Source organism: Cohaesibacter celericrescens (genome assembly GCF_002866925.1).
GTDB lineage: Bacteria > Pseudomonadota > Alphaproteobacteria > Rhizobiales > Cohaesibacteraceae > Cohaesibacter > Cohaesibacter celericrescens.
Genome location: NZ_PKUQ01000014.1, coordinates 1 through 57671, shown reverse-complemented (window position 1 = coordinate 57671; position 57671 = coordinate 1). Strand labels below are relative to the sequence as shown.

Genomic DNA, 57671 nt, shown 5'->3' with positions numbered 1-57671 from the left:
CTACGCCCCCACACGATGGTCCTACGGACTATCGGCCATAATATTCCTTTTTGTCGTATTGATAGGCGTGACCCGCAAAAAGAACAGCTATATCAAGATTGCTGAATTGACAGCATTGGCAGCATTGGTCGAAGTGATTGGCTTCTGGCTGTATGTTGAGCAGCCCGTCATATTGCAAACCGGATTTATCCAAATACAAATCATGGCAGCAGGTGCCACTCTGATTCTATTCGAGATCCGTTTCAAAGACCTTTTGCTGACACTATCCCATAAACAAACCCGAAGCATATCAGCCTTGCTTGAGACAGTGGTCTCCGACAGTTTTTCTGGCATTCTCATTGCCACCGACGACGGGAAAATTCTGGGAATCAGCCATCAGGCGATCAATTTGCTGGGAAAACTCGGCTTCGAGACTGCCAAGGGCGGTCAAATTGGCACATCCATGCCAACAGAAATGGCGGCTCTTGTGCAATTGTGTCTGGAGAACCCTGATCAGCTTGAAAATCAGCATTCCCTGCGCACTTTAACGATAACACGGGGCGAAACCCTTCACTATTTTGAATGCTCCATCACACCGTCTCTTATCCAAACGAAAAATCATGGCGAACAAAGCGAAAGCCGGGTCGCCACATTGCTGTTCCATGATGTGACCAAGGCCAAGCAAGAACAGCTGCGGCTGGAATATCTTGCCGATCATGATCATCTGACCGATTTGCTCAATAAAGTAGGCTTCAGCGAAGCCCTGGATGAGCGCATGAACGCAGCAATGCAGACGGACGCGTTGATTTTCGCTTGTCAAGGAAACCGCGCTGACAAAATCAAACAATCCTTAGGCAGCGAATATTTTGATTTGCTCATGCGGCAAATTGGTGAACGTCTCTCACAACTGGATGAATTTGACAGTATCGGCTGTTCCGAACAAAAGGAGTTTTTACTCGGGAAGATTGGTGCGGACAAAGACGACATTGCATTTTTGGCAAAGCGTATCCAACGATGCCTTGAGACACCCTTCTCTATCCGCGGACACAACATTATTGTCGGATGTCATATTGGCGTGGCTGATTTTTGTCAGGGGGGGCTGTTGTCTGAAGAAGTGGTCAGATCAGCCTCGGTTGCCTTGCATCGATCCAAGGAAAGCGGTGAAAATTGCCTGTTCTATACATCTGATCTCGCAGCCGATGTGGTACACCGCCGTGTGCTGGAACGAGAGATCATCGATGCGATGGCACGTAAGGAATTTGAACTCCACTATCAGCCACAGGTCAATCTAAAAACCTCACAGACCATTGGATGCGAAGCGCTCATTCGCTGGCATCATCGTGATATGGGCCTCATCCGCCCCGATGTTTTCATTCCGATTGTTGAAGAGACTGGCATGATCGTGGAGTTGGGCCGCTGGATCTTGGAGACAGCTTGCAGTGATGCTATGCGATGGCCAGAGCCTGTCACCGTTGCGGTCAATGTTTCGGCAATCCAGTTTGTGCGCTCTGACATCCTTGCGGACATTCAAAACGCTTTGGCTCTGTCCGGCTTACCAAAGGAACGACTGCACATCGAGATCACAGAATCTTTGTTCATCGCAGACCCTGAAGCCATCGTCAAAACCCTCAACGCCATCCGTGCAGAGGGAATCAAGATTGCCCTGGACGATTTTGGAACCGGATATTCATCACTGAGCTATATCCACCAGTTCCCGTTGGACAAGATCAAAATTGATCGGGCCTTTGTTAAAGATTTACCACACTCAATGGATTCAATGGCTGTGATCAACGCTGTCATGGCACTGGCCCATGGTTTTGATATCGACATAGTGGCCGAAGGCATGGAGACAGCGGAACAAGCGGAAGTGTTGCGTCTCGCTGGCTGCCATATTGCCCAAGGATATCACTTCGGGCGCCCGATGCCCTTCAATGACTTCTGCGCACATTTGGAACAAAAAGAAACGGAGCAGGCCAGCAGTCTGGCTAGCTAGTGTAAGCACCATTCAAATATTCTGGTGTTTCTATCCATCAAACCACCAAAACAACACGTCCTCCTCACGCCAAAGACTAGATTGCCAATCGCCTCCCGCCTATAATACATTATCATATTGCAATATGTTTAGGTGAGTGCCATGACGACGACAAGACGCGATTTCATAAAAAAAACCGCCGCCGTAGCGGCCTCAATAATGATGTCTCCGCTACCGGTTTGGGCGCGTAATTCTTTGTCTCTGGGTGAACTTCAGATTGACACACTGCACGATGGACATTTGGTCCTTCCGGGTGATTTCATCCTTGGGCCCATGCCTCAGGAGGAGCTATTACCTATTTTGCAGCGCTATCACCTGTCCCGCAAAAGCCTGTCGCCCGAATGCAACATGACACTGATCCGCGATGGTGAGCGCACCATTTTGTTCGATGTTGGTTCAGGGTCCGGCTTCCAGCCAACAGCCGGCAAAGGGCTTGAGGCGCTAGAAGCTCTTGATCTGGAACCAGATGATGTAACCCATGTTGTATTCACCCATGCCCATCCCGATCACTTATGGGGCCTTCTTGACGATTTTGACGATCCCATGTTTCCCAATGCCACCCATATGATTGGCAAAACCGAGTGGGACTATTGGATGGACCCCAACACGGTTAATACCATTGACGCTTCACGCACCGCCTTTGCTGTGGGAGCACAAAGACGACTGGAAGTCATCGAGGACGCCATTACCTTCTTCAAAGATGACGAAGAAATCTTGCCCGGCATAGCCAGCCGCGCCACCTTTGGCCATACCCCCGGTCATATGTCCTTTGAGGTGAGATCAGGAACCGACAGTGTGATGATCGTTGGCGATGCCATCGGCAATCATCATGTTGCCTTTGAAAGACCGCAGTGGCAGTCAGGTTCAGATCAGGACATGGAAATAGCAGCCAAGGCCCGAACCATGTTGTTGGACCGAATCGCCACTGAAAAAATGCAGCTCATCGGTTTCCACTTGCCAAATGGCGGATTAGGGCGTGCAGAGAAAACATCCGATGGATACCGGTTTATAGAGGAAGATGCATCATGAAAACCGCACTGATCGCACTTACAGCCCTGATGACCGCCAGCTGCACACATGCCTTCACGGCATTCGCCAGCGAGGATATTGCCGATCAATATCCCGCCTCGCCGCTCTATTCAAAACCATATGAAGTGATTCCCGGCGTTTTTTCCGCCATCGGAGCAACGGCGCCGCCGACTTATGAAAACTCGGGCCACAACAACAATCTGTCTTTCATCATCACCGGTGAAGGCGTGGTTGTGATCAACAGCGGTGGCGCATATGTGCTGGCCAAAGCCCTACACCAAGAGATCAAGGCGCTGACAGACCAAGAAGTGAAACTGGTTTTCTGCGAAAACGGTCAAGGTCACGCCATGTTGGGCAACAGCTATTGGGCCGAACAAGGCGTTAAAATCATAGCGCACACCGACGCTGCAGAAGAATTTGCCGACCGTGGCCCACAAAGCCTGAGTAATATGCAACGACTCAATCGCGAAAAGGCAGAGGGTACAAAATTGTCGCCTCCGACAGAGACTTTTGAAGATGACTATATCGTCGAGATGGGCGACTTCCGCATAGAAGCCCGACATCTGGGGCCAGCGCACAGTGCTGGCGACATCGTCGTCTGGCTGCCTAAACAGGGTTTGGTCATCTCGGGTGACATGGCTTTTCACGAGCGCATGTTGCCGCTGTTTGAGGACAGCATGACAGCAGAGTGGCTGGAAACGTGGGACACCAAGTTTGAAGCCTTGGAAGCCACTTATGTCATCCCAGGTCATGGCCATCCCACCAACATGGATCAGGTGCGCCGTTATACAAAAGGCTATCTGGAATATTTACGCGGCAAAATCGGTGAACATCTTGAAAACGGAGGCACCTTGCAAGACGCCTATTATGTCGATCAGTCACCCTACAAACATCTGGATACATTCGAGCAATTGGCCACAAAAAACGCAGGACGCGTCTTTGAGCAAATGGAATTTGAATAATTCCGAGGAGTATAAAACACAGGGCCAAGCTCTCAAAACCAACACGCACTTGCCCCATACACCGAGAGAAAGAGCGCACCGGTGGGGATGGCTGGCCTATGAGCGCATTGATGAGAAGACTTGTTTTTGACTTACCGTTAGCTATCTGCGAATGATCTATTGAAACAGTCAAATTGATACAGGAAGACTTTCACATGCGTATATTCCTCACCGGCGGTGCTGGCATGGTCGGACGGAACTTTCTTGAAAGCCCACTCAACGAAGGACACGAAATATTTGCGCCGTCGAGTGCTGAATTGGATTTGCGCGATTATGACGCTCTCCACCAATATCTGCAAAAGACCTGTCCGGACTATGTGGTGCATTGCGCCGGAAAAGTCGGAGGCATCAATGCCAACATACGCGAACCGGTCGGATTTCTTGTCGAGAACCTGGATATTGGCCGCAATGTTATCATGGCCTCAAAGAACGCAGGGGTGAAGCGCTTGCTCAACCTTGGCAGCTCCTGCATGTACCCGCGCAATTATTCTTCTCCCTTGAGGGAGGAGATGATACTGAGCGGAGAACTTGAGCCGACAAATGAGGGCTATGCCCTTGCCAAGATTGTTGCCGCTCGATTGTGCGACTATATCAGCCGAGAGGATGAGGCATTTCAGTATAAAACGCTGGTTCCATGTAACATCTATGGACGGCATGACAAGTTTGATCCCAAGAACTCCCACATGGTACCCGCCATCATTCACAAGTTACATCTGGCCAAGCAAAACAATATATCAGAAGTAGATATATGGGGCGACGGTCATGCCCGACGCGAATTTCTGTATGCCGGAGACCTCAGCGACTGTATGTGGCGTGCACTGGTTGACTTTGAACATATGCCGCAAGTGATGAATGTTGGACTGGGCATGGATTACTCAGTGAATGAGTATTATGAAAAAGTGGCTGAGGTCATTGGATACACCGGTCACTTTACCCACGATCTAAGCAAACCCGTTGGCATGAAACAAAAATTGGTTGATGTGACAAAATCATCCACATGGGGATGGCAAGCGGCCACTTCGCTGCAGGAAGGGATCGCGCTGACCTATGACTTCTACCTTGAAAAGGAAAAGCTGTGAGCAATTTAAGATATCCGTTGGCAACGTCGACTTGGGATCAAGATGAGTATGATGCGATCCAGCGGGTTGTCAGTTCCGGCATGTTCAGCATGGGATCAGAGGTGGCAGCGTTCGAGCATGGTTTTGCGGACTATGTTGAAAGCCCCTATTGCGTCATGGTGAATTCTGGCTCTTCAGCCAATTTGCTCATGGTCGCCGCGCTGTTTTTCACAAAAGAGAACCCGCTAAAAGCCGGAGATGAAGTGATCGTGCCAGCAGTATCCTGGAGCACAACTTACTATCCGCTTCAACAATATGGCATGAAGCTTCGCTTTGTTGATATCGATCTCAACACGCTCAATTATGATCTTGAACAGCTGGAAGCGGCCATCACAGGCAAAACACGCCTCATCATGGCGGTGAATCTGCTGGGCAATCCCAACGACTTTGATGCGATCAATAAAATTGTCGGCGAACGCGACATCCGGATCATTGAAGATAATTGTGAATCGATGGGCGCTGAGCTATCTGGCCGTAAGACCGGCACCTTTGGCATCATGGGAAGTTTCAGCAGCTTTTTTTCACACCATATCTCAACAATGGAAGGCGGCCTGATCGTCACGGCAAATGAGGAGCTATACCATATTCTCCTTTCCTTGCGGGCGCATGGCTGGACCCGCAACCTACCCAAACACAATCATGTTTGTGGTGAAAAGAGCGACAATGCCTTTGAAGAATCTTTTCGGTTTGTGCTGCCCGGATACAATGTGCGACCTCTGGAAATGTCTGGCGCCATCGGCACCGAACAATTAAAAAAACTTCCTTCTCTAATCAAGGCCAGACGCGAAAATGGTATGCGTTTTCAAGAAGCTCTGGGCAACCATGCAAATCTTCTCATTCAGCAAGAGACCGGTCAAAGCAGTTGGTTTGGATTTAGTTTGGTTATTCGCCCCCAAGCAGATCTAACCCGTCAAAGGCTCATTGAAGAGCTGAATGAAGCCGGATTTGAATGTCGCCCGATCGTAGCTGGGAACTTCACTAACAATGAAGTGATGAAATATATCGACGCGGACATTTTCGGAGATCTTCCCAACGCCTCGCATATAGACTCCAATGGGCTTTTTGTTGGAAATCACCACTATGACATTTCTGAAGCTATGCAAACCTTAAGCAAAATAGCGACTTAGGCAAGCACCTCAGGCTCTTGGGAGAAGAGTGGCGCGCAGAATCTGACGCATCAAGCATCGTCCAGAGTGCTTCAGATTGCGCGCTATTCACTGGAATTTGGAGATGGAAGGCAAGTCCTTATTATCGCCTGAAGGTAATGACGAGTGGCACACACCGTTCCGACCAATAGACCATCGCCAAACCACCCATCCACATAGAAAACACCGCCACCCACGCTGTAATGGCAAAAATCGAACCTCCAGTCATACCCGCACCAACGGCACAACCACCTGCGAGCATGGCACCAAATCCCATCAGCACCGCTCCCAGCAAATAGCGCTCCATCTTCACCTCAGGACCAAAGCGCTGAATTTCAAACTCACCCGTCAATAACGCCATCATCGCAGCGCCAACAAAAACCCCGGGCACCAAACCAATGCCAAAATCATAGACAACAGCAGATTGGTTGACGAATGCCATCAATGTATCCGTGGAGGGGCCGGTAAAGGTCACGCTTTGAATGGCAATCGGCTCAAATGACACTTGTGCGATTTGGTAGGTCAATCCCCATCCAAGGGAGACAGCGAAGCCGACCAAAACGGCCCCCAGCGCATGGCTCCAACGGACCTTGCGCACCACAGCAAGCCAAAGCGCGCCCATCATGACAACCCCGGCCAAGCCCACAACAGCGATGGTATCGAGCCCCAGAACAGTCAGCAAATTCCGAGTCTCCCCCCCATCAATCAACCATAGGCCGCCGATACTTTCCCGCAACGGCGACAGAGCCCCCCGCAGCGATGCCTGAGCAACCAAAGTCAGCACTAGCCCCGTTACCAAGGCGCGCAAATTGCCGGTCGCTGACAAGATCAACAAACGACTGGCGCATCCTCGGGCCAAAATCATACCCACACCGAACATCAAGCCGCCAACGATCGCTCCAGACATGCTGCCAACAGCCGATAATTGCCGGGCGCCTGAAACATCAAGAATGTCTGCTAAAATAGCGATCTGCACAAACATCACCGCCGATGTGAAGGCCAACAACCAGATAGCAAGCTTTGCACCCAATTGCGAATGGGCGGTCTCGACAATCGAAGCCCTGAGGCAAAAGCGCGAATGCTGTGCTGCAGCGCCAAAGAGCAACCCAACCAAAAGTCCTGCGACCATCATCACACCATCATCACCAACAGCTTCGATCATAGCCTCGATCAACGAATCCATCTTGATTACCCAACATTGCCACACTTGAACCAAGCGGCCTATTAAATGGAAAAGACGTCAAAGTCCTCTATTTGGTGTCCTTCCCAATAGGACCGCTCAGTCAGTTACGAGGGCGACCAATCCTTTGATGAAAACCAATCGTCTTTACTCAATAGCAGTTTTGACAATCTCATCAAGAAGCGCCTGGACTTCCTGCATTGGTCCTTCCGGCATATTGCGATATCCGACCACAACCTTGCCGTCCTGATCCGCTACAAAAACGCCATATGGGCAATGGGCAACATTCATAGCATCCGCTTCCATGACCTTGCGGGACAACACTGCTGAGCAAAACAAAAAGACATCCGCAGCATCAAAGATCGTTTTGTTACTGCCAACGTCGGCACCAGTGCGATTGAGCATCTCACCGGTATGACTGACATAATCGATCACCAGCCCCTTATCGATAATGGCGCTTTCAACGGCAAACGTAGCGTCATCAAAAGAGCCGTCAAACGCATAAGTCGTGGCGACTTTACCACCATGATCGTCAGCCAAAACCGGAGCGGAAAATACCAACCCGAGCACCAGACCTGTGGTAAGTGCGATCAGTTTCTTTTTCATACTATGATCCTCCCGACGCATCCCCGCGTCATCTGGTAAAAAAGGGCTCGCAGGCCGCGAACCCCACCATTCAGTTTTAGCCAAACATGTCCTTTGTTATGCCCGCGTACCACCCTTCAGATTCCTTGAAGTTTTGGGCGCGTGTTGCCGAGCTCTCGCCAGTTTGTGAAATAAATCCGTCCACTTTGGCGATTTTGTCATCCGTCGCTTTATAGCTCGCGCCGACTTTCACCCCGTCGTTGGTATCAATAAGAGACCAACAGGTATTGGAGAATTTGGCAGGAAATACCTTGGACCCGAGCAACGCACCACGGATCGCCATGGCGCAGACTTTGGCTTGGCTGTTAGCAGCAAATCCCGACTTCGGCATGTCCCCTTGCGCGGCAGCATCTCCAAGCACATAAATATCACCGTCAATCTTGGAAGACATGTCCTTGGCATGAACAGGCGCCCAATTGCCTTCGGTCACGCCTGCTATTTGTGCAATGCGTCCTGCTTTCATCGCCGGTATCACGTTGCAGACATCGACTTTGTTCTCTTCACCATCGATTGTCAGCATCATAGTGTCGGGATTAACCGAGACTTTATCACCACCAAAATCGGGCCCAACCCAATCCACCATACCATCGTAATGGGTACCCCAGCCTTCTTGGAACAATGCCATCTTAGAGAATTTGGACTTTGGATCCGCTATCAGAATTTTGGCGGTAGGGTTTGTCTGCTTGAGCAAATGCGCGACCATGGAAATGCGCTCATAGGGTCCGGGAGGGCAGCGATAAGGATTGGGAGGTGCGACCATAGCAAAAACACCACCTTGTGGCATTGCCAGAATTTGTGCGCGCAGCAGTTCGGTCTGTGATCCCGCCTTATAGGCATGAGGCATCTTGTTTTGAGCCGACACGTCCCAGCCTTCCACAGCACCATCCACAAAATCAATCCCCGGTGCAATCACCAGCTTATCATAGGCCAGTTTTGCGCCACCTGCCAAACTGATCATCTTAGCGGACCGGTCCACCTCAACAGCCCAATCATGCACGACATTTACACCATACTCTGCGGCCAGCGTGCCGTAAGAATGGCGGATGGAACTGAGTTCTTTAATACCACCGATCACAAGGTTGGAGAAAAAACAGGTGTAATAATCACGCGAAGGCTCAATCAGCGTAACATCCAGCGCACCCTTGCTATCTTTGGCTAAATAACGCGCCGCAGTGGCCCCACCGGCACCACCACCGATAACCACCACACGCGGTTTTTTATGCCCATCGGCAAAAACCGCAGGCGCTGCCAGAGTGCCAGCCATGGCAGCCGCGGACCCCAAAAATATACGTCTGTTCAAAGTCATATTGTCTCCTCCCTCGTTTTTTGTGTTATTCTGGCGCCAATCCTCCGAAATAGGCAGCAAGAGCGGCAATTTCGTCATCAGACAACCGCCCCGACACCATTTGCATCACCGGATGGATGCGCAGTTTCTTTTTGTAGGCATGCATCGCGATAACAAAATCTTCGTCTGGCCAAGCGATGATGGACGGCACCCCATCATCTACACCACTGGTTTGATGGCAGGTTGCGCATTCACTGGACAAATACTCTCCATATTCCGGGTCCCCTTTGAGCGCCAAAATAGCAGGATCAATATCGTGTTCTGCGTCTGTCGCCGTCGGATCGGCCTCGGGAATATCGCTTGGATTGTCCGAGAAACGGCGCAAATAGGCCAGCAATGCAATGCGTTCTTCTGCATCTTTGATACCGGCAAAGTTCATCCTTGTGCCAGTCACCAGATTCTTAGGATTTTCAATATAGGCATCGAGCTTGTCGGCATGCCACACGAGTCCATCATCTCCCTGACGGCGAATGGCGATGGAATATTTGAACCCAACCACATCTGCAGCTTTGCGGCCAAACAGATTGTTCAATTGCGGACCAATACGGTTCTTGGCTCCCACCCCAATTTGATGGCAGGCTTTGCATTTTTTAAAAGAATTTTGGCCAGCCTTCTCTAGAGGACTCAGATCCTGCGACCATGCAGGACCTGAGACACCCAAGTGGCCCACCAAAGAACCCAATATCAACAACCAATATACTTTCAAACCGGTCCTTCCCCTCAAGCTTTAGGCCTCATTGAGAAATGGATTTGAGATATTCTATGATGGCTTTGATATCTTTTTCCTTTTTTAAGCCAACAAAAGCCATCTTGTTTTTAGGGATGAATTTTTTGGGTTTGGTCAAATATCCAGAGATATTCTCCTCATCCCAAACAAAACCACCTTCTTCTTTTTTGGCCGCAAAGGCCTTGGAATATTTAAAGCCGTCGATGGAAGCGATCTCTCGTCCAAAAATGTCATTCAAAACAGGACCTACCTTGTTCTTGGCTTTATCACCGACCTGATGACAGGCTTTACATTTCTTGAACACCTTCAGACCGGACTTGACCAAAGCTTCATCTAAAACGGCAGGGGCCGGCGCTGCTGATACAGCCTCTTCAACCGGCTTAGACTCTTCAGCGTCAGAAGCGTCAGCAGTTACAGCCTTCATTTCTTCAGCAGCCGCTTCAGCTTTTGCCTCGCTATCCGCTTCACTCGCTGCGGTTTCCTCTGGCGTCACATCAATGATGGCCGCCCGCTTGGTAATCGCAACCGAGTCTTTGCAATTTGTCATGCAAGGCTCTGTGGCAAATTCCTTCAATTCCCCATCAGCACGATCATCCATGAAGAAATTATCTTCATTCTCAAGCTTCACATCCGCAAAATTTTCGTGGCTCAGCTCAAAGTCATCATCCACCACGTCATTCATATTCAACAAATAAGCGGTGATGGCATACACCTGATCCGGCTCTAGCGTTTGGGCAGCACCAAACGGCATGGCTCGATTGATATAGTCATACACGGTCGAGACATAAGGCCAATAGGAGCCGATGGTTTTAACCGGCCGGTCATCTTCCAGAGAATCATGCCCACCAGAAAGCACAGGCCAACGATCAACGCCCTCACCAAAGTCACCATGGCAAGCCGCACAATTGTCTATAAACAGCTCTTCGCCATCCTCAACATTGCCACGGCCTTCAGGCAGCCCCAAACCGTCGGGCCGGACATCGATATCCCACGCCTTGACTTCATCCGCCGTTGCCGGACGCCCCAGACCCAGTTTTTCAGCTTGCGCCTCTGTCGCAATCCCAGACACAATCAAAGGGCTACTCAACAGGCTTACAGCAACAATCGCCTTAAGAAATTTCGACATTTTCCGCGATCCCTTCTTCATCCACGGCCCAAGTCTGAATGCCATTGTTATGATAAATAGAATTGACGCCGCGAAACTTGCGCAGCTGATCTTTGGTTGGCTGAACATAGCCCGTGCTGTCATGTGCCCGGCTCTGCAACAGCAATGGTTTGCCATCCCAATCAAACTCATAATAGAAACGATGCATCGATTTATCGAGGCTAGGCCCAGAAATCCGGGCTTTGTGCCACGTGATGCCACCATCAACAGTCACATCAACACGGGGAACGGTGCCACGTCCTGACCATGCAACCCCGGTAATAACCGTTGGTCCTTTGCCATGTTTGATCGGCGCTTGCGGGCTAGGATTGGTAATCACCGATTTGGCATCCATCTCCCACGTAAAGCGACGCGCCTTGCCATTGGCCAACAGATCGGTATATTTCGACGTTTCCTCGCGGTGATGCCAAGGTTTGTCACCCACTTCGAGGCGGCGCAACCATTTAACCCACATATTGCCTTCCCAACCGGGAACAACCAGCCGCACCGGATACCCCTGTTCAGGACGCAATGCTTCGCCATTCATCTTAAAAGCAACGATGCAATCGTCCATCGCTTTTTCCATAGGAATGGACCGGGTCATCGCCGCAGAATCGGCCCCTTCAGCAAGCAACCATTTGCCCGCGGTTTTAACACCGGCTTCTTCCAGCAACAGCCGCAGCGGCACGCCGGTATACATCACATTATGGATCATCCCATGGGTGAACTGACAGCCATTCAGCTGTGATCCGCGCCACTCCATGCCAGAGTTGGCAGCGCATTCCAGAAAATACACATGGTTTTCACGCGGAAACCGCATCAAATCATCCATCGTGAAAACAAGTTCGGTCTCCACGAGACCATTGATCATCAAACGATGTTTGCCCGGTTCAATATCGGCTGCGCCACCATGGTGGCGCTCGAACGCTAAGCCATTGGGCGTGATGATCCCGTCAAGTTCATGCAGCGGTGTGAAGTTGATCGACGAAATAGGATCCGCAGTCAACCACTCCACCGTCCGACGTTTGACATGATCTTCATAAGCCGACGGCTTGCCATAAGGCATTGCATCCACCGGCGCGCCGGATTCTGACATCCACGGCTGCAGTTCAGTGATAACTTTTTCACCCGCAGCCAATGCCGTGCCACCAGTCAGCGCGCCTGCACCACCAGCAACAGCCCCTTTTAAAAAGGCCCTGCGAGACGGTTTTTTCCCTTTGAACAACACAGGCATCAATCCTACCCCTCTCTCACATTCAAAACATCAATCAGACCTGCAAAATCAGATTCCGGTCACTTTGACGCTGTTATTCTCCGACACGCTAACAGTGCCCTTTTTGCGAATATGGCTTTCAACGACATCCCAGATCTGAGGACCTTCAGTGTCTTCATTGACGCTAGCCCAACCCGCAACCATATAGTTTTTAGCCGGATCAAGTTTTTCGCCCGTCGACAACAGGGTCAGATCGGTAATGCGTTCGCCTTGTTTTTTAGAAATATCGATGGAATATCCAAGACCACCCGTGCGCACCATGTCGCCGCCTTGTTGGTAATAGGGGTCTGGGTTGAACAGGTTATCTGCCACGTCTTCCAAAATCACATGGATAAATTCACCCGTCATTTCAGAACGATAGGCCTGACCATAGCTCATTGACGTAACATTCCAGATGTCTTCACGCGTGATGTCTTGCCCCGGCAACAAGCTAGGGCCCCAGCGCACGCCTGGTGACATCGCAATGTCTGCGTCTCGCTCTGAAATCAGGGCATCACAAATCAAATCATCCCACGAGCCGTTGAAATTTCCGCGGCGATACAAAAGACTTTCGGTCTGACCGATAACCTCTTCCATCTCGACTTTATAGGGCTCCCGGACATCCTCAATCACCTTGCTGACAACAGGATCAGGCGCGATCACATCAGAGAAGATCGGGATCAATTTGTGGCGAATGCCTTTCATCGCCCCATCGCGGATATCAAGATCAATACGAGAGACAAATTTGCCATTCGAGCCGGATGCAATAATAAAGGTTTGCTCAACCTGCACCGGTTCTGGCAATGCATCATGGGTGTGGCCGGACAGAATAACATCAATCCCCTTCACACGAGCCGCCATCTTCTTGTCGACATCAAACCCGTTATGCGCCAAACAGACAACGCACTCCGCCCCTGCGGCCCGCACTTCATCAACCATTTCCTGCATATGTTCATCCCGAATACCAAAGCTGTATTCGGGGAACATCCAACCCGGATTGGCGATCGGCATATACGGGAAAGCCTGGCCAATCACGGCAACCTTAACCCCACCCCGTTCGAAGAATTTATAGGGTTTGAATATTTCCGCGGGTTCATCCCATTCCGCGTCAAAAATATTCTGCCCTAACGCTGCAAAGGGCAGATCTTCAATGATCTCGTTGACACGATCAGAGCCAAGCGTGAACTCCCAGTGGAAGGTCATCGCATCTGGTTTCAAGGCATTCATCACGTCGACCATGTCCTGGCCTTGGCTGTGATAACAGGAATAGGAGCCGTGCCATGTATCGCCACCATCCAGCAAAAGTGCATCAGGGCGCTCGGCACGAATGGCATTGATCACGGTGGACACACGATCCAGACCGCCAACACGGCCATATGCTTTGGCAAGCGAGGAAAAATCCTCATGGGTCAGGGCATATTGCGCCGGTGTATTGTCAGCGATGCCATAGATCCTGCGGAAGTCGGCCCCCGTGACATGTGGCACCTTACCTTTGTTGTTTCCTACGCCCAGATTGATTTCGGGCTCGCGAAAATAGATCGGCTTCAGCTGCGCATGAATATCGGTAATATGAATCAGCGACAAATTGCCAAAATTGTCAAATTGCAGCAGTTGATCTTGGGTCAAAGCCTGCTGTGCGGCCACGCGGGACCAAGAACCAAAGCCTGACAAACCATAGAGCGAGGCAGCAGCCATGCTGACCTGAAGAAAATCGCGACGGGAAATCATAATCGATCATCCTATGAAATATTTTACATATTCGCATACGTGAATGTACTAACTAAGAACACTCCCGCGCCAGCAAGACGCGGGAGTGGCAGGACTTAGTTACGAACAGCAGGTGTTTCGATGGACAAACCATTTGCGCGGGAAGACACATAGAGTTCCAAGGCACGGAACGCGTCAGAACCAACTTTATAAGGCTCTGCACGCACGTCGCGAATGCAGCCCTTAAAGCGATCATGCACCGAATTAAGCTTGGCATTTTTCAAGCGATAGGTCGGGAAGCCATTAATTTGCCCCTGACTGAGATGGTCAGCGCGGATGTTGTTGTCGTAGTTGTCTTCGTGGCAATTGGAGCAAGACATATTCAATTGACCATGGCGGGTATAATAGATTTCCTTACCCTGCTCCCAAAACGGCTTGGCATCGCCATCAATTGTCACATTCATCGGCATACCACGAGACTGCAGACCCACAAGAGTCACCATGGATTGCATCTGAGTGCTGGACCATCCCCAAGCTTTGGCACCCATTTGTTCGGTGCGGCACTGGTTGATCTGGTCTTCCATGGTCTGCAGCTTACCGTCTTTGACACGCGGCATCGAAGCGCGCAGCCCCTTGAAATCCTCAACATCAGCATGGCAGTCAGAACACGCTTTTTCCGCAGTGCCTTCCGCCGTTTCAAACACATCAACGGCTTGATCAATGAAAACAAAAGCGGGGTTCTCAAAATCATCCAACTGTAGCGCCTGTGTCTCACTAGAGCGGAAAACCCAGCCTGAATAGATCTCATCCAGATTTTCTTGCAAATGTGCTGGGGCTTCGGTTTTGGTCACAAGTTCCTGGCCTTCAATAACCAGTTTGGCATCTTCGTCTGCTTGGGCTGTGTGGCTTCCCAATGCCAATACGGCACCCAGAGCCAGCGAAAGCAGAAATGGTCCTTTGCCCATCAAACGGTCCTCCCTCTATCGGTCGACAGCGATGCGGACAGGAAGCCACACCGACATCAACCTCTTTGTTTTAAAGCGCACTTGCCTGCCAAAATCCGGGTTCCTCAATCCGAAAATCGCGGCAACAACGCCCGATATATTGGTCAATATCTTGGTCAGGCGATCTTTATTTTCTTTTTGGTTTCATAGACCGACCCGTCATCGTCATACCAAGTGAAATGAAACTCACCGGCTTCCGGAACAAGCGAGTCAAACTGGATATATGGATTGGTCGAAATCGCAGGTTCCAGAGTGACGTCAATTACATTTTCACCGTTAAAATCACAGGTGAAACGATTGATGATGGAGCGCGGAATGAGGTTGCCGTCGCCATCTTTGCGTTGACCCGATTCCATTTTATGGCTGATCAGAGACTTGATCGTAATGCTGTCGCCAGCCGCCGCTTTTTTTGGAACTTTAACGCGAGGTTTTACGCCCTTAGCCATTTAAATGATCCTTCCCGAGTGCATTTTCATGCGAATGATCTGTGCTCGCCGGTTGAAAATGCAAAAACAAAGAGTTGCAATGTGATCGTCGAACCTGCGTTCGGACACAATGCTCAGTTTTTAACCACCGCAACCGCCGATGGTAACTTTGACAGTCGATTTGGCGCTGCGAAATGAACCATCCGCCATCTGCGCAATCGCAACAACATCCTGCGTGGTGGCAAGACGAATGCGGGTCGATGCAGACTGTGATGGATTGAGAGGGCCAAACTTGAAAGTTGCAACCGCGGGCGTCGGGTTACCAGCAGCCAGAAGCATAATAGAGACGGCTCCTTTAGCGCTCACCTCAACAGGCACAGTGTTGCCATTTTCCGCAATTTCTGGTGCAGACAGATCAACACCGCCCTCAGTCACCTCTTTGCCGCCAGTAAAAGCCGCTATCGCATCATCGGTCCCAGTAGCAAGAGCGGGCAAGCTTATAAAGCTCGCTGCAACCACAGCACCCGTGCCAATCGCAAGAACGTCCCTGCGTGTGTATGTCATTTCAAACCTCCATTGACGAAAAGAGCCACAAGGGCAGGCCGGTGCCTGCCAAACTCGCTCCCACTCACTGTTCTTTAAGTGTTTTCAAATAGGCGACAACATCTTCAACTTGCTGCGCCGTAAGTATGGTTTTGCCTTTAAATTGCTTGGCTGTGCGTGGAAAATCCTCTCCCACATAAAAACCCGGCATGATGGTGCCTTCGTATGTATTTTTGGAATTAATGATGATGCCGCGAAGCTCTGCCTCATTCCAGCGATCAGCAACACCATCGAGGCTTGGTCCAACCTCTCCGTGGAATTGCTCCAGTTTCATCTCGCTATTTTCGTGACAAGCAAGGCAATTGCCCAATTTGCGACTGATGAAGGTTTTGCGGCCTTCTTCGGCCACACCCGCTTGACCCGTCAAGGGCGCAGGAACCGCCCCTTCATCAAAGGTCACATCGCCGGGTTTGACCACATCGGCCATCGCAGCACTGGAACCAAGGATCAGGGCAAATGCTGCCCAAGCTATATGTTTCATTCCGGTCCTCCCCTAGATCAGACGCTCTCCCGTCACTGGTCCTGCGACTGATCGCGTCTGTTTCTTTCTTTGTTGCTCTTAGCGTTTAGCTACGTCTTTTTGCGTATTATTGAGGTATTTAGCCTCATCTTTTACGATTCCACAAGAACAAATTCAAAAAACTGAATTTCATAATGTGTCAGAGACATACATTTGGCAATCAGGCCAAAGTCTCATTAGACATCGTTATCTCACTGTTGCTGCGCAGCAAATTTACGAGCGTGATACTTTTGAAAGCTTTCTTCGCCCTCATAGCCCTTCTCCATCACCCAATTGAGAAGGTTGAGGGTCGTATGCCGGCCAAAGGCCCCCGGCATTTGCACGACTGCAGCTCGATTTGCTGGCATGTCGCCACTGACAGTTTCAGGGAAAAACATCAGAGTGGGCGTAAACAGAGCACCCCATTTTTTTACAATCTCTTTTTCCGGCAGAGCTTCGCCGTCAAAATCTGTCACTTCCACATCGCCGAACATATTGATCTGCACGACAAAGAAATTCTCTTCGATAAAGCTGGAAATTTCAGAACGAGGAAAAACCTCTTCATGCATCTTTTTACAATAGATACAGCCCCTCTGCTCGATGATAATCATCAGCCGCTTGCCCTCAGCGGTTGCTTCGGCCAAATCTTCTGAAAGATCCTTAAAGGTGTCTCGCATCCATGATGTTTTGTGCAATCCGTCATCACCCATTTCGGACCATGCCGGACCTACCGCCCCCGTCGTAATACCAACGAACAGCAGCAGTGCTGCGAAAATTCCAATCACATGTTTCATAGTCTGAGGCCTCCCCTCCTCATGTTGGTTATCTTTCCAATTTTAAAAGCTCCGGTAGAGCGCATCAGCCAATTGCACTAAAAATCGGAAATGTTTCAATCATCCATTGCGCGATATAGTTGATGCTGTTGGTGGCAATCAAAACACCAAACAATATCAGCATTCCCCCCATAATCTTCTCGATCAACCCAAGATGCTTACGGAACCCCGCCATCCAGCGCATGAAGGGTCCTATGAACATAGCAGCCAACACAAAAGGCAAGGTCATCCCCAATCCATAGGCAAACAACAGCACAGCGCCCGACTGGGCGGCATCCGCCCCTGCCGCCATAAACAGGATAGAGGCAAGCACCGGCCCGACACACGGCGTCCAACCGAAGGCAAAAGCAAGCCCAATGAGATAAGCCCCAGCATAGCCAACACTGCTTGTTGACCCCGCATCGCTACGAAACTGCCGATATAGAAAGCCGATGCGCATGATCCCGAGAAAATGCAACCCCATTACAATAATGACCGCTGCCGCAACCCAGCGCAGAATGTCGAAATACTCCCGCACAAATTGCCCGAATATCGACGCGGCCATGCCCAACATCATGAAAACGGAGATCACACCGGCTGCAAAACAAATGGCCGCCAAGATGGCCCTACGACGCACAGTCCCATCAATCTCAGCATCAGCGGAGATCTGGTTCATGCCGACACCCGCCAAATAACTCAAATAAAATGGGACGATGGGCAGAATGCATGGAGATAAAAATGACAAAAGTCCTGCCAACAAGGCTCCCCAAAGCGTTACATCTAGCAAATCAGACTCCTATCGCTTGTAAAATTCACATATTCAAATTAAATTATGTATTCCGATCTGCGTCAATATGAATATGATGATTATGATACATTCACTCCTATTTCTGATTTTTCTGGCCTGTGCGCCTGCAAGCGCAGCTCCCGTTGAACCCACGGGTGTCGGTATGGAATTACTAATGGTCGAAGCAGAAGGGTGTGTCTGGTGTGCCCGATGGAATAAGGAAATTGGACCCATCTACCCCAAGTCGAGCGAGGGGAAACGCGCCCCTTTGCGACGAATCGATAAACAAACATCGCTCCCGTCGAGCTTCAAACTGACGCGTGGTTTTTTCTATACGCCCACATTCATTTTGCTTGTGGACGGGACGGAAAAAGGACGCATTGAGGGTTATCCTGGCGAAGATTTTTTCTGGGGCCTACTTGCACAATTGCTCGCATCTGTAGATAAATCGGCATCGGTCGAATTGGAACGACAACAAGACAACAACGCTCGGTGACAAACAATGCCTCTACCCGTTTTTCGCGAGAATATGGATGAAGCTGACTTGGATAAAATGGCGCGCAATGCCAACCTTGCGTCCAACTTTCTCAAGGCCATTGGGCATGACGGCCGACTGATGATCCTGTGCCATTTGGTAACGGGCGAAAAATCTGTCACCGAATTGGAAGATTTGCTCTCCGCGCGACAAGCTGCGGTGTCCCAACAGCTCTCCCGCCTGCGCCTCGAAGGCTTGATCGAACCACGCCGCGAAGGAAAGTCCATCTATTACCGCTTGACCGATGATCGCCCAAAACAAATAATGGAAGTCGTCTACGACTTGTTTTGTCGGGATGAAGATCAGGGCGAAAAATAAAAATCACATCGCCTAGGCAAGCCGAACATACAAAAAGTGTGGCGGCTTAGGGAGGAAACCTGCGATGACTGATTTTTTCAGTGCACCTATACTTGTGACTGCAATCGGCTTGTTCGGCGGCATTTCGCTTGGCCTTGCTGCAAGGTTGGGGCAATTTTGCACCCTTGGTGCCATTGAAGACTATTTCTATTCCAGCTCGGATTTGCGCCTGCGGATGTGGGGCATTGCGATTGGCGTTGCTATCATCGGAAGCTTTGGTCTTGTCCAGTTCGGTGCTCTGAACCTTGCCAGCACACCCTATCTCAATCAGCATTGGTATCCGATGCAAAGCATCGCTGGAGGCTTACTGTTTGGCTACGGCATGGCCATCTCGGGCAATTGCGGCTTTGGTGCACTGGCCCGCTTAGGCGGCGGCGATTTACGCGCCTTTGTCATTGTGGTTGTCATGGGAATATGTGCCTATGCCACCATCTCTGGCCCCCTCGCCTATGGGCGTGTTTGGCTGTTTCCACCCCAGCAATCAAGCCCCGCACTACCCGGCATTGCAAATGACCTCTCAGCCCTCACCGGTATTTCCACCGCAGCCGTCGGCATCACAATCGGTCTGTTGCTTTTGATCATCGCCATTTATCCAAGCCATGTCAGGCAAAGCCGTAAAACGCTTATTTGGGGCGTCATCGTCGGTTTGGCCATTGTCTCGGGCTGGTGGGGTACCCAATGGGTATCAACCGACAGTTTCGACGCAGTCCCAGTGACCACCCACACCTTTTCCGGTCCCATTGGAGAGTCCATTCTCTATATCATGACGGCTTCAGGCAGCGAGCTGAGTTTTGGCATCGGTTCGGTAGCAGGCATCTGGATCGGCGCATTCATTGGCAGCTTGATCAAGGGTCACTTTCGCTGGGAAGCCTGTGAAGACCCGAGGGAATTGCGCCGGCAGATCATTGGGGCGGGCTTGATGGGCGTCGGAGCGGTAACAGCCGTTGGCTGCTCAATCGGTCAAGGCTTGTCTGCCATATCCGTCCTCTCCTACAGTGGACCAGTCACCCTGATCGCCATTATCGCAGGCGCGGCGCTGGGCTTAAGGCAGATTATGGTCGGCTTTGCCAACCCGATCTAACCCCTATCAGCCTTGACCAAACAAAAAAGGCCGCTACAAAGCGGCCTTTTCAATTCAACAGGAGGTGAAATAACCCAGATTACTTGCCGATTTTGATCGCCCGACCCTTTTTAAAGGATTCAGCGGCCGCTGTAGCAAGCTCCATGGCTTTCAGCCCGTCAATTTGATTGGGATAGGCTTCATCCTGTCCTGCCACCAAACGACAGAATGTCTGCAACTCGGCTTTATAGGCCAGAGCGTACCGCTCCATAAAGAAGTCGAGCAGTGGATCACTGCGATACCCTTGTTTGTTAGCGAGCGTAACGGCTGTACCGCGCAGGTTGTTTGCCCGAACCATACCCTTGGAGCCATGCACTTCAACGCGTTGATCATAGCCATAGCTTGCACGACGGCTATTCGTGATCGTGACGATTTTGCCTGAAGCTGATCGTAGGGTTGCGGTTGCTGTGTCCAGATCACCAATTTTGCTAATCTCAGGATCAGTCAACACGGAACCCGTGGCAAAGACTTCAACAATCTCGTCGTCCAGCACATAACGAGCCATGTCGAAATCATGGATCATCATATCAATAAAAATACCGCCCGAAGATTTCAAATAGTCTAGCGGAGGAGCAGAGGGGTCACGCGAGGTGATTTGCACCAGCTCGACTTCCCCCACTTCACCATTTTTAATGTTACGCTTGACAGCATCAAAATTGGTATCGAAACGACGGTTAAACCCGATCATCATTTTGACACCCGCTTTTTCAACGGCGGCAACGCATTCTCGTACTTTGGCTAAATTTAGATCGATTGGTTTTTCGCAAAAGATATGCTTGCCACCTTGAGCTGCTTCAAGGATTTGCTCGGCATGCTGATCGGTCGGAGAAGCAATAATGACAGCATCGATCTGGGGGTCGTCTACAATTTCCAACAAGGTCGCGCGCCGGGCACCGGTCAGCGCCTGAATATAGGCGGCGGCTTCGTCGCGAGGATCATGAATTGCAACGATCTCCACCTTATCCATAGCACTTACAGCTCTGGCATGAATTTGTCCAATGCGGCCAGCACCAAAAAGACCGATACGAATCATATTTTTCTCTCCAATAACCATACATACAAACAGGCACGTCGTTGAAACGGTTCTATGTGACAGGATGATTGCATCCCTGGCCCGTTCAACACTATTCACCAATATTCGGGAATGACTGCCCCCGAATAGGCAAATTAGCCTTTAGTTTCACTTCATTTGCACCAAACGACGCTCACAGTCAAATTCATGTATTGCATAGCTCCTGCGCGACGCCTGAGATGAATGCATATGAAGCCTATAATAAGGACTTAGATTATGGGTAGAATGCCGGCGGCCACAGCATAGTCCTGCCCAAACATCAAAAAACAATTTCTCTTAAAGGTTGATTTATCAGCATTTTTCCTTATCGCACAACACCTGACCAAAGAGTTCAGACAGAAAATCGCATCGACAACGAGATCGAAAGCTTTAAAACGCGTCGAGGCGCGTAGCGACAAAAAATCAACAGGCAAGCCTGCGTCAACAGAACAAATCAACCAATACCCCGTCAATCCAACTATTCAGGTGATAGCCCGACAGGAACCCGCAATGCCCGCCATAGGGCACAATTTGCAAAGTCATACCGTCCAGCTTTGGTAATAAAGCGCTGCTCTCGACGGGAATAATCGGATCATCCTCAACCATAACAATGTGGCAAGGCGCATCCATTCGTTTGAGATTGTGCTCATTGAGCGCATAAGCACGAAAGTAACTTGAAGCGGTTGCATGATTTGAAAAGCGCGGCACAAAATCCTCATGCATAGCTATAATGTCAGTGTGGCCAAGCAAATCTGTATGGGCCTGATAGTCCTCAAACAAGGCGATCTTCTTTTCAAACGACCTTTGCCATTTGGCGCAGAAATAGCGATTATAGATAAAGAATTTCTGGATCGAAAAAGCCGCCTGCTCTGGATCAATCGGCGGCGACACAGCAACGACCTGATCCACGTGCATCCCGCGATCCGCCAGATTGGCCGCCACCCGCACCACCAGATTTGCCCCTAGAGAAAATCCGGTCAACCCGACATAGCGATGCGGATAGATCATGCAGATTTGCTCCATCGCGTCCAGTATTTCGGTTAAGCGAACGGCCAAAAACGGATCATGATTGAGATGATGACTAGGGCCATGATCCCGCATATGCAGCCGAAAAATTGAAAAGCCCTGTTCATACAAAGCTGCTGAGACAGATTGCAAATAAGTGGAGTTGGCATTGCCCTCCCACCCGTGCAGCAGCACGATCATGCCGCGCGATGGGTCCCGCCCTGGAGTGTGTAATCCATGCAATCTCACGCCATCACTACAGTTCAAAACTACCTCTGTACTGGCCGCGTTCATTTGTTTGGCCCGCTTGGCCACCAACCACTTGCGCGGTCCATTGTTACCAAAAATCGTATTGATATGGCGATTGCGTAAGCCAAACGGCGGTCTGCTATCCATCACAGTCTCATCAGTCAATTTGCAAGGGGATCAGCATTGGCCTGATAACATCAGAAATCAAGTCATAGCCTCCTCTTCATCCCGCGACAAAAAAAGCGCCCGGCAGAACCGGGCGCTTTCTAAACGACATAAACGAGCTTACAGATCAGCCAATAATCGCATTAAACGTCGCGCTTGGGCGCATAACCGAGGCTTTTTTCTCAGCGGCGGGGTGGTAATAACCACCAATGTCAGCAGCTGGGCCCTGCGCCGCGGCCAACTCAGCCAAGATTGCAGTCTCACCTTCAGCCAGCGCTTTTGCAATGGGCGCAAAATGGGCTGCCAATGCGGCATCGTCTGTCTGGGCAGTCAGAGCCTCAGCCCAATATCGCGCAAACCAGTAATGGCTATCACGATTGTCTGGCTCACCCACTTTACGGGACGGTGATCTGTTGTTGTCCAGAATGCCCTGTGTTGCAGCTTCCGCTGCCACGCCAAGCACGCCAGCCTTACTGTTACCTTTGCTGTCAGCCAAGAAATTCAGGCTTTCACCCAAGGCACAGAATTCACCCATTGAATCCCAGCGCAAATGGTTTTGAGAAACCAACTGCTGAACATGCTTTGGTGCAGACCCGCCTGCGCCCGTCTCGAACAAGCCACCACCATTCATCAATTTAACAATCGACAGCATTTTGGCCGAAGTACCCAGTTCAAGGATCGGGAACAGATCGGTCAGATAATCACGCAACACATTGCCGGTGATGGCAATGGAATCTTTGCCTGCAGTGATAGTGTTCAACGAAGCACGGGTCGCTTCACGCGGCGCCATAATAGAAAACTTGTCAGCAACGCCAGCCGCTTCCAATGCAGGCGTCACATATTTGATCAACTCTGCATCATGGGCACGGTTGGCATCGAGCCAGAAGATTGCCTCAGATCCTGTAAGACGCTGACGATCCAAAGCCAGTTGGATCCAGTTTTCAATAGGCGCTTTGTTCACAGTGCAAGCGCGCCAGATATCGCCTTTTTCAACATCATGGCTCAGCAATGCTTCTCCGTTGGCAAGAACGATACGAATGCTACCCTCTGCAGGGGCCTCGAAAGTGGTTGGATGAGAACCATATTCTTCGGCTTTCTGGGCCATCAGACCAACGTTAGCAACTGAACCAGCGGTAGCAACATCCAATGCACCATTTTCTTTGAAGAATTTGATGCTTTCATCATAGATGGTTGCGTAACAATTATCCGGAATGACGCAATTCAAATCGCCCTTGGATCCGGTCTCGTCCCAGCCTTTACCGCCAGCACGGATAACAGCAGGCATGGACGCATCGATAATAACATCAGAAGGCACATGCAGGTTGGTGATACCTTTGTCGCTGTCTACCATATAAATGGACGGACGCTCTGCATTCAGCGCATCAATGTCTGCCTGTATTTCAGCCGCATTCGGCATTTCGGCAATCCGAGCCAAAACGTCGCCCATACCAGAGTTGGGATTCACACCGGCGGCCGCCAGAGCGTCGCCATATTTGTCAAAAACAGGGGCCAACCAAGCTTTCACTGCGTGCCCAAAAATGATGGGGTCTGAAACCTTCATCATCGTGGCCTTCATGTGCAACGAGAACATGATGCCGTCTTTTTTGGTATTTTCAATTTCTTCAGCAAGGAAAGCAGACAAAGCCTTTGCGGACATAAAAGTCCCATCAACCACGGTGCCATCACCCAACACCCAACCATCTTTCAAAACGGTCACAGCGCCATCTTTAGCGACAAATTCAATTTTCGCGGCACCAGCCTGATCGGCAGTCAAGGTCGCGGCTTTCTCATTGGCATAAAAGTCGTTGCCTGACATAGACGCAACATGCGTTTTACTGTCAGATGCCCACTTGCCCATCGAATGCGGGTTCTTTTGAGCATAATTTTTCACGGCTTTTGCAGCACGGCGATCAGAGTTGCCTTCACGCAAAACCGGGTTTACGGCAGAGCCCTTTATTGCATCATAACGAGCCTTGATTGCTTCTTCATCTGCATTTGATGGCTCTTCTGGATAGCTCGGCAGATTATAGCCCTGCGCTTGAAGCTCTTGGATAGCGGCAACCAACTGGGGCACAGAAGCAGATACGTTTGGCAACTTGATCACGTTGGCGCCTGGAGTTTTTACCAACTCACCCAATTCAGCCAGATCGTCGCTTTGACGCTGGGCATCAGTCAGATTTTCCGGGAAGGTGGAAATAATTCGACCAGCAAGGGAAATATCCTTGGTGCCAACCTTAATGCCTGCAGCATCTGCAAAGGCGCGAATAATTGGCAAGAACGATGCGCTCGCCAGTTCTGGCGCTTCGTCTACAGTCGTATAAATGATATCAGGGGTGGTTTGATCTGCCATATTAATTACCTTTCCGGTTCTCGAATTCCTTAGCGCACACCCAATTAAAAGCTGCCTAACTTGAAAAGTGCCTGACTTGGCAGGATCATTTCTCAATGGGATATACGTAAAACTTGAAGCAGCCGGGCTGCCAGCCCTTTCGTTGAAGATCGCCCAACGGGGCAGATCTCATCAAAGAAAAGGCCAAGTGGTTCAAAATCTCAATCATTCAGTACCAACCGAACAATTGCCAAAATACTAAATCGCGTAACGAGGCTTATCGGGAGTAAGAAACCTGCTCCACGCGAGCGCACTATGCGCCAACCCGCGTTCGACATTCAAGCATGGAGTGCTCTATATATCTGGGCTTGCCACAAATTTGTCCCGCAAAACCAAAGTGCTGACCAAGTCTTTAGTCCCAAGAACAAGGCATTGATATTCAACATCTGTCGCATTCACCAAATACAGCCAAATCAAGCCAACGCAGATCAATGGCCCCCGTTTTGTTACAATTAGGCACCATTTGAAGGACCTCTCTACTGGTTTCCCCCAACAACAAAATTACGCATATTCGTTACGGCATCACAAATTTAAAGTATACTTTAATGTATTCAAAGCATCTCTAAATCTGCAGCATTATTATTCCTCGCTAGAAAAGCCGAAATTACGGAGCCCTTTCTTTAAAATTGGCATGACTTTACAGCAGCTTAGAATTATTCGAATATTCAAATTCATTTAACACCATGTCTCCGACACCGCAAATCTGCATATCAAATTTTGCCAATTGATCAAAATCAACGCCTCTGTGCAGTGAACTATCTAAGCCAGAAAAAGACCAATGCACCCACAGAAGGGCCCATTTCATGAGTTCCAAACATCAGGACTTCACGCCAGTTGTCGACTTGACCATCCCCTCCGGCGCAGGCCCAACGCGACAAAAAAAGCCTCGTTATGTCACTCTGACTCCACCCTGCAGCAATGTCTGCCCTGCTGGCGAAAACATTCGCGAATGGCTATCAGCGGCTCAAGCAGGCGACTATCACAAAGCTTGGGAAATCTTGACAGCTGAAAACCCTATGCCTGCTGTGCATGGCCGGGTTTGCTATCATCCTTGCGAACAAGGCTGCAACCGAGGTCAGGTAGACGATTCGGTTTCCATCCACGCAGTGGAGCGCTTTTTGGGTGACTTGGCCAACAAAGAAAACTGGGCCTTCAAAAAAATCCGCCCTGACAGTGGCAAAAAAATTCTCATTGTAGGCGCAGGACCATCCGGTCTGTCTGCTGCCTATCATTTGGCACGCTTGGGCCACGAAGTCGAAATCTTTGAAGCAGGCCCCATTGCTGGTGGCATGATGCATTTTGGCATTCCAGCCTACCGGATGCCGCGCGAAGAACTCGCTCAAGAAGTGGCACGCATCGAAGCACTCGGCGTCAAGATCGTAACCAACCACAAGGTCACGGACCTGCTGGAAGAGATGGAACTGGGCAGTTTCGATGCAGCCTATATCGCCATCGGGGCAGGAATGAGCCGCCGGGTCGACATACCGGCCCGCGATGCAGTCCAAGTGCTCGATGCCGTTAATTTGTTACACGACACATCAGATGGACATCCGCCTCTCCTTGGCCGCAGGGTCATTGTTTATGGCGGTGGCAACACCGCAATGGATGCGGCCCGCACAGCCAAACGCCTTGGCGCCGCCGAGACCATGATTGTCTATCGCCGCGATCGGGAACATATGCCTGCCCATGATTTTGAAGCTGACGAGGCGATGGCCGAAGGTGTTAAAATCAAATGGCTAACTACCATCAAAGAAATTCAAGGCTCCGAACTCACCGTCGAACGCATGGAAATTGATGAAACCGGCAGACCGCAACCAACCGGTGAATTTGACACCCTGTCAGCAGATGCAGTCGTTCTAGCCCTCGGCCAACAGACCGAAAGCACTTTCTTGAACAAAGTGCCCGGACTGGTCTTTTCTTCAAACGGCACCGTCGTTGTTGGCCCCAATCAAATGACCGATGTACCGGGTGTATTCGCCGGTGGCGACATGGTCCCCGGTGATCAATCCGTGACCATAGCAACAGGGCACGGCAAAAAAGGCGCTCGCCATATCGACGCATGGCTGGCTGGCACCACCTATCAAGAACCGCTTCCGACCGACATTGTCACATTCGACAAACTGAACCTGCCGGTCTATTCCGATGCAGACTCTTCGGAACAAGCCGAAGTTTCAGCAAAAAAACGCGTCGAGAATTTCGGCGAAGTCCTGTCAGGCCTAACCGAGGAAGAAGCCCGGTATGAGGCCCAGCGCTGCTATTCATGCGGCGACTGTTATGAATGCGACAATTGTTTGGCGGCATGCCCCGAAGGGGCCATCATCAAACTTGGCAGAAATAGAGGCTACACCGTCGATTGGGACAAATGTACCGGCTGCTCGGTTTGTTATGACCAATGCCCTTGTCACGCCATCGACATGATCATGGAGGCACGCCCCAATGTCTGAGCATTCCCCAAAACAAGATACAATGGACGGCAACACAGCGGTTGCCCATATCGCCTACCGGGTCAATGAAGTCTGCGCGATCTATCCCATCACGCCTTCCTCCAATATGGCTGAACTGGCAGACGAATGGACCTCTGCCGGTATCAAGAACATCTGGGGCAACGTTCCTGTTGTGCAACAGATGCAGAGCGAAGCAGGCGCAGCAGGCACCCTGCACGGCGCGTTACAAGCGGGTGCCCTGACCACAACCTTCACGGCCTCGCAAGGGCTGTTGCTCATGCTTCCCAATATGTTCAAGGTGGCAGGCGAGCTGACCCCTACCGTGTTCCATGTCGCGGCCCGCGCCATTGCCACCCATGCCTTGTCAATTTTTGGTGATCATTCCGACGTCATGGCGGCTCGCTCTACGGGCTTTGCCATGTTGGCCTCTGCCTCGGTACAAGAAGCCCATGACATGGCGCTGGTAAGCCACGCCGCAACACTCAAATCCCGCGTTCCGTTTATGCACTTTTTCGATGGGTTCCGCACCTCTCATGAGGTCAACACCATCGACATGATCGACGATGATCAAATCCGTGATATGATCGATGACGATCTGGTCCGTGCCCACCGCGCACGCGCTCTGAGCCCGGACAATCCGGTGGTGCGCGGCACAGCGCAAAATCCGGATGTGTTTTTTCAGGGCCGAGAGGCCTCCAACACATTCTATAACGACGTACCGCAAATCGTTGAAGACGCGATGGACCGCCTCGCGACCCATACTGGACGCCAGTACAAACCGTTTGACTATTACGGCGCACTGGACGCAGAACGCGTCATCGTCGCTATGGGGTCTGGTATTGAGATCGTACAGCAAACGGTTGAAGAAATGCTCGCCAGAGGCAAAAAGGTCGGGCTCTTGGTAATCCGCCTCTATCGACCTTTTTCCGTCAAACATATGTTGGCCGTTCTGCCCACAAGCGTGAAAAAGATCGCTGTGCTTGACCGCAACAAAGAACCAGGCGCAACTGGCGAACCGCTTTATCTTGATATTATCGCCTCTATGGCCCAAGCCGTTGCACAAGGCGAATGGGCAACCATGCCCCGCATCGTTGGCGGTCGCTATGGCCTATCATCGAAAGATTTCACCCCCGCTCAGGCAAGAGCCGTGTTCCAAGAGTTGGGCAAAGACGCACCGCGTAACAACTTCACTGTCGGCATCAATGATGATGTCACTCACCTCAGCCTCGACGTTGATACCAGCTATGACATTGAAAAAGATGATGTGGTTCGTGCTGTCTTCTACGGCCTTGGTGCCGACGGCACCGTCGGGGCCAACAAAAACAGCGTAAAAATCATCGCTGGCGTAGATGGGCGCTATGCGCAGGGTTACTTCGTCTATGATTCCAACAAATCAGGCTCCGTCACCGTCTCGCATTTGCGCTTTGGTCCCAAACCGATCAACGCCCCATATCTTGTTGCCAGCGCCAATTTTGTTGCGTGCCACCAATTCCATTTCACCCAAAAAATGGACATGCTAAGACTGGCAGCCAAGGGTGCAACATTCTTGCTAAACTGCCCTTTCCCTGCGGACAAAGTCTGGGCGCACCTGCCAACCGACATGCAGCAGACGATCATCGACAAAGAGCTGAAATTCTTTGTCATTGATGCATCTTCCGCAGCACGAAAAGTGGGGCTAGGCTCTCGTACGAATACGATCTTGCAAACCTGTTTCTTTGCACTTTCGGGCGTCTTGCCACGTGATGAAGCCATCGCCAAAATCAAACAATCGATCAAGAAATCCTACGCCCGCAAAGGCAGCCACATCGTCGAGCAGAATTTTGCCGCAGTTGATGGCGCTTTGGCTGGATTGACCGAAGTGACTGTGCCCGACCAACCGTCAGGTGCTTTAAACCGCACGTCCATCGTGCCGCCACGTGCGCCAGAATTCGTGCGCAAAGTGACAGCCCAAATGATGGAAGGCCTAGGCGACAACATCCCCGTCAGCGCATTGCCTGTCGACGGCACCTTCCCTTCTGGCACAGCACAATGGGAAAAACGCAACATCGCCGAAGAAGTCCCCATCTGGGAACAGGAGATGTGCATCCAATGTGGTCAGTGTAGCTTTGTTTGCCCACACTCGGTCATTCGCGCCAAATACTTCGATGATGATGCACTGGAAAAAGCGCCGGATACCTTCAAATCGGCTCCGGTCAATGCGCGCGGCTACCCCGGCGCTCACTTCTCGCTTGCCTTCTATCTAGAGGATTGCACAGGCTGCGGTCTCTGCGTTGAAGCCTGTCCAGCGACCAGCCCGATTGAACCCGGCGTCAAGGCCATCAATATGCATGACAAGACCACCGCCAGCGGTGATCTGGTTGAATATCAACGTGACAGTCTCAGCTTTTTCGAAACCCTGCCCATCAACGACCGCTCCCGCGTTGACTTTGCCAACGTTCGCGGCGTTCAGTTCCTTGAGCCCTTGTTCGAATTTCCTGGTTCCTGTGCCGGTTGTGGCGAGACCCCTTATGTCAAACTGCTCTCCCAGTTGTTCGGGGACCGCTTGATGGTCGCCAATGCCACCGGCTGTTCCTCAATCTATGGCGGCAACCTGCCGGTCACTCCTTGGACGAAAAACGAAGAGGGCCGCGGACCGGCTTGGGCCAACTCACTGTTCGAAGACAACGCCGAATTTGGTTTGGGCTTCCGACTCGCTGCGGACAAACATCTCGAAGTCGCCTCCGGCTTGATAAAGCAACTGGCTAGCAAACTTGGTGAAGAGCTAGTCGCTGATATTTTGGAAGCACCGCAAATCCGTGAATCAGAAATACGGAACCAACGAGAACGGATCGCATCTCTGAAGACCAAACTGCTAACCATGAAGGGCAACTCCGAGGTTGATCACCTACTCTCTGTTGTTGATCATCTGGTGCGCCGTTCTGTCTGGATTGTCGGCGGCGATGGCTGGGCCTATGACATTGGTTACGGCGGCCTTGACCACGTGCTGGCCAGCGGGCGTAACGTCAACATTCTGGTTATGGATACCGAGGTTTACTCCAACACAGGCGGCCAAGCATCCAAGGCCACCCCATTGGGGGCCATCGCGAAATTTGCTGCGGCGGGCAAACGAACCCAACGTAAAGATCTTGCCATGCAAGCGATTGCCTATGGCAATGTTTATGTCGCTCAGGTGGCCTTCGGAGCCAACCCACAACAAACTCTTCAAGCCTTCCGTGAAGCCGAAGCCTATGATGGACCTTCAATCATCTTGGCCTACAGCCATTGCATCGCCCATGGCTACAATCTGCGCAATGGCCTGAACCAGCAGGACAAGGCGGTTGCATCTGGATATTGGCCGCTGCTGCGCTATGACCCTGCGCTTTATGACATGGGACAGCCTCCATTCATGCTTGATTCACCCAGGCCCAACCTCCCATTCCAGGACTATGCCTATAGTGAATTGCGTTACAGCGCGCTGGCCGCCAGTCGCCCTGGAGAGGCCACTGCATTGCTGGAAGAGGCACAGAAAGCCATTCACGAGAAGTTCCAGTCCTATGAGGAATTCTCTCAAATGAACGCTGGTCCAGACCCATCACGGGTTCTTGGCGCTGGCAGCAAGTTGTAAAGGAGGCTGATATGGATTTGACAACAAACTATCTCGGCCTGACACTTAAAAGCCCTCTCGTGGCAAGTGCCAGCCCCCTCAATGCCCATCTGGACAATCTCAAAGCTCTGCAGGACTATGGCGCGGGTGCCGTCGTCCTGCCCTCGATCTTTGAAGAACAGATCGTGCAAGAACAGGAAGTGCTGGATGCGCTGATCGACAGCAATTCGGAATCCTCAGGCGAAGCCTTGAGCTACTTCCCGACCCTGTCGTCTTATGCCTTTGATACCACCCGACAGATCACATTGATCGAGCAAGCCGTCGCCAGTCTTGATATTCCGGTCATCGCCAGCCTGAATGGCATCCACACCAGTGGCTGGGTGAATTTTGCCCGTGACATTGAGGCGGCTGGAGCCCATGCCATCGAGCTGAATATTTTCTTTGTTCCATCTGACCCAACAATATCGGGACAAGAAGTAGAGCAGCGCTATATTGACATTGTCAAAGCTGTAACGTCGGTGGTTAGTATTCCTGTCTCGGTCAAAATCGGTCCCTACTTTAGCTCTCTCGGCTCGATGGCCTCTGAGTTGGTCAAAGCCGGAGCGAAGGGTCTGGTGATGTTCAACCGCTTTTACCAGCCAGACATCAACACGCAAAAGCTAAGTATCGAACCAAGTTTGGAATTATCGACATCCTTTGAAATGCGATTGCCACTTTTGTGGATCGGCATTTTGGCGGGTCGCACCAATGCTTCCTTGGCAGCAACCACTGGTGTCGAAACACACGAAGATGTTGTGAAATATCTTCTGGCCGGTGCCGATGTCGTCATGACCACATCGTCCCTTTTGCGCCACGGGTTGGAGCATATGAAGGTGCTCTCCGATGGACTGGTTGACTGGCTGGATGCACGTGATCTGACATCGCTTGATATCATGCGCGGCAAACTCAGCCACATTTGCATTGCCAATCCGGAAAGCTATGAGCGAGCAAACTATATTAAGGTGCTGCAAAATCACGGTCGCGCTTAAGCCCTTGTGATCTGTTTGATGCAGTGAAAAAACTTGGCCCCGGCAGACACTGTCTGACCGGGGTTATTTTTTATCCAGTTCAATCATCGAAAATACACCAGCTGAGAAGACCAGATTGCGAAGAGGCAAAGGCCGCCAAATGCCAAAAACCCACCGATGGACAAACTGATACAGGCATACAGCACACGCGGTAGATGTTGCTTGAGACTGGCCGCCTTCACCGCCTTGATCGGCAATGACAAGGCCCCCGCCGACAATCCAAAAGCCGTGCCAACAAACAGGCAGAGATAAAGCCCATAACCAATAAAGTCATACTCCGGTTTGAGGATACAAAAGGGGCAATGATGGTGAGGCTGGGCATAAATATAGGGCGCAATCACCGAAATAATGGCCGTGATAGCACCAACAAAATAGACCGGACAGAACAGCGCATACAGCCAAGACAGTCGAATCCTTATAAAGCTGACGCTTGCCAACAGGCTCAAAACACCCAAACCGGCAAATAGCACCCACAAAGCCAGTTTGGGATCGAGCGACGCCAGTTGCGCTTCAATACCGGACACTTCTGGTGTGAAAATCCGAGAGCAGCAAGAGGTGATGACATCGGCTTCAAGATAGAGAAAATAGACCAGCTGCAACACCGCACCAAACACCATGACGGGCGCAAGTCCGATCAGGAACCAGTATTTGAATCGCATAAACGGATAATCACGTCCCTTGCCATCCACATGATGCAGGACCAACCAGACAAAAGAGCCAAAGAAAGCGGCCAATTTGAACAACAGAGCCGGGAAACCATAGGCATTGACATTGAGTGTTCCAACCGCGCACATCGCGCCAACAAACATCACCGCCATGCGATCTGCATTATAGACAAACAAGATCAAGCTCATCAATTCAACCAACATCACAAAGACCAAAGCAGTCGAAACCAAATAGGTTCGGCGCTCCAAAGTGATTTGGCGACCATGACCGCTGGCTGCATCCCAATGTTTGAGCAACGACACCGCAAACAGCGCAGCCCAAACAAGGATCAAACTGTCAAGCAACGAAGACAACAAAAGAGCCATAATGGCGCTTTGAAAAATCATGTTGCCTCCTCGCCGCACTGATCGTCATTGCATCGATAGTCAGAAAGCGTGTCTTTCCCCCCAACATCGACCAAGCAGCCATCTTGCATCGATACAATAATATTGACCCCATCAGACTTCCAGATGCGTGGATCGTGGCTGGACAGGATGACCGTTTTACCCTCGGCACGCAGCGACGCCATAATTGCGAGAAATTGTTCGGTCAGGGCTCCGTCAAGATTGGCAGTCGGCTCATCGGCAATCACAATAGACGGGCTATTGATCAAAGCCCGCGCAATCGCAACCCGTTGGGCTTCGCCACCAGATAGCAACTCGGTTGATACGCGCGCCTTGTGTTGCAATTGCAACTGCGTCAACAGCGCCATTGCCCGTTGTGTGAGTGCACTGTGGTCCATCCCCAATGGATAGGCAGGGATCATCACATTCTCCAACACCGACAATCCACGCAGCAGATTAAACCGCTGAAAAATAAAACCAAATTGCGCCCGTCGAATCTCTGTCATGAAATGCTCGGGCAGACCGGACAGGATGTCGCCATTGAGATAAATACGCCCCTCACTCGGACGAGAAAGACAGCCAATCATGCTCAACAAACTGGTTTTGCCAGACCCGCTAGGGCCTTTAAATACAATGGTCGCATCGAGCGGCAGTGTCAGTGAAACATCGCGCACCGCAAAGGTCTCATTGGTCTGTCCCTGATTGTAGATTTTGCTAACGCCATCAAGCCTAATCATCGCATCACCTGCTCGGGGTCAGTTATCGCGGCGCGCCAAATGGGTATCAACGTCGCGGCGGTAAAAGGAACGATGGTGAAGGTTGCAAGCGTCACCAACTGCAAACCATCAACCGATGGCATCAGGCTAAACTTCGGATAAAGCACCCCCCATCCTTGCAAAATCGGCTGCAACAGGTTCGCATTGAGAAAAAACACATGAAAATAGGCGGCGATTGTGCCCATCATGAAGGCCGTTAAAGAAACAAAGGCACCTTCCCAAATTTTCATCGCCATCACATCACCGGTTTCCCAGCCCACCGCTTTCAGGATGCCAATCTCTCGTTTTTCCTCTGCCGAGAGCCCCGAAGCTTTGTCAAAAACGAAGATCGCAAAAGCCAGCAAAGCGCCACCGAGCAGCGCCAACATAATGCCCTCTCGCCATGAGAAAATAGAGGCGTAGGTCCGCAAAATATCATTACGCGTCACAAAGCGTGCGTCGGGCAGCCGATAAGACGCTTTGCCAACAATGGTCGCTACCTCACGCTCATTGCGCACATGCAGCACCAGATCTGTATAAACGTCTGGCTCAAGCTCAAAGAAACGACGAAAATCTTCCTCGGACACCAACACCAGATCAGAGCTCACAAGCGCAGACTCGCTGCTCAAAATATCTTTGATCCGCAACACCATCGGCCTGCCTGTGGGCGATGGAAGGGTCAATATGCGGCCCTTTTCAACCCTACGAAGGCGTGCCACGCCCTCACCCAAAATGGTCTGCCCTTTTTCAAGGGCAAGACCAGCTTTATCAGCCCCGGGCACCATCAAGGTGTAATTGGCACGGCTCGAACGATCATAAAAATACCCCCACAAACGCCCTTCTGCCTTGCGCACCCCACGGATTTTTCCAATGGCTTCAAGATAACTCAGGGGCACCAGATCATGCCGCCCCATTTTCAACCTTTGTACCGTGATCTCAGGCGCAGCTTTCAACAACAGTGCCGCTTCGTTGCGAATGGCGTTTGAGAAAAACATCACCGACGCAAGCAGAAAAACCACCAACACATAAACCAACAACAAAATAAGATTGCGAGCCCAGCGACGCCGCATCGATGACAGAGTAAAATCCATCAAATAGAGCTGACGCCGCATATAAGAACCCCGGGCCGTCACAGCAGTCATGGCCGGACCTCCCTATGCAGCAGATGATTGGGAGGCGCGATCAGAGATCCCGTCGGGAAATGATCAAGCGACGTGGGGTGATCCTGAAAGGCAGAATGAAAATCGGCCATTGAGGGATGCCGTGTATAGCGCGCTTCGGTAAAAAGCGCCAGATCACTCAGCCCCAACGGGCGCACCAAGCTTTCTCGAAACAATTGCAAACGCATGGGACCCTCAGATAAGGCACCATGCATCAGCACTAGAAACATCAGCGTGATCAACAGGCCCCATAAGGCTAGCGCATAAAAAGAAGGTCGCTGCATCATTGAGAAGGGATCTCCCCACGATCAAGCGCCAGCAACAATTCCATGGTCACCTCCTGAAAGGTGAGTAGACGCTGTCCTTTGTGATCTTTCATAAACTCATCAGCATCAAAGCGATCCAGGTGCGGAATCAGATCATGCCCCATCGGCCCCAGAACGTCCGACCCAGCTACATAGAGCGCGGTGCGGGCATCAATACGCGCCGTAGCATAATAGTCGGTCACGCCAATGCGCAAGATGTCTTGTTGCTTGCGCCCTGATGCGTATTTCTCCATGTCCAATAGATATTTGAACATATCCTTGGCGCCATCAAAATGATCGGCATGTCCATCACGATACAAAACCGTAGCAATCCAATCGGGATAACGAGCAGGAAACATACCACAAACCGGACAACTGTCACGATCATGCGGCATCGGCGTTCCGAACGGCGTTTGGTCAGACGGATCAGCACTCACAGACTGCGCCACGACCATATCGCTGTTCACAATCAAGCCAACACAGCCACACAGACCCCAAAGGCCTCGTATCATAAAGCTTCGCCGCTCAGGGCTTTCGGCCTTGGCATTTGAAGACAATTGGTGTGAAGCATCAGGATTATTATCTGGATTGCACATAGGCCATCCCTTGATCATTGGGCCAAAAAACACAACAGCGCTGGAAGGTAGAAACAAACAGAGGCTCACATCCGCTCATCTCCACCTTCCATGCCACCAAGAGCAAAAGCTCTAGTTTGCTTTGTCTTTCATTGCCTTCATCTTTTTATCCATATGAGCGTGCTTTTCAGCGCGGCGCTTGCGGATCATCAAGGTGTTTTTGGCCATATCGCCATAAGCCGCTTCTAGCGCAGCATCAAATGGCACCACCCGCTCGGCTCCAACGCTGGCAGCTTTGGCCGCATCAGCATAGGCCCACTTGCGCGACGCCGACATGGTACCAGGCTTGCTTGGATCAAGAGCATAGTGGGCGTCTTCAACTTTGATCAGAGGTTTGATTTCTGCGTCAGATCCTGCATCCCCTACCCAGATATTTTTAGGGCCGCTATCCATATTCAAGGACAAAGAAATAGCAGCACAATGAATGGAACAGGTGCCTTCTGTGGCATCATTTTCATATTGAATAAGATGGCGTGTATGGCTCCATTTCTGTCGATCCATACCGCAATAACTGCAAGTCGGATATTTCTCAAATTCCTTGTCGGTCGGATTGGCGTCTATTTTCAAATGGCTGGTTGGACCATGCGGCTTAGCATGATTTGATTGTTCCATTTTGGCGTTGGCAGTAACGCTTGCAAGAACAGTAAAAACAGGAGCCAGAGCGGCAGATGTCAAAAGGCTGCGACGGTTCATATCGGTTTTCCCAAATTTAAAACTACAAAGCAAAGCCAAACCATGCGCCACAACATGCAGAGACATGCCGCGATTCCGCATTATCAAACGCCCCCGAACGGGACATCACGGGTCCGACTACGATTATCAGGAGAGTTGGGAGAATGCTGGCGGGCCGCGAATATAAAGCGTCTGCGTGCGGGCTATTGCGGCAAATTGGTCTACGCGAGCAAGAAAGTGCAGTTTAGCGAATTGTGGGACCGCAACAATATCGGCGATCACCACATCCATCATGGCAGCGGTGACAGCGGAGGCGCACACCGGACACCGGCCCTTGCCATCCTTATCCGGCGCCGGACCATTTCCTTCAAGAGTTACCAATCCACCGGCGGAACAAATTTGCAGGAAACTAAAGGCAACCGAACCTTTCTCAACCTGAACCGCCGAGCCACTGGCGGCCACCCACAGGGAAGTGGAATGCACAACGCCAAAAAACAGCTGGCTGGTGAGGGCAAGAAGTGCCACCCATAGCGCCAGATAATCTTTGGCCAATCGTCTCATTCGCTGAAACACACCCTGCATTTGGTAAAAAAAGAGAACAGATTCTCGAATCCGAACATGACATTCATATCCATCTTTTTAAAAAGATCAAACAAAAGACCGATCAATGCCATTAGATATAAGTCGCTACGCAATTACCCCTATTATGAAGAAATAATGCGTCACAATGCAGTGTCTAGAAGCTAGGCGGTGTGCAAGCGCTGACCAAAATGCATTTTTCTGCTCCAACCGCTCGGAACCGGTGCGGCACACGGCTCTCAAACAAATAGGCATCACCGGGCCCAAGAATCCGGCGCTGATCACCAACAGTGACTTCGATCCGTCCTGAAATAACAACCCCTCCTTCTTCACCCTCGTGGTTGTAGAGCACGCGTCCGGTGTCGGCGTTGGCTTCATAGGTCTCATAGAGTATCTGCAAGCTCCGACCCAATAGGTTGTTGCCCACTTGTTTCAGGGACAAGCTGCCCTTGCCAATTTCTTTCAAACTTTCAGCGGCAAAGAAAACCTCTCGCTCCGGCACTCCTTCAAACGAAAAGAACTCAGCCAACCCGATGGGAACGCCATCAAGGATGCGTTTCAACGCCCCCACCGATGGATTAATTTTGCCAGCCTCGATTTGCGAAACCATAGAATTGGCGACACCTGCTTTTTTGGAAAGCGCTCGCTGGGACAGGCCCGCCTGCCGCCGCACCATGCGCAACCTCTCTCCAACGTCCAAGTCATTGTCCATAGTTCACCCCGCTCATTATAATGATCAATTTAAGCATCAATATCTATGGTTTCAAAGAGTTAAAAGACAAAAGAAATAGACTTTTTAAATATAGAAAACGCCTTATGCTTTTTAAAAAACCAATCATAAAATGCATAGCCTTAGAAAAGACAGAGTGGAACCATGCTGAATATCGAGATTGCACAACGCCGCAATGAAGCCATCGCCCAAGGCGTTGGTGTGATGACCCAGATTTATGTTGATCACGCCAAGAATGCCGAACTGTGGGATATTGAAGGCAACCACTATATCGACTTTGCCGCCGGCATCGCCGTGGTCAATACCGGCCATTGCAACCCAAAAGTCATGGCTGCTGTTGAAAAGCAGATGGGGCGCTTCACCCACACCTGCCATCAGATCGTACCCTATGAGAATTATGTTCATCTTGCAGAGCGTCTGAACAAAGTTGTTCCGGGTGATTTTGATAAACGCACAGTGTTCGTCACCACAGGTGCAGAAGCCGTAGAAAACGCCATAAAAGTTGCCCGTGCGCATACTGGACGTGAAGCGATTGTGGCTTTTGGTGGGGCTTTCCACGGCCGCACCTTCATGGGCATGAGTTTGACTGGCAAAGTGCAGCCTTACAAAGTCGGGTTTGGCGCCATGATGAACGATGTGTTCCATGTACCCTTCCCTGTTGAGCTGCATGGCACCAGCGTGGATCAATCCATCGCTGCCATCGAACACTTGTTCAAGTCCGATCTCGACCCCAAACGGGTCGCAGCGATCATTATCGAACCGGTTCAGGGCGAAGGCGGCTTTTATCAGGCGCAGCCAGAGCTAATGCGCGCCCTCCGCACTCTGTGCGATACCCACGGCATTGTTATGATCGCAGATGAGGTACAAACCGGTTTCGGGCGCACCGGCGCTTTGTTCGCCATGGAGCATTATGATGTTTATGCCGACATCACCACCATGGCCAAAGGTCTTGCTGGCGGTTTACCTTTGGCTGCATTAACAGGCAAAGCCGAGATCATGAATGCAGCAGCCCCCGGCGGGTTGGGCGGCACTTATGGCGGCAACCCTCTGGGCATTGCAGCGGCGCATGCCGTGCTTGATATCATCGAAGAAGAAAAGCTTTGCAACCGCGCCAACCGCCTTGGCACAGCATTAAAATCCGCTTTGGCCGAACTGAAACCGGACATCGCAGAAATAGCAGAAATCCGGGGCCCAGGCTTTATGATTGCCGTCGAATTCAACAAGGCTGACGGATCTGGCCCCAACGCGGATTTTACAAATAAAGTCCGGCTTGAGGCGTTGAAGCGCAACCTCATTCTTCTCACTTGCGGCGTCTATGGCAATGTCATACGATTCCTCGCTCCATTAACCATCGAAGATGATGTTTTCGCCGAAGCATTGGCCATTCTGAAAGCATCGATGCTCGCAGCTCGGGACTCTTAACATGCAACTCAATGACAAAAGCCTGCTCGAATCTCGGGCATTTATTGCCGGAGAATGGCGCACGTGCGACAAAACTTTTGATGTCACCAATCCCGCGACAGGCGAAGTAATCGCCAAAGTGGCCGATTGTAGTGTTGAAAATGTCAAACAGGCCATCGATGCCGCCTATGACGCGCAAAAAGACTGGGCAAAAAAAACGGGCAAGGAACGCTCGATCATTCTGCGCAAATGGAACGATCTCATAGTTGCCGCTGCCGATGATTTGGCCACAATTCTCTGCGCCGAGATGGGAAAGCCCCTGCCTGAAGCCAAAGGAGAAGTTCTTTATGGCGCAAGCTTCATTGAATGGTTTGCAGAAGAAGCCAAGCGCGTCTATGGCGACACCATCCCCGGACATCAACAAGACAAACGCATCGTTGTGCTCAAACAGCCAATCGGTGTTGTGGGGTCTATCACACCTTGGAATTTTCCCAACGCGATGATCGCACGCAAGGTCGCCCCCGCTCTGGCTGTTGGCTGTGCTTTTGTGGCCCGCCCAGCCGAACTGACTCCGCTGTCCGCGTTGGCCATGGCCGTTCTGGCCGAACGCGCAGGCATCCCCAAAGGTATCTTCAACGTTCTACCAAATAGCGACGCATCGGCTGCAGGCCAAGAGCTTTGCGCCAACCCTAAAGTCGCAAAAATCACCTTCACAGGCTCCACCCGCGTTGGGCAAATCCTGATGCGTCAATGCGCCAACGGTATCAAGAAAATGAGCTTGGAGCTTGGAGGCAATGCCCCCTTCATCGTCTTCGATGATGCAGATCTGGATGCAGCGATAGAGGGTGCCATGATCGCCAAATATCGCAACAACGGACAAACATGTGTCTGTGCCAACCGCATTTATGTACAGGATGCAGTCTATGACGTTTTTGCAGAAAAACTCGCTCAAGCGGTCAAAACACTAAAACCCGGCAACGGCATGGATGAAGGCGTCAATTGTGGCCCTCTCATCAACGAAGCGGCTGTTACCAAGGTTGAAACTCACCTCAAAGACGCGACAGACAAGGGAGCCAAGGTCCTCACCGGCGGGTCACGCCTGTCCGGCACCCTGTTCGAACCAACGGTTCTGATAGATGTCCCAAGCTCCGCTTTGGTATCGACCGAAGAAACCTTCGGCCCCATTGCTCCCCTCATACGCTTCAAAACCGAGGACGAGGTCATTGCCATGGCCAATGACAGTGAATTCGGGTTGGCTGGCTACTTCTATTCCGAAGGTCTGAAACGAGTCTGGCGTGTTGCCGAAGCGCTCGAAACAGGCATGGTCGGCGTCAATACAGGGTTGATTTCAACCGAAGTGGCCCCCTTTGGCGGTGTCAAGCAATCTGGACTTGGTCGCGAAGGCTCCAAATATGGCATCGATGACTTTTTAGAAATCAAATATATCTGCATGGGCGGCATCTAGCCACGAAGCAAGGACGCCATATAAACGCGATGCCCGCATCATCTGAATGCGGGCATTTCCTATTCTGTCTCCTTGTGTCGCCCGGAGTTTTGTTTCGGTGTGACGATCAATGCCTCAACACACACACGTGCCAAGAGTAAACCCCAATGACGGCGGTTTCTTTCCCTGTATCTATCAGGTGTTGCGAGCTTTTTAACGTTCCAATGCAAAAATGTGAAGGCCACCAAACGGTCACATTGGGCCCCTTTTCACTACACAATCGATCTGTACATGTCTCATATCAGCCACCCAAGCAACATACGTGCCAGGAACAACAGATATGAACAAAACACTGATCATTTTAGCCGTGTGCTTCAGCACATCCGCTTTTGCTGCCAACGAGCCTCGTCATCCGACAGACAAAATCGCTGCGGATCTCGGCGTTTCCGAAGAAGCCTTTAGCCAATGCTTCAAGCCGGAAAGACCCGACAGAAACAAACGGCCAGACGAAGCCAAGATGCGCGCCGAAAAAGCCAAACTGTTGACTTGCCTGCAGGACAGCAATCCATCTATGACCGGTAAACGTCTTGACTCTGTGATGGAACGCTATCGTCCAGAGCCGCCCAAGCGCGGCTCATGATCATTTGGTACATCAACGGCATCATCAAATTAGACAAACCCGCTTTCACAGCGGGTTTTTTCGCTTCAAGCGTCAACCATCACAGCAATTTATATCAAGTGATATTGCACCCACTGTTCAAAAATGTAAGGGAGAAAGAAACTTTGGATGCAGGCACAACATTGCTTGGCTAAACCCCACATTGACAGGACCGATTGATATGAGCGAACTTCCTCCTTGCCCACAATGCAAATGTGAATACACCTATGAAGACGGTGCCCTATTGGTATGTCCTGAATGCGCCCACGAATGGTCAGCATCAGCCACTACTGACGCTGAAGCACAAGACATCATTCGTGATTCAAACGGCACCCCCCTCTCCGACGGCGACACAGTCACTGTGATCAAAGACCTCAAGATCAAAGGTACCAACGATGTCGTGAAAGTTGGTACAAAAGTAAAAAACATCCGTGTTGTCGGTGGGGATCACGACATTGACTGCAAAATTCCGGGCGTAGGCCCGATGGGATTGAAGTCAGAATTTGTCAAAAAAGTCGCCGACTAATGCTGTGATACAGCGACCCGATAACAAAAACCGCTTCCGCGCTCAGCGAAAGCGGTTTTTTGGTTTTAAAAGGCCTTTGCGTGACGGGTATTGCGACCGATTAAACGTCGTTGACACAGACCTGCTTTTGGCTGCCAAGCCCTTGAATCCCCAATTCAACCACATCCCCTGCTTTAAGGTAGCGCGGTGGCGTCATGCCCAGACCAACGCCCGGAGGGGTGCCAGTGGAAATGATGTCGCCCGGATGCAGGGTGAAAAATTGCGACAAATAAGATATCAGGAATGGAACGCGATAGACCATGGTAGCGGTCGAACCATCCTGAACCCGCTCACCATTCACATCGAGCCACATCGAAAGCCTGTCAAAATCACCCACTTCATCTGGAGTCACCAACCAAGGACCAGTTGGGCCGAAATTATCCGATGATTTGCCTTTTGACCACTGACCAGAACGCTCGATCTGATAGCTGCGCTCAGACACGTCATTAACCACGCAGAAGCCCGCAACATGGTCCATAGCATCGGCTTCAGACACATATTTGGCTGTTTTGCCAATGACAAAACCCAATTCGACTTCCCAGTCGGTCTTTTCCGAACCACGCGGAATGATAATCGGGTCATTCGGGCCGCAAATGGCGGAGGTATATTTGGCAAAAATTACTGGCTCCGGCGGCACTTCCATTCCGCTTTCTGCGGCATGGTCGGCATAGTTCAAACCAATACAAATGAATTTACCTGTTTGCCCGACGCAGGCCCCCAATCGCGGATCTCCTGAAACCAACGGCAAACTGGCCGGATCAATGGCAGCCACATCTCCCAGACGCGTTAGCACCTCTCCGGCAATATCAAAGACATGACCGGACAGATCGCGCAACCGACCATCAGCATCAACAAGGCCTGGCTTCTCAGAGCCACGCTCGCCATAACGTACAAATTTCATAGTATTTCCTTCCCAAAGGCGTTTCCATGTCACGCTGATTCACCAGAGTGGCCGGATAACAATTTGTACCAAGAGTCTTGAGCATTTTCTATCCCATGGCAGGACACGCGAGAGATTGGTCCATAGCCGAGCAGCGACCAAATGCCGATGTCTGCGAAATTCGTTAAAACGGTTACATTCGGATACACTTTCGTACCCTAGGTTACTTGAGTTCATGAGACGAAAAAGCGATAACGATCAATACATTTGCGTATTTTCCACTACTGCGTTGGATCTCATGAAACATATTATCAGCATTCTTATTGCAGCCGTTTTGATACTAGCGGCTTATCTTTATCAATTTGGTCTTCCGGCCTTCCTCTCGTCTTCGGATGTCCTGCCTCCCCAAAACTCAACCAGCCAAGGCCAAAAGTCATCAGCTTCAAACGCCCCCTCAGCTGACCCGAGTGCTAGAAATGCAAAGAGATCGAGCGCACCGGGTAGACGGCGGCGCGGCGCAGAAGCAACCTTTGTAACCCTCGCAGACGTAGAGGTTGAGCCTTATGAAGACAGCTACTCATCCATTGGGACCGGTGTCGCGCAGCAAAGTGTAACACTTGTGTCAGAGGTTTCTGGGCAAATCAAAGAAGTGTTGTTTGACGGCACATCGCGTGTCTCAAAGGGCGACGAACTGATCAAACTGGAAGACGAAAGCCAACGTATCAACGTCGAGATAGCCCAAGCGCAACTTTCCAAAGCACTAGACAGCCTCGAGCGTTATCAATCCTTACAAAAACGCAACAAGGATGTGGTGTCCGAAGTGACTATGAAAGAAGCCGAGTCTGCGGTTGCTGTCGCGCAAGGCAATTTGGCATTAGCGCGCAAATCCCTCGCAGATCGCACCATCAAGTCGCCCATCAACGGTCGCCTCGGTCTTGCCGAAATAGAAGTTGGTGACTTCCTCAGCTCTGGCAAGGAAATCGTCAATATCAACAACACCAAGACAATTTTGGTTACCTTCGAATTGCCTGAGCGCGCGGTCAACATTCTGGCACTGAACAAAGAAATCCGCGCCTCAACTCCCTCAACACAAGGCAAGGTATTCGCTGGGAAAATCGTGGCTTTTGATAGCCAGATCGATGATGTGACACGAACCGTGACCGTTAAGGCTGCGATAAACAATGACGACGGCCTTCTCTGGCCCGGTATGACCTTTACGGTGCGCTTGGTCGAAGAAAGCAAGGCGATGCCTTCAATCCCAAGCTTATCGTTAACATGGACCCGCGACGGAACCTTTGTTTGGATCGCAGAAAAAGGCAAAGTGAAAACTGTACCGGTGATCATCCGCAACAGACAGGACGACACAATCTGGGTGAGCGGAGACCTGAAGCAAGGCATGAAAGTCGTTGTTGACGGCGTTCATAAATTGCGACCTGGCGCTTCGATTGCCGTTGCTGGCCGCACGGGCCAACAAGAAACCAAAGCCCCCACCAATGAGCCAGAATCCACCCAGCGCTCCACCAATCAGGAGAAGGCTCAATGAGCAAGTCAGCAATGCTGGGGGGCATGACAAAGATTTTTGTCGCCCGACCGATTCTCGCCTTTGTTATCAACCTTCTGATCATTATAGCAGGTGCTGCCGCTTTGGTGGCGGTAGAAGTGCGAGAAATGCCCGATGTGGACCAGCCCAGCCTATCGGTGCGCACCAGCTACGAAGGCGCCTCGGCCAATATTGTTGACCGTGAGGTCACATCTGTATTGGAAGATGCTTTTGGTGCGTTGGACGGGATGACCGGAATTTCATCCACCTCCAGCTACGGCAGCAGCAGGATCACTCTGGATTTGAGTACGGATGCAGATGTCGACATTGCCGCCAACGAAGCTCGTGAAATCATCTCTCAAACCATGCGGCAATTGCCCGACGATATCGAAGACCCAACCGTAAAAAAGAGCGATGCTGACGCCGATCCAATCATCAGGTTGGCATTAACCGGCACCCAAAGTCTTGCCGATCTGACCCTACTGGCCGAGGGCCGGATAACCGATCGCCTCGCGTTGGTCGATGGCATCGCAGAAATTACGGTCACCGGAGCGCAAGCAGACGAATTCCGCATTACGATCTCTATCCCGGACCTTTTGGCACGCGGGCTTTCCCTTGACGATGTTACCAAGACCCTCAAAACCCTGCGCAATGACTATGCACTTGGCAAACTGGAGAGCAGTGCAAACTCAACAATTCTGCGCTCGGTAAGCCCTGATGTGACAGCGGATCTCATCGGAGCTTTGCGCATCAATGATACGACGCACATCTCCGATGTCGCTTATGTCCAGTTAACAGGCGAGGAAAAGTCCCAATATGCCCGCGCCAACGGCCAAGCCTCGATTGGCATCGACATTGTGCGCCAATCAGTTGGCAACACACTGTCCATCTCCAAAGATGTGCGCCAAGCAGTGGCCGAACTCAAGCCTCAACTGCCCGAGGGCGTAGAGCTTTATATCACGTCAGACGATGGCGTGTTCATTGAGGGCTCGATCAACGAAGTTACCAAGTCTATTTTGTTGGCCATCGGCATCGTAATCTTGGTAATCTTCGGCTTCCTGCGCTCTTGGCGCGCCACTTTGATACCGGCCATTGCCATCCCGGTCGCTCTGGTTGGCACGGTGGCTGCCATTTGGATCACTGGATTCTCGATCAATACTATCAGCCTGTTGGCACTGGTTCTGGCCACCGGCATGGTGGTGGATGATGCCATTGTTGTGGTCGAGAATATTGTACGCCGTCGCCATGAGGGAGAATCCCCTCGGCTTGCAGCGGTCAACGGCACCAATGAAGTTTTCTTTGCGGTGATCTCCACCACCGCTACCCTTGCCGCCGTTTTCATCCCCATTTCATTCCTGCCCGGACAAGCCGGCGGCGTGTTCTCTGAATTCGGCTTCGTATTGGCCTTTTGCGTCACCTTGTCCTCAATCGTCGCTTTGACCATGGCCCCGATGCTGGCATCAATCCTTGACCCGGGCAAAAAGGGCGCCACAAAACGCGGAAAAGAACTGGAAGCAGGCTACAGCGAACCCAAAGAGGGCTGGATCACACGGACATTCCTAAACATCATCGACAAGTCTATTCGCCTTCCCATCCTAACCATTGGTGCGGCCTTGGCCTTTGCGGTCTTTGCAATCGGTGCGGCACAAACATTGACAAGCACCTTAACGCCTACCGAAGACAGAGCTCTTTTCTTTATTATTGCCTCAGGCCCGGTTGGGGTTACCAACGATTATATGAGCCAACAGGTTGAGCAAGTGGAAGCCATCCTCAAGCCCTACCAGGAAAGTGGAGAGGTCGCCTCTGTCCTTAGCCTGATAGGCCGCGGAGGAGGAACCCGCGCCTTTGTCATTGTGCGTCTTGCGGATTGGTCAGAACGGGAGCGCGATCAAGCAACCATTGGCGCAGAATTCAACACTAAATTGGCCAAGGTCCCCGGCATTCGAGTCAGGGTTGGCGTCCCCAATTCCCTGGGCATCCGCGGTGGTGGCAGTGGGCTCAACTTTGCGGTGACCGGCAATGACTACCCCAAACTGGTCACTGCAGCAGACAAATTGATTCTAGCGATGGAAGGGGATGCCGCCTTTACTAACGCCCAACTGGGATCAGATACAAGCACACCACAAATCAGTGTCGATATCGACAGGGACAGAGCACTGGAACTGGGCATAACCCCTGACATCATTGCTGACACAATTTCAGCTATGACCCAAGGCTTGACCCCCACCTCGGTCTTTATTGATGGCGAAGAGTTGGACGTGAGATTGACACCAGGCGGCGCACCGATCGACGACGCCCGCGATCTGGAATCTGTCTTTGCACGAACGTCCGACGGCAGCATCATTCCTCTGTCCTCTGTCGCCACCTTCACACAGGTCCTTTCCGTTGCCTCCTATGAGCGAGAAGGCGGCGCATTGGCGGTCTCTATCCGCTCAAATCTGGCAACCGACGTAAGTATGGGCGATGCGATTGCACGCGTTCAAGACCTCGCTTCGGACATTCTACCAACAGGAACAAGCATCACACTGCTGGGCGAAGCAGGCACGTTGGAAGAAAGCCAATTTGGTACAATGATGGTGTTCGCGATTGCCGGATTGATCGTTTTTCTCGTGCTTGCAGCCCAATTTGAAAGCTTTATCAGTGCCATCATTATAATGATCACGGTGCCCTTCGGACTGGCCGCAGCCGCCCTTGCCATCAAGATCACCGGCGGCACACTCAATTATTACAGCCAGATTGGTCTTGTGATGCTCATCGGCGTGATGTCCAAAAACGGCATTCTGATCGTAGAATTTGCCAATCAACTCCGTGAGCGGGGGCAAGACATAGACAGTGCCATCCGTAATGCGGTGCAATTGCGGCTGCGCCCGGTGATGATGACAATGGTTTCAACCGTTTTTGGTGGATTGCCACTTATCCTGACATCTGGCGCTGGGGCAGAAGCTCGCACGGCAGTGGGCTGGGTGGTCGTGGGCGGCCTGGGATTTGCAACCCTGTTCACATTGTTCCTTATTCCCGTGACCTATCGCCTTCTTGCTCCGCTAGGCGGGGAACCGGGTGCCGCCGAACACAAGCTACAACAAGAAGCGCAAAACGCTGAAACGGCCCTGCAGGTTTAATGACACGATAAAACGACAACACCCGTTTTGGATATCTCCAAAACGGGTGTCACTCACCACATATAACAAAGTCAGATCAGAATAATTAGCGCACCAGACAAGGCCTTTTGTTGTCAAAAACCCAATCTGGCACAAGAAACTGCATGCCAATCGCATCGTCACGGGCACCCAAGCCGTGTTTTTTATAAAGTGCATTCGCCGCCACAATCCGATCCATATCAACCTCAATACCAAGGCCAGGTCGTTCGGGAACCTTGATTTCTCCCCCACGGATGATCAAGGGTTCCTTGGTCAATTGCTGGCCGTCCTGCCAAATCCAATGGGTATCAATGGCGGTGATATTCCCCGGCGCGGCAGCAGCCGCATGGGTGAACATAGCCAGTGAAATATCAAAATGGTTATTCGAGTGTGAACCCCAAGTTAGCCCCCAGTCGCGACACATCTGTGCAACACGAACTGCGCCTCGCATGGTCCAGAAATGCGGATCGGCAAGCGGGATATCAACCGCCTGAAGCATGACAGAATGCCCCATTTGACGCCAATCCGTCGCGATCATATTGGTCGCGGTTTGCAATCCGGTGGCCCGGCGGAATTCTGACAAAATCTCACGTCCGGAATAGCCATTTTCAGCGCCGCACGGATCTTCCGCATAAGCAAGAATATCACCCCGTCCCTTACAAAGATCGATCGCCTCGTCCAGTGACCACGCCCCATTGGGGTCAAGAGACATGCGACCGTCTGGGAAACGTTTTTTCAAAGCCGCAATTGCTTGCATTTCTTCTTCACCAGAAAGCACACCACCCTTGAGTTTGAAATCCTCAAAACCGTATCGTTCATGGCAAGCTTCAGCAAGGCGCACAACAGCTTCCGGCGTCATCGCCTCTTCGTTGCGCAGCCGGAACCAAGGCTCTTTAGCGTCGAGCTCAGACCGGTAAGGCAACGTCGTTTTGTTTCTGTCCGCGATATAGAACAAATATCCAAGGATTTTAACGCTTTCACGTTGCTGTCCTTCGCCCAGCAGAGCGGCGACAGGCAGGTTCAGAAATTGCCCCATCAAATCGAGAAGCCCGGCTTCGACGGCGGTGACAGCATGGATTGTCGTACGCAAATCAAATGTTTGCGCGCCCCGCCCCCCTGCATCACGGTTGATGAAAGCCTCATTCATGGCCTTGAGGATTTTATTGATATTACCGATGGGCTGGGACAACACCAAAGGAATGGCATCCTCCAGTGTCTTGCGGATCTTTTCTCCACCAGGGACTTCACCAACTCCCGTATGACCGGCCTCATCTTCCAGAATAACAATGTTTCTGGTAAAATAGGGCGCATGGGCCCCGCTCAAGTTGAGCAGCATGCTGTCTTGTCCCGCGACGGGCAGAACATGCATGGCAGTGACTTTTGGAGATCCTTTTCCAAACGCGTCTGATCCTACCATCTTGAATTTTCCTCCGAATTGCCGTGCAAAAACCTTTTGTCTTTGCACAAAGGCAGATGTTTCTATTTCGCCAAAAGTTAAATGAAAGCGCAACCATTTTTTTATTTCCACCTCACCCCTGTGGATGGAAATACACTAAGTCACGAAAATCCAACAATAAATTGCGTTTTTGGCAGATAATCTTGTCGTTTTAGATGGGGTTGACAGATTTTTGAAGCTGCTTCTATTATAAATGACAACGCTGTCATTTTCAAACAAACGGCAACTGCGTTGTAAAAAGTCTATCAAAAAGAGGGCGATGAGCGGTTACAGTCCTCATCCCATCTTGCGGTCGACATGTCGGAGGACAGGCGACACGAATTGTCGCCAAAAAGGAACAGCAGGCGCCAAAATGCTGTTCAACTAGGGAGAGATACGATGAAACTTCTCAAAAGCGGCTTTGCCGTCGCTATGTGCGCATTTATTGGCTTTGCGGCAACGCATGCCAACGCAGCCGAACCAAAGCTTTCCGGCAACCTTCGTGTTGTAATCGGATCAAAATCGACAGGTGGCGATACCTACCAAAACTCCGCCATTGTAGCGCAAGCCCTTGCCAAAAAACTGGACATTAATGTAAAAGTTGACGCTGTTGGCTCAACCGCTGCGTTCAAAGCCCTGCGCCGTATGTCTGACGGCAATACGATCATGATTTTCCATGATCAGTCTTATCTTGGCAATCTGTATGGCCGCAAAGGCTACTTCAACATTTTCGACGAGTTCACTGTAGGCCCAACCGTTGCCATCAATCCGGGCAATGCTTACCTGGTACCCAAAAACTCACCTTACCAGACACTTGAAGACATTATTGAAGCCTGCTCCAAAGACACAAAAGTGCGCGTGGCCATTCAACCCGGCGGCGTTTCTGAAATTGGCTTCAGTGCTCTGAAAAATGCCATCAAAATCCGCTTCCCCGGTAAAGAAGGAAATCTGGTCGCAGTCAATACAGGCTCCCAGTCCGATAAGAACCAACTGCTGTTCGATGGTCAGGCCGACTTGATCCAAGGCTCTGTGCAAGCCAACGAACAATATACCCAGCTACCTGCCGACGATCAAAAAGCCATGCGTTTTGTTTGGTTGACCGCGCGCGAAGAAACCATCAAACAGACAAAAGCTGAAGGCATGGGGGCAACCACTCAGGCCCAGTTGCTTGAATATGTGGCTCCGAAAGTATCCGTTACATTGGACGGCAAAAATGATTTCACTTTCGACAAAGAATTCTTCATTCTTTACAACAAGAAAATGGATCCTGCGCTGGTTGATTATTTTGATACAGCTTTGGGCGAAATCTATGCCGAAGGCAAAATTCAGGAAACCCAGAAGAACTCCTTCTTCATTCCAAACTTCAAACCTGCTGCCGAGGCCGCTGCTTATCTCCAAGAGAAAAACGATAAATATGCAGTTATCATCGAAGCTATCAAATAGGCCTGCCTGCTAGATAAAGCCTCTATTAAGGGCGTTTTTTGCCTGTCGTGATAAGCAAAAAACGCCCTTTACACTTTAGAGAACACACAGCAAAGCACACCACTGGCTTGACGTGCATCGAGGATGACTAGAGTAGAGCAGTCGGGGGAACTCCCCTTTTAAGCTGGAAAAGCTTTTCTAATTTTACCGGATTGATGTCGGAGAATTCACAATGGCAGATGGCAACGCGTTGCTGGACGTAAAAATTGATTTCGAGCAGTCTCACCTCTTCTTCCCTCAAATCATCCATTGGATTCTATTGATCCTCGCAGGCATGATACTGATCAGATATGTGCCGGCCTGTTATAACCGTTACAAACAGGCAAACCGCGCGCTTGAGACAAAAGGCAAAGCTGACGATCCGGCAAGCACCAAGACACCCAAAGGATCTATAGACTGGCTCCGCCTTGGTGGCACCTTGGTTTTGACTGTCGTCTACTTCACCCTGATGGACAGCGTCGGCACATTCTTTCCAAACATGGGTCTTGGCTTCTTGTTGATGTCGATCCCCTTTATGTTTCTGCTCTCGCTCCTTTATGTTCACAACGCCAGTCGGCGTCAGTTGATAACAATCACTCTAAGTTCGCTCATCTCTCCCACCGTTGCTTGGTATTTGCTGGCGCAAGTCTTCAACATCTCGCTGCCGTAACGCCAAGGAAAGCAGACTGAATCATGGAATTCTTAAACTATTTATCTCCAATGTTTTTTGTCCTCACTGGGTTTGGTGTTGTTGTCGGCATCATCTTTGGCGCAATCCCTGGCATGACCGCCACGATGGCCGTCGCGGTTTGTCTTCCAATGACCTATGCCTTGGATTTAACCAACGGTCTGGCCTTGCTGCTAGGATTGTATGTTGGCGGCATTTCCGGCGGTTTGGTACCTGCTGTTCTGCTGAACATACCTGGCACACCATCGTCGATTACCACCACTTTTGATGGCTATCCGATGACCCAGAAGGGGGAAGGGGAACGAGCGCTCAAGACCGGCATAACCTCTTCGCTAATCGGCGGCTTGTTTAGCGCATTAGTTTTGTTTTTCTTTGCGCCTAGCCTTGCGGATTTTGCGATCAAATTCTCCTACATTGAAAAATTCCTGATTATTCTGTTTGCATTGACAGTCATCGCGTCCCTATCCAAAAATCTATTGATAGGCATTTTCAGTGGCATATTGGGGATCTGGTTCAGCCTGATCGGAAGCTATGATGTATCTGTTGGTGGCAACGGTGAATATCGCCTGATGTTCGAATTTATGGAACCCTATCTGGAAAGCGGCTTCTCGTTACTGCCTGTGCTTATCGGTATATTTGGTCTGGGCACGATTCTACAGGAGGCGGAAAAAGGCATCCACGAAGAGATTACCGGCGACCAGAAACTCGAACTCAACAAGGGAACGCCTTTCTCCTTTTCTGTTTTCAAAGGCCAATTTGTCAATCTGTTTCGTTCCAGCGCACTGGGCACATTTGTCGGCATGTTACCCGGCGTTGGCGGCAGCGCAGCCTCGGTATTGGCCTATACCCAGCAGAAAAATTTCTCAAAAGACCCCGCCGCGTTGGGCAAGGGGGCACCTGAGGGTGTCATCGCCTCTGAAAGTTCCAACAATGGCCTGACAGGTGGCGCGCTTATTCCGTTGCTTTCACTCGGCATTCCCGGCGATTCTACCACTGCGGTTTTGATCGGTGCCTTCACATTGCAAGGCATCCAACTTGGTCCGCTCTTTATCGGCAACAATCCGGTCATCTGGGACACAATGATGGTCGCGCTGGTGTTTGCCAATATCGTCATGTTCTTGGTGATGTTCTTTGCCATTCGTACGATCGTCAAGGTGATCACCATCCCCAAATATCTACTTTATCCCGGCATCATCATGATGTGTGTCGTTGGGGCTTATGCCATTAACTTTGGCATTATGTTTGACGTCTGGACATTGTTGTTCTTTGGCTTGTTTGGCTATCTAGGCTCCAAAGTAGGGCTAGAGGTCGCCCCCTTTATCATCGGCTTCATTCTGGGAAAACAGGCAGAAGTCTATTTTGTTAAAAGCCTCGAATCCTTTGGCTCCTTGTCTATCTTCTTCACCAAAAGCCCAATCGCCGTGGTGCTTTGGGGGCTGATCATCCTTTCTATTGCCTATTCCTTCTACGGAAAAATCAAATCCAAATCGCAGCACAAAAAGGCTTAAGAAAAGGCATGAGCAATCCTAGCCTCAACGTTCCCAGTCTTAAAGTTCACGCCGATGATAATGTGTCAATCATCCTGTCGGCGGGAGGCGTCGCCGCTGGTACGCGGCTGGACACTGGTACGGTGTTACGTGATGACATTCCCTTCGGGCACAAAGTCGCCTTGGTCGACATAGGCCCAGGGGAAGCTGTCATTCGCTATGGTGTGCCAATCGGAATAGCCAAAGCAACATTGCCTGAGGGAAGCTGGGTAAACGAACATATGATCGAGCTGCCCGAGGCTCCGTCATTGGCAAGTTTGAAGAGCCCGGATGTACCGCCACGACCGCTTCCACCACTGGATGGCTATACATTTGAAGGCTATCGCAACGCGGATGGCAGCGTTGGTACCCGCAATATTCTAGGCATCAGCATCAGCGTCCAATGTGTAGCGGGCGTTGTGGAGCATGTTGTCCAGCGTATTCGATCTGAATTGCTGCCGATTTACCCCAATGTAGATGACGTCATAGCGTTGACCCATTCCTACGGCTGCGGAGTCGCCATCAACGCACCGGATGCGATTATTCCCATCCGAACCATCAAGAATATCGCGCTCAACCCCAATTTTGGCGGCGAAGTGATGGTCGTCGGGCTGGGCTGCGAAAAGCTTCGCCCCGAGATGATCATGACGCCGGGCGACCAATCTGCCAGCAAAATGTTCTTGCAAGACGAAAATCTAACAGGCTTTGCGGCCATGACAGACGACATATTGCAACAAGCCCGCAGCCACCTCGACCGCCTCAACCAGCGCCGTCGCCAAACATGCTCGGCATCAGAACTGGTGGTCGGCATGCAATGCGGCGGCAGTGACGCTTTTTCCGGCATCACAGCCAATCCGGTATTGGGCTTTGCCTCCGATCTCATCGTTCGTGCTGGTGGCAGCGTGATGTTCTCCGAAGTGACTGAAGTGCGCGACTCGGTGCATCTTTTGCCCAACCGCGCAGCAAACCCGCAAGTGGTCCAAGATCTCATTCGTGAAATGAGGTGGTATGACGACTATCTGGCCAGAGGCGGTGCCGACCGCGCCGCCAACACCACCCCTGGTAACAAAATGGGCGGCCTCTCTGGCATTGTCGAAAAATCGCTCGGCTCCGTTGCCAAATCCGGTTCAGGGCCCATAAGCGATGTAATTGGCCCCGGCGAGCGCCTGAAACGCAAGGGTTTAACCTTTGCCGCAACGCCAGCGGGTGATTTTGTGTGTGGAACGTTGCAACTTGCAGCAGGAATGAATATTCACATATTTACGACTGGTAGGGGAACCCCCTATAATCTTCCAACAACACCGACAATTAAAGTGGCGACGAATAGCGCCCTTGCGACACGATGGTTCGATCTTATGGATGTCGACACTGGTAGGGTTGCTACAGGCGAAATTACGGTGGAAGAAGGAGGCTGGGAACTGTTCCATTTCATTCTGGATGTTGCCAGCGGCCGGACCGAAACCGCAGCAGACAAACTCGGCATCAAAAATGATCTGGTCCTGTTCAATCCTGCTCCCATCACCTAAGTTGTCGGCCAGTTTCCATTTTTAAGGGATTGTTTCTTGGCTGAAACTCTGAATGAGCAACCAACACTTGGCGAGGGCAAAAAGACCCGACAGGGATCACAAAGTGTGACCTTGGAAAGCGTTGCCAAATTGGCAGGGGTTGCTCCAACCACGGTTTCGCGCGCCCTGAACCACCCCGATAAAGTTGCACAAAAGACCCGTGATCGCATCACCCAAGTGATCCAGCAAACCGGATATGTACCCAACCTGTTGGCGGGTGGACTGGCCTCGAACAAAAGCCGTCTAATCGCGGTCATCGTGCCCAGTCTGGTCAACATCGTCTATGCCGAAACCATCCAGCATTTTGCCAAACCGATGAAAGAGGCCGGCTATCAAGTCCTGCAGGGGGAAGTTGGCTATGATCTCGAAGAAGAAGAAAAACTGATCGCAGCGGTGCTCAGCCGTCGTCCAGATGCTATCTTCCTGACTGGCATTCACCATTCCAACAATTGCCGCCGCCAGTTGCTGGCCGCAAACATTCCCATTGTCGAAACATGGGATGTGACCCCAACCCCGCTCGACATCGTGGTCGGCTTCTCGCAAGAGGCTGTCGGCAAACAAACTGCCGATTTCTTCTATGAAAAGGGCTACAGAAAGTTTGCCATCGTATCGGCCGAAGACCACCGCGCCACGCTGCGCAATGCAAGTTTCAAAAAAACCTTAGCGGCCAAGGGTATTGAAAATGTGGCTGTGAGCATCGTGCCGGGAATCTCCAATCTAGAGCTGGGCCGACATGCCGCTGCAAAGCTGTTTGACGAAGGTCTGCACGACTCATTAATATTTTGCAGTTCCGACACCTTGGCTCACGGAGTTCTGACCGAAGCGCAAGTACGCGGGATATCAGTGCCGGAAGACATTTCCATCGTCGGCTTTGGGGATCAGAATTTTGCAGCCTTCACCTACCCGGCCTTGACCACCGTCCGAATTGACCGCGCCACAATGGGGCGACTGTCTGCCAACGCCCTGCTCTGTCGCCTGAACAATGTTGACGTTACAGAAAAAGTGATTGATCTGGGGTTCGAAATCGTGGTGCGCGACACGGCCTAATCACGCCTCAGAAAACATACGTTGTGAACGGATAATCTCGTGATAGCGGTCACGGCTCTGGGATAAATGGAACCGCATCGCCTCGCGCGCCGCTTCTGGATTTTTCGCCACAATAGCGGCCACTATAGCCTGATGCTCTTTTTGCAACTGCATCAAATAGGCGGCTTGCTCTTCTTTTGTCGCCGGAAGCGTCCCCAACTTGCTACGCGGGATCATGGCGTTACCCAACTGCACCAAAAAATCGACAAAACGGCGATTGTTAGTGGCCTCAGCAATCGCAATGTGAAACCGGAAATCTTCCGCCTCCCCCGTCTGGTGCTCATCCATGGCTTTTTGAATGCCGCTAAATGCTTCAAAAATGCGAGATTCTTGTGCCATTGAATGACGGGCCGCTGCCAAACCAGCCGCTTCGACTTCCACCGCCAACCGCAACTCCAAAGCTTCCACTACGGACGAAACCTGTGACAGATCGCCAAACACCGACCCCAAACTTTCCGATGGTTTGGGGGTAGAAACAAAGATGCCCGCACCTTGGCGGGTACTCAGGATGCCGCGCGCCTTCAGCGTCGCAATCGCTTCTCGCACCACAGACAAGCTTACGCCAATACGATTGCTCAGCTCCTGAACGGTAGGCAGGCGGTCGCCCGACACCAGATTTCGTCCAGAAATCAACTGCTCGATCTCGGCAACCGTCCGCCCACTCAAGGAACCATTTTGATCTTTGATGCTCGCATCCCCTGCCATAACGTTCCACTTCTTGCCAACAAGCCACCACGCATCAGCGCTGACTTTGTTGGTTCTATTGATATCCCTTACGGCCCCCTTCGATAAGAGGACGATCAAGCGCGTTCCGATCAACCCTATCACACAATCAAAACAACTTGCGAGAATAAGATAATTAATCTGATTAATCCAAAAATTAGCAAAACAACCAAGCCAGGGGACCCGAGCTCCTACAAATTTTACCTGAAAACATCAAATTGGCCAACCTAATTTGACAAATTTGGCAACTTTCCATTTTACTATTGAATATTAATCTGATTAATTGATATGACTTATATACACACAAAGACAACAAACACAGCCTACAGAGGAAAATGGCAGCATTCACAAAACGGCTAAGTTTGCCGTTTGATAAAAAACACTCAAAATTTTCCTCAATATCTTGTCTTTGGTGCAAACCAACCCATGGGAGCAACCAAACCAATGCCGGAACTCATCAATCCACCCGAGAACCGCTTTATGACAGCGATCCAAAACGGAGAAACACAACTCGGCTTGTGGCTCGCCATGACCAGCAATATCGCATCCGAAGTGATCGGCGGAATAGGCTATGATTGGCTGGTTCTGGATGCCGAACATGCGCCCAATGAACTTGGCGGATTGGTACAACAGCTGCAAGCCTTACGCGGCGCTCATAGTGAACCGGTTATTCGAGCCACATGGAATGATCCGGTATTGATCAAACGTTTCATGGACATTGGTTTCCGCACCATCCTCTTCCCCTATGTTCAGAATGAAAAAGAAGCCGAAGCTGCCGTTTCCTCCATGCGCTACCCGCCAGAAGGCATTCGCGGCGTTGCGACCATGCACCGAGGTTGTTCGTATGGCGCTGAAACAGGTTATCTTCAGGCAGCCAACGAACGTGCCTGTGCCTTGGTCCAAGTTGAGACAACCACCGCCGTCGAACGCATTGACAAAATCTGTGACGTGAAAAACCTGGGTGGAATCTTCATTGGCCCGTCCGATTTGGCAGCCAGCATGAACCATTTGGGCAACCCAAGTCACCCCGACGTGCAGGCAGCCATGAAACATTGCGTCGATGTCTGCAAAGCAAAAGGCGTACCGATTGGAACACTCGCTCCCGTCAGCGCCGATGCAAAACGGTATATGGACTGGGGCTTTAACTTTGTTGCGCTGGGCGCTGAAGTGGCACTAATGCGCAATGCTGCCATTGCCAAACTGGCTGAATTCAAAGACGCATAAAACAGATTTAAAGCGCAAAATGCGCACCAAAAGGAACTTTGACATGAGCAAAAT

Annotated in this window: 50 protein-coding genes (1 of these 50 running past the window's edge); 23 read left to right on the top strand and 27 right to left on the bottom strand. The window is 51.0% G+C overall.

Translation table 11 applies throughout. The annotated features are described in order from the left end of the window. The 5 genes from C0081_RS07605 to C0081_RS07585 all read left to right on the top strand — a co-directional run. Positions 1–1972: the 3' portion of an EAL domain-containing protein gene (locus C0081_RS07605; protein WP_101533219.1), read on the top strand. 812 nt of this gene lie to the left of the window's left edge; 1972 of the gene's 2784 nt are visible here — the last part of the coding sequence; the start codon falls outside the window, past its left edge; its stop codon occupies positions 1970–1972. A 141-nt stretch (positions 1973–2113) separates the two neighbouring features. Continuing rightward, positions 2114–3040, top strand: coding sequence for an MBL fold metallo-hydrolase (locus C0081_RS07600; RefSeq protein ID WP_101533218.1), 927 nt, complete (start codon positions 2114–2116; stop codon positions 3038–3040). Further along, positions 3037–4002: an MBL fold metallo-hydrolase gene (locus C0081_RS07595; protein ID WP_101533217.1), complete on the top strand. Its 966-nt coding sequence runs from the start codon at positions 3037–3039 to the stop codon at positions 4000–4002. The genes C0081_RS07600 and C0081_RS07595 overlap by 4 nt, the downstream gene beginning before the upstream one ends. A 194-nt stretch (positions 4003–4196) precedes the next feature. Then, positions 4197–5120 carry a GDP-L-fucose synthase family protein gene (locus C0081_RS07590; RefSeq protein ID WP_101533216.1) on the top strand — a complete coding sequence of 308 codons (924 nt, stop codon included), beginning with the start codon at positions 4197–4199 and terminating at the stop codon, positions 5118–5120. Further along, positions 5117–6286: a DegT/DnrJ/EryC1/StrS family aminotransferase gene (locus C0081_RS07585; protein WP_245417878.1), complete on the top strand. Its 1170-nt coding sequence runs from the start codon at positions 5117–5119 to the stop codon at positions 6284–6286. The genes C0081_RS07590 and C0081_RS07585 overlap by 4 nt, the downstream gene beginning before the upstream one ends. A 121-nt stretch (positions 6287–6407) precedes the next feature. Here the strand turns inward: C0081_RS07585 and C0081_RS07580 are convergent, their stop codons facing one another. From C0081_RS07580 to C0081_RS07520, 13 genes are all read right to left on the bottom strand, one after another. Continuing rightward, positions 6408–7487 carry a YeeE/YedE family protein gene (locus C0081_RS07580; RefSeq protein WP_210200433.1) on the bottom strand — a complete coding sequence of 360 codons (1080 nt, stop codon included), beginning with the start codon at positions 7485–7487 and terminating at the stop codon, positions 6408–6410. A 144-nt stretch (positions 7488–7631) separates the two neighbouring features. Then, positions 7632–8090, bottom strand: coding sequence for a DUF302 domain-containing protein (locus C0081_RS07575; protein ID WP_101533215.1), 459 nt, complete (start codon positions 8088–8090; stop codon positions 7632–7634). Between the two features lie 76 nt (positions 8091–8166). After that, positions 8167–9435 carry an NAD(P)/FAD-dependent oxidoreductase gene (locus C0081_RS07570; RefSeq protein WP_101533214.1) on the bottom strand — a complete coding sequence of 423 codons (1269 nt, stop codon included), beginning with the start codon at positions 9433–9435 and terminating at the stop codon, positions 8167–8169. Between the two features lie 25 nt (positions 9436–9460). Continuing rightward, on the bottom strand, positions 9461–10180 hold the full coding sequence (locus C0081_RS07565; protein WP_210200432.1) for a c-type cytochrome: 720 nt from the start codon (positions 10178–10180) through the stop codon (positions 9461–9463). Between the two features lie 28 nt (positions 10181–10208). After that, positions 10209–11327 carry a c-type cytochrome gene (locus tag C0081_RS23770; protein ID WP_101533213.1) on the bottom strand — a complete coding sequence of 373 codons (1119 nt, stop codon included), beginning with the start codon at positions 11325–11327 and terminating at the stop codon, positions 10209–10211. Further along, positions 11311–12579 carry a sulfite dehydrogenase gene (gene soxC / locus C0081_RS07555; protein WP_101533212.1) on the bottom strand — a complete coding sequence of 423 codons (1269 nt, stop codon included), beginning with the start codon at positions 12577–12579 and terminating at the stop codon, positions 11311–11313. Before soxC ends, C0081_RS23770 begins: the two co-directional genes overlap by 17 nt. Positions 12580–12627: 48 nt before the next feature. After that, the gene (soxB, locus tag C0081_RS07550; RefSeq protein ID WP_101533211.1) at positions 12628–14325 is read right to left on the bottom strand and encodes a thiosulfohydrolase SoxB; all 1698 of its coding nucleotides are present in this window, start codon (positions 14323–14325) and stop codon (positions 12628–12630) included. 95 nt (positions 14326–14420) lie between these two features. Then, positions 14421–15269: a sulfur oxidation c-type cytochrome SoxA gene (soxA, locus tag C0081_RS07545; protein WP_101533210.1), complete on the bottom strand. Its 849-nt coding sequence runs from the start codon at positions 15267–15269 to the stop codon at positions 14421–14423. A 155-nt stretch (positions 15270–15424) separates the two neighbouring features. After that, on the bottom strand, positions 15425–15754 hold the full coding sequence (soxZ, locus tag C0081_RS07540) for a thiosulfate oxidation carrier complex protein SoxZ (protein WP_101533209.1): 330 nt from the start codon (positions 15752–15754) through the stop codon (positions 15425–15427). Positions 15755–15874: 120 nt separating this feature from the next. Beyond that, the gene (gene soxY / locus C0081_RS07535; protein ID WP_101533208.1) at positions 15875–16297 is read right to left on the bottom strand and encodes a thiosulfate oxidation carrier protein SoxY; all 423 of its coding nucleotides are present in this window, start codon (positions 16295–16297) and stop codon (positions 15875–15877) included. Between the two features lie 64 nt (positions 16298–16361). Next, the gene (gene soxX / locus C0081_RS07530) at positions 16362–16817 is read right to left on the bottom strand and encodes a sulfur oxidation c-type cytochrome SoxX (protein WP_101533207.1); all 456 of its coding nucleotides are present in this window, start codon (positions 16815–16817) and stop codon (positions 16362–16364) included. Positions 16818–17047: 230 nt separating this feature from the next. Then, positions 17048–17629, bottom strand: a complete 582-nt coding sequence (locus C0081_RS07525) for a thioredoxin family protein (RefSeq protein ID WP_180966802.1) — start codon at positions 17627–17629, stop codon at positions 17048–17050. Between the two features lie 64 nt (positions 17630–17693). Continuing rightward, a complete protein-coding gene (locus C0081_RS07520) occupies positions 17694–18434 on the bottom strand; it encodes a cytochrome c biogenesis CcdA family protein (protein WP_101533206.1) in 741 nt (246 codons plus the stop codon). Positions 18435–18516: 82 nt separating this feature from the next. On the opposite strand from C0081_RS07520, the gene C0081_RS07515 reads away from it, so the two are divergent. The 3 genes from C0081_RS07515 to C0081_RS07505 all read left to right on the top strand — a co-directional run bounded on the left by C0081_RS07515 (position 18517) and on the right by C0081_RS07505 (position 20407). After that, the gene (locus C0081_RS07515) at positions 18517–18930 is read left to right on the top strand and encodes a thioredoxin domain-containing protein (RefSeq protein WP_180966801.1); all 414 of its coding nucleotides are present in this window, start codon (positions 18517–18519) and stop codon (positions 18928–18930) included. Between the two features lie 6 nt (positions 18931–18936). Continuing rightward, positions 18937–19287, top strand: coding sequence for an ArsR/SmtB family transcription factor (locus C0081_RS07510; protein ID WP_101533205.1), 351 nt, complete (start codon positions 18937–18939; stop codon positions 19285–19287). Positions 19288–19351: 64 nt separating this feature from the next. Beyond that, positions 19352–20407, top strand: coding sequence for a YeeE/YedE family protein (locus C0081_RS07505; protein ID WP_101533204.1), 1056 nt, complete (start codon positions 19352–19354; stop codon positions 20405–20407). Positions 20408–20486: 79 nt separating this feature from the next. Here C0081_RS07505 and iolG read toward each other — a convergent pair whose 3' ends face one another. The 3 genes from iolG to C0081_RS07490 all read right to left on the bottom strand — a co-directional run bounded on the left by iolG (position 20487) and on the right by C0081_RS07490 (position 25266). Then, a complete protein-coding gene (gene iolG, locus C0081_RS07500; RefSeq protein WP_101533203.1) occupies positions 20487–21479 on the bottom strand; it encodes an inositol 2-dehydrogenase in 993 nt (330 codons plus the stop codon). A gap of 459 nt (positions 21480–21938) precedes the next feature. Continuing rightward, positions 21939–22898, bottom strand: coding sequence for a YheT family hydrolase (locus C0081_RS07495; RefSeq protein WP_101533202.1), 960 nt, complete (start codon positions 22896–22898; stop codon positions 21939–21941). 145 nt (positions 22899–23043) lie between these two features. Further along, positions 23044–25266 (bottom strand): NADP-dependent isocitrate dehydrogenase, encoded by a 2223-nt coding sequence (locus tag C0081_RS07490; protein WP_101533201.1) that lies wholly within the window; start codon positions 25264–25266, stop codon positions 23044–23046. Positions 25267–26108: 842 nt separating this feature from the next. Here C0081_RS07490 and C0081_RS07485 point away from each other — a divergent pair. Genes C0081_RS07485 through C0081_RS07475 form a run of 3 tightly spaced genes read left to right on the top strand, consistent with a single transcriptional unit; the run spans position 26109 to position 32360 of the window. Further along, positions 26109–27749 carry an NAD(P)-binding protein gene (locus tag C0081_RS07485; protein ID WP_101533200.1) on the top strand — a complete coding sequence of 547 codons (1641 nt, stop codon included), beginning with the start codon at positions 26109–26111 and terminating at the stop codon, positions 27747–27749. Beyond that, on the top strand, positions 27742–31353 hold the full coding sequence (nifJ, locus tag C0081_RS07480) for a pyruvate:ferredoxin (flavodoxin) oxidoreductase (RefSeq protein ID WP_101533199.1): 3612 nt from the start codon (positions 27742–27744) through the stop codon (positions 31351–31353). The genes C0081_RS07485 and nifJ overlap by 8 nt, the downstream gene beginning before the upstream one ends. Before the next feature lie 11 nt (positions 31354–31364). Next, the gene (locus C0081_RS07475; protein ID WP_101533198.1) at positions 31365–32360 is read left to right on the top strand and encodes a dihydroorotate dehydrogenase-like protein; all 996 of its coding nucleotides are present in this window, start codon (positions 31365–31367) and stop codon (positions 32358–32360) included. Between the two features lie 83 nt (positions 32361–32443). Here the strand turns inward: C0081_RS07475 and C0081_RS07470 are convergent, their stop codons facing one another. The 8 genes from C0081_RS07470 to C0081_RS07435 all read right to left on the bottom strand — a co-directional run bounded on the left by C0081_RS07470 (position 32444) and on the right by C0081_RS07435 (position 38266). Beyond that, positions 32444–33451 carry a hypothetical protein gene (locus C0081_RS07470; protein ID WP_101533197.1) on the bottom strand — a complete coding sequence of 336 codons (1008 nt, stop codon included), beginning with the start codon at positions 33449–33451 and terminating at the stop codon, positions 32444–32446. Then, positions 33448–34185 carry an ABC transporter ATP-binding protein gene (locus C0081_RS07465; RefSeq protein ID WP_101533196.1) on the bottom strand — a complete coding sequence of 246 codons (738 nt, stop codon included), beginning with the start codon at positions 34183–34185 and terminating at the stop codon, positions 33448–33450. Before C0081_RS07465 ends, C0081_RS07470 begins: the two co-directional genes overlap by 4 nt. Beyond that, positions 34182–35345 carry an ABC transporter permease gene (locus C0081_RS07460; protein ID WP_101533195.1) on the bottom strand — a complete coding sequence of 388 codons (1164 nt, stop codon included), beginning with the start codon at positions 35343–35345 and terminating at the stop codon, positions 34182–34184. Before C0081_RS07460 ends, C0081_RS07465 begins: the two co-directional genes overlap by 4 nt. Next, positions 35342–35650: a hypothetical protein gene (locus C0081_RS07455; protein WP_210200431.1), complete on the bottom strand. Its 309-nt coding sequence runs from the start codon at positions 35648–35650 to the stop codon at positions 35342–35344. The genes C0081_RS07460 and C0081_RS07455 overlap by 4 nt, the downstream gene beginning before the upstream one ends. Continuing rightward, positions 35647–36264 carry a nitrous oxide reductase accessory protein NosL gene (locus C0081_RS07450; RefSeq protein ID WP_210200430.1) on the bottom strand — a complete coding sequence of 206 codons (618 nt, stop codon included), beginning with the start codon at positions 36262–36264 and terminating at the stop codon, positions 35647–35649. Before C0081_RS07450 ends, C0081_RS07455 begins: the two co-directional genes overlap by 4 nt. 111 nt (positions 36265–36375) lie before the next feature. Beyond that, positions 36376–36996: a twin-arginine translocation pathway signal protein gene (locus C0081_RS07445; protein ID WP_146006425.1), complete on the bottom strand. Its 621-nt coding sequence runs from the start codon at positions 36994–36996 to the stop codon at positions 36376–36378. A gap of 126 nt (positions 36997–37122) precedes the next feature. Beyond that, entirely contained in the window at positions 37123–37536 is a 414-nt protein-coding gene (locus C0081_RS07440) for a hypothetical protein (RefSeq protein ID WP_101533193.1), read from the bottom strand. Between the two features lie 175 nt (positions 37537–37711). Next, the gene (locus tag C0081_RS07435) at positions 37712–38266 is read right to left on the bottom strand and encodes a cupin domain-containing protein (RefSeq protein ID WP_101533192.1); all 555 of its coding nucleotides are present in this window, start codon (positions 38264–38266) and stop codon (positions 37712–37714) included. Between the two features lie 162 nt (positions 38267–38428). Here C0081_RS07435 and C0081_RS07430 point away from each other — a divergent pair, with 162 nt between their 5' ends. The 4 genes from C0081_RS07430 to C0081_RS07415 all read left to right on the top strand — a co-directional run bounded on the left by C0081_RS07430 (position 38429) and on the right by C0081_RS07415 (position 42313). Next, complete coding sequence (locus C0081_RS07430) at positions 38429–39706, top strand: 4-aminobutyrate--2-oxoglutarate transaminase (protein WP_101533191.1); 1278 nt, start codon at positions 38429–38431, stop codon at positions 39704–39706. A gap of 1 nt (position 39707) precedes the next feature. Next, positions 39708–41150, top strand: coding sequence for an NAD-dependent succinate-semialdehyde dehydrogenase (locus C0081_RS07425; RefSeq protein WP_101533190.1), 1443 nt, complete (start codon positions 39708–39710; stop codon positions 41148–41150). A gap of 319 nt (positions 41151–41469) precedes the next feature. Then, positions 41470–41769: a hypothetical protein gene (locus tag C0081_RS07420; protein ID WP_101533189.1), complete on the top strand. Its 300-nt coding sequence runs from the start codon at positions 41470–41472 to the stop codon at positions 41767–41769. Between the two features lie 199 nt (positions 41770–41968). Further along, positions 41969–42313: a zinc ribbon domain-containing protein YjdM gene (locus C0081_RS07415; RefSeq protein WP_101533188.1), complete on the top strand. Its 345-nt coding sequence runs from the start codon at positions 41969–41971 to the stop codon at positions 42311–42313. A 100-nt stretch (positions 42314–42413) separates the two neighbouring features. On the opposite strand, the gene C0081_RS07410 is transcribed toward C0081_RS07415, so the two are convergent. After that, positions 42414–43253 (bottom strand): fumarylacetoacetate hydrolase family protein, encoded by an 840-nt coding sequence (locus C0081_RS07410; protein ID WP_101533187.1) that lies wholly within the window; start codon positions 43251–43253, stop codon positions 42414–42416. 277 nt (positions 43254–43530) lie between these two features. Here C0081_RS07410 and C0081_RS07405 point away from each other — a divergent pair, with 277 nt between their 5' ends. Then, complete coding sequence (locus C0081_RS07405) at positions 43531–44775, top strand: efflux RND transporter periplasmic adaptor subunit (protein ID WP_180966800.1); 1245 nt, start codon at positions 43531–43533, stop codon at positions 44773–44775. Continuing rightward, positions 44772–47891: an efflux RND transporter permease subunit gene (locus C0081_RS07400; protein WP_101533185.1), complete on the top strand. Its 3120-nt coding sequence runs from the start codon at positions 44772–44774 to the stop codon at positions 47889–47891. Before C0081_RS07405 ends, C0081_RS07400 begins: the two co-directional genes overlap by 4 nt. An 85-nt stretch (positions 47892–47976) precedes the next feature. Here C0081_RS07400 and gudD read toward each other — a convergent pair whose 3' ends face one another. Continuing rightward, positions 47977–49326 carry a glucarate dehydratase gene (gudD, locus tag C0081_RS07395; protein WP_101533230.1) on the bottom strand — a complete coding sequence of 450 codons (1350 nt, stop codon included), beginning with the start codon at positions 49324–49326 and terminating at the stop codon, positions 47977–47979. Positions 49327–49743: 417 nt separating this feature from the next. Between gudD and C0081_RS07390 the strand changes: the two genes are divergently transcribed. The 5 genes from C0081_RS07390 to C0081_RS07370 all read left to right on the top strand — a co-directional run bounded on the left by C0081_RS07390 (position 49744) and on the right by C0081_RS07370 (position 55631). Continuing rightward, on the top strand, positions 49744–50787 hold the full coding sequence (locus C0081_RS07390; RefSeq protein ID WP_101533184.1) for a type 2 periplasmic-binding domain-containing protein: 1044 nt from the start codon (positions 49744–49746) through the stop codon (positions 50785–50787). A 211-nt stretch (positions 50788–50998) separates the two neighbouring features. Further along, a complete protein-coding gene (locus C0081_RS07385) occupies positions 50999–51475 on the top strand; it encodes a tripartite tricarboxylate transporter TctB family protein (protein ID WP_101533183.1) in 477 nt (158 codons plus the stop codon). A gap of 23 nt (positions 51476–51498) precedes the next feature. Next, positions 51499–53001 (top strand): tripartite tricarboxylate transporter permease, encoded by a 1503-nt coding sequence (locus C0081_RS07380; protein ID WP_101533182.1) that lies wholly within the window; start codon positions 51499–51501, stop codon positions 52999–53001. An 8-nt stretch (positions 53002–53009) separates the two neighbouring features. Continuing rightward, on the top strand, positions 53010–54545 hold the full coding sequence (gene garD / locus C0081_RS07375; RefSeq protein WP_101533181.1) for a galactarate dehydratase: 1536 nt from the start codon (positions 53010–53012) through the stop codon (positions 54543–54545). A 36-nt stretch (positions 54546–54581) separates the two neighbouring features. Next, entirely contained in the window at positions 54582–55631 is a 1050-nt protein-coding gene (locus C0081_RS07370; protein ID WP_245417877.1) for a LacI family DNA-binding transcriptional regulator, read from the top strand. Here the strand turns inward: C0081_RS07370 and C0081_RS07365 are convergent, their stop codons facing one another. Continuing rightward, positions 55632–56474: a FadR/GntR family transcriptional regulator gene (locus C0081_RS07365; protein ID WP_146006424.1), complete on the bottom strand. Its 843-nt coding sequence runs from the start codon at positions 56472–56474 to the stop codon at positions 55632–55634. A 363-nt stretch (positions 56475–56837) separates the two neighbouring features. Here C0081_RS07365 and C0081_RS07360 point away from each other — a divergent pair, with 363 nt between their 5' ends. Then, on the top strand, positions 56838–57617 hold the full coding sequence (locus tag C0081_RS07360; protein WP_245417876.1) for an aldolase/citrate lyase family protein: 780 nt from the start codon (positions 56838–56840) through the stop codon (positions 57615–57617). The last annotated feature ends 54 nt before the right edge of the window (positions 57618–57671 follow it).

What these genes read in the sequence shown, in the direction of transcription:
- C0081_RS07600 (WP_101533218.1), top strand. Translation starts at nt 2,114, where the DNA reads ATGACGACGACAAGACGCGATTTCATAAAAAAAACCGCCGCCGTAGCG.
- C0081_RS07595 (WP_101533217.1), top strand. Translation starts at nt 3,037, where the DNA reads ATGAAAACCGCACTGATCGCACTTACAGCCCTGATGACCGCCAGCTGC.
- C0081_RS07590 (WP_101533216.1), top strand. Translation starts at nt 4,197, where the DNA reads ATGCGTATATTCCTCACCGGCGGTGCTGGCATGGTCGGACGGAACTTT.
- C0081_RS07580 (WP_210200433.1), bottom strand. Translation starts at nt 7,487, where the DNA reads ATGGATTCGTTGATCGAGGCTATGATCGAAGCTGTTGGTGATGATGGT.
- C0081_RS07575 (WP_101533215.1), bottom strand. Translation starts at nt 8,090, where the DNA reads ATGAAAAAGAAACTGATCGCACTTACCACAGGTCTGGTGCTCGGGTTG.
- C0081_RS07570 (WP_101533214.1), bottom strand. Translation starts at nt 9,435, where the DNA reads ATGACTTTGAACAGACGTATATTTTTGGGGTCCGCGGCTGCCATGGCT.
- C0081_RS23770 (WP_101533213.1), bottom strand. Translation starts at nt 11,327, where the DNA reads ATGTCGAAATTTCTTAAGGCGATTGTTGCTGTAAGCCTGTTGAGTAGC.
- soxC (WP_101533212.1), bottom strand. Translation starts at nt 12,579, where the DNA reads ATGCCTGTGTTGTTCAAAGGGAAAAAACCGTCTCGCAGGGCCTTTTTA.
- soxB (WP_101533211.1), bottom strand. Translation starts at nt 14,325, where the DNA reads ATGATTTCCCGTCGCGATTTTCTTCAGGTCAGCATGGCTGCTGCCTCG.
- soxA (WP_101533210.1), bottom strand. Translation starts at nt 15,269, where the DNA reads ATGGGCAAAGGACCATTTCTGCTTTCGCTGGCTCTGGGTGCCGTATTG.
- soxZ (WP_101533209.1), bottom strand. Translation starts at nt 15,754, where the DNA reads ATGGCTAAGGGCGTAAAACCTCGCGTTAAAGTTCCAAAAAAAGCGGCG.
- soxY (WP_101533208.1), bottom strand. Translation starts at nt 16,297, where the DNA reads ATGACATACACACGCAGGGACGTTCTTGCGATTGGCACGGGTGCTGTG.
- soxX (WP_101533207.1), bottom strand. Translation starts at nt 16,817, where the DNA reads ATGAAACATATAGCTTGGGCAGCATTTGCCCTGATCCTTGGTTCCAGT.
- C0081_RS07525 (WP_180966802.1), bottom strand. Translation starts at nt 17,629, where the DNA reads ATGAAACATGTGATTGGAATTTTCGCAGCACTGCTGCTGTTCGTTGGT.
- C0081_RS07515 (WP_180966801.1), top strand. Translation starts at nt 18,517, where the DNA reads ATGATACATTCACTCCTATTTCTGATTTTTCTGGCCTGTGCGCCTGCA.
- C0081_RS07510 (WP_101533205.1), top strand. Translation starts at nt 18,937, where the DNA reads ATGCCTCTACCCGTTTTTCGCGAGAATATGGATGAAGCTGACTTGGAT.
- C0081_RS07505 (WP_101533204.1), top strand. Translation starts at nt 19,352, where the DNA reads ATGACTGATTTTTTCAGTGCACCTATACTTGTGACTGCAATCGGCTTG.
- iolG (WP_101533203.1), bottom strand. Translation starts at nt 21,479, where the DNA reads ATGATTCGTATCGGTCTTTTTGGTGCTGGCCGCATTGGACAAATTCAT.
- C0081_RS07495 (WP_101533202.1), bottom strand. Translation starts at nt 22,898, where the DNA reads ATGGATAGCAGACCGCCGTTTGGCTTACGCAATCGCCATATCAATACG.
- C0081_RS07490 (WP_101533201.1), bottom strand. Translation starts at nt 25,266, where the DNA reads ATGGCAGATCAAACCACCCCTGATATCATTTATACGACTGTAGACGAA.
- C0081_RS07485 (WP_101533200.1), top strand. Translation starts at nt 26,109, where the DNA reads ATGAGTTCCAAACATCAGGACTTCACGCCAGTTGTCGACTTGACCATC.
- nifJ (WP_101533199.1), top strand. Translation starts at nt 27,742, where the DNA reads ATGTCTGAGCATTCCCCAAAACAAGATACAATGGACGGCAACACAGCG.
- C0081_RS07475 (WP_101533198.1), top strand. Translation starts at nt 31,365, where the DNA reads ATGGATTTGACAACAAACTATCTCGGCCTGACACTTAAAAGCCCTCTC.
- C0081_RS07470 (WP_101533197.1), bottom strand. Translation starts at nt 33,451, where the DNA reads ATGATTTTTCAAAGCGCCATTATGGCTCTTTTGTTGTCTTCGTTGCTT.
- C0081_RS07465 (WP_101533196.1), bottom strand. Translation starts at nt 34,185, where the DNA reads ATGATTAGGCTTGATGGCGTTAGCAAAATCTACAATCAGGGACAGACC.
- C0081_RS07460 (WP_101533195.1), bottom strand. Translation starts at nt 35,345, where the DNA reads ATGACTGCTGTGACGGCCCGGGGTTCTTATATGCGGCGTCAGCTCTAT.
- C0081_RS07455 (WP_210200431.1), bottom strand. Translation starts at nt 35,650, where the DNA reads ATGATGCAGCGACCTTCTTTTTATGCGCTAGCCTTATGGGGCCTGTTG.
- C0081_RS07450 (WP_210200430.1), bottom strand. Translation starts at nt 36,264, where the DNA reads ATGTGCAATCCAGATAATAATCCTGATGCTTCACACCAATTGTCTTCA.
- C0081_RS07445 (WP_146006425.1), bottom strand. Translation starts at nt 36,996, where the DNA reads ATGAACCGTCGCAGCCTTTTGACATCTGCCGCTCTGGCTCCTGTTTTT.
- C0081_RS07440 (WP_101533193.1), bottom strand. Translation starts at nt 37,536, where the DNA reads ATGAGACGATTGGCCAAAGATTATCTGGCGCTATGGGTGGCACTTCTT.
- C0081_RS07435 (WP_101533192.1), bottom strand. Translation starts at nt 38,266, where the DNA reads ATGGACAATGACTTGGACGTTGGAGAGAGGTTGCGCATGGTGCGGCGG.
- C0081_RS07430 (WP_101533191.1), top strand. Translation starts at nt 38,429, where the DNA reads ATGCTGAATATCGAGATTGCACAACGCCGCAATGAAGCCATCGCCCAA.
- C0081_RS07425 (WP_101533190.1), top strand. Translation starts at nt 39,708, where the DNA reads ATGCAACTCAATGACAAAAGCCTGCTCGAATCTCGGGCATTTATTGCC.
- C0081_RS07420 (WP_101533189.1), top strand. Translation starts at nt 41,470, where the DNA reads ATGAACAAAACACTGATCATTTTAGCCGTGTGCTTCAGCACATCCGCT.
- C0081_RS07415 (WP_101533188.1), top strand. Translation starts at nt 41,969, where the DNA reads ATGAGCGAACTTCCTCCTTGCCCACAATGCAAATGTGAATACACCTAT.
- C0081_RS07410 (WP_101533187.1), bottom strand. Translation starts at nt 43,253, where the DNA reads ATGAAATTTGTACGTTATGGCGAGCGTGGCTCTGAGAAGCCAGGCCTT.
- C0081_RS07405 (WP_180966800.1), top strand. Translation starts at nt 43,531, where the DNA reads ATGAAACATATTATCAGCATTCTTATTGCAGCCGTTTTGATACTAGCG.
- C0081_RS07400 (WP_101533185.1), top strand. Translation starts at nt 44,772, where the DNA reads ATGAGCAAGTCAGCAATGCTGGGGGGCATGACAAAGATTTTTGTCGCC.
- gudD (WP_101533230.1), bottom strand. Translation starts at nt 49,326, where the DNA reads ATGGTAGGATCAGACGCGTTTGGAAAAGGATCTCCAAAAGTCACTGCC.
- C0081_RS07390 (WP_101533184.1), top strand. Translation starts at nt 49,744, where the DNA reads ATGAAACTTCTCAAAAGCGGCTTTGCCGTCGCTATGTGCGCATTTATT.
- C0081_RS07385 (WP_101533183.1), top strand. Translation starts at nt 50,999, where the DNA reads ATGGCAGATGGCAACGCGTTGCTGGACGTAAAAATTGATTTCGAGCAG.
- C0081_RS07380 (WP_101533182.1), top strand. Translation starts at nt 51,499, where the DNA reads ATGGAATTCTTAAACTATTTATCTCCAATGTTTTTTGTCCTCACTGGG.
- garD (WP_101533181.1), top strand. Translation starts at nt 53,010, where the DNA reads ATGAGCAATCCTAGCCTCAACGTTCCCAGTCTTAAAGTTCACGCCGAT.
- C0081_RS07360 (WP_245417876.1), top strand. Translation starts at nt 56,838, where the DNA reads ATGCCGGAACTCATCAATCCACCCGAGAACCGCTTTATGACAGCGATC.